Source organism: Pantoea sp. 9140 (assembly GCF_000745295.1).
GTDB classification, from domain to species: domain Bacteria; phylum Pseudomonadota; class Gammaproteobacteria; order Enterobacterales; family Enterobacteriaceae; genus Pantoea; species Pantoea vagans.
Genome location: NZ_JQNO01000002.1, coordinates 455,980 through 500,962, shown reverse-complemented (window position 1 = coordinate 500,962; position 44,983 = coordinate 455,980). Strand labels below are relative to the sequence as shown.

At 54.1% G+C, this 44,983-nt stretch carries 39 protein-coding genes and 2 pseudogenes (1 of these 41 cut by a window edge); 22 read left to right on the top strand and 19 right to left on the bottom strand.

Going from position 1 to position 44,983, the window contains the following annotated elements:
- Nucleotides 1-188, top strand: a pseudogene (locus FA92_RS23520) (cupin domain-containing protein); the annotation flags it as partial.
- Between the two features lie 112 nt (nt 189-300).
- Nucleotides 301-945, top strand: a complete 645-nt coding sequence (locus FA92_RS21605) for a carboxymuconolactone decarboxylase family protein (RefSeq protein WP_239780563.1) — start codon at nt 301-303, stop codon at nt 943-945.
- 421 nt (nt 946-1,366) lie between these two features.
- Here the strand turns inward: FA92_RS21605 and FA92_RS21600 are convergent, their stop codons facing one another.
- A complete protein-coding gene (locus tag FA92_RS21600) occupies nt 1,367-1,573 on the bottom strand; it encodes a hypothetical protein (RefSeq protein WP_033735188.1) in 207 nt (68 codons plus the stop codon).
- Between the two features lie 584 nt (nt 1,574-2,157).
- Here FA92_RS21600 and FA92_RS21595 point away from each other — a divergent pair.
- The 6 genes and pseudogenes from FA92_RS21595 (at nt 2,158) to FA92_RS21570 (ending at nt 6,836) form a co-directional block, all read left to right on the top strand.
- Nucleotides 2,158-2,816: pseudogene (locus FA92_RS21595) on the top strand (DUF1345 domain-containing protein).
- Between the two features lie 203 nt (nt 2,817-3,019).
- Entirely contained in the window at nt 3,020-3,493 is a 474-nt protein-coding gene (locus FA92_RS21590) for a hypothetical protein (protein ID WP_197061529.1), read from the top strand.
- 261 nt (nt 3,494-3,754) lie between these two features.
- Nucleotides 3,755-4,423, top strand: coding sequence for an iron ABC transporter ATP-binding protein FetA (fetA, locus tag FA92_RS21585; RefSeq protein ID WP_033785148.1), 669 nt, complete (start codon nt 3,755-3,757; stop codon nt 4,421-4,423).
- Nucleotides 4,410-5,189 carry an iron export ABC transporter permease subunit FetB gene (fetB, locus tag FA92_RS21580; protein ID WP_033785182.1) on the top strand — a complete coding sequence of 260 codons (780 nt, stop codon included), beginning with the start codon at nt 4,410-4,412 and terminating at the stop codon, nt 5,187-5,189. Before fetA ends, fetB begins: the two co-directional genes overlap by 14 nt.
- A gap of 562 nt (nt 5,190-5,751) precedes the next feature.
- Nucleotides 5,752-6,063: a hypothetical protein gene (locus FA92_RS21575; protein ID WP_033785147.1), complete on the top strand. Its 312-nt coding sequence runs from the start codon at nt 5,752-5,754 to the stop codon at nt 6,061-6,063.
- 146 nt (nt 6,064-6,209) lie between these two features.
- Nucleotides 6,210-6,836 carry a TetR/AcrR family transcriptional regulator gene (locus tag FA92_RS21570; RefSeq protein WP_033785146.1) on the top strand — a complete coding sequence of 209 codons (627 nt, stop codon included), beginning with the start codon at nt 6,210-6,212 and terminating at the stop codon, nt 6,834-6,836.
- A 534-nt stretch (nt 6,837-7,370) separates the two neighbouring features.
- Here FA92_RS21570 and FA92_RS21565 read toward each other — a convergent pair.
- On the bottom strand, nt 7,371-7,604 hold the full coding sequence (locus FA92_RS21565; protein ID WP_033735179.1) for a hypothetical protein: 234 nt from the start codon (nt 7,602-7,604) through the stop codon (nt 7,371-7,373).
- Nucleotides 7,605-8,449: 845 nt separating this feature from the next.
- Between FA92_RS21565 and FA92_RS21560 the strand changes: the two genes are divergently transcribed.
- Complete coding sequence (locus FA92_RS21560) at nt 8,450-9,559, top strand: SDR family oxidoreductase (protein ID WP_033785145.1); 1,110 nt, start codon at nt 8,450-8,452, stop codon at nt 9,557-9,559.
- Between the two features lie 67 nt (nt 9,560-9,626).
- On the opposite strand, the gene FA92_RS21555 is transcribed toward FA92_RS21560, so the two are convergent.
- Entirely contained in the window at nt 9,627-11,801 is a 2,175-nt protein-coding gene (locus FA92_RS21555; protein ID WP_156105737.1) for a TonB-dependent siderophore receptor, read from the bottom strand.
- Nucleotides 11,802-12,076: 275 nt separating this feature from the next.
- Between FA92_RS21555 and FA92_RS21550 the strand changes: the two genes are divergently transcribed.
- Complete coding sequence (locus FA92_RS21550; RefSeq protein WP_051926576.1) at nt 12,077-13,216, top strand: site-specific integrase; 1,140 nt, start codon at nt 12,077-12,079, stop codon at nt 13,214-13,216.
- A 17-nt stretch (nt 13,217-13,233) separates the two neighbouring features.
- On the opposite strand, the gene pagP is transcribed toward FA92_RS21550, so the two are convergent.
- The gene (gene pagP, locus FA92_RS21545) at nt 13,234-13,806 is read right to left on the bottom strand and encodes a lipid IV(A) palmitoyltransferase PagP (protein WP_013196324.1); all 573 of its coding nucleotides are present in this window, start codon (nt 13,804-13,806) and stop codon (nt 13,234-13,236) included.
- Between the two features lie 443 nt (nt 13,807-14,249).
- On the opposite strand from pagP, the gene fhuE reads away from it, so the two are divergent.
- The 3 genes from fhuE to FA92_RS21530 all read left to right on the top strand — a co-directional run bounded on the left by fhuE (nt 14,250) and on the right by FA92_RS21530 (nt 17,538).
- Nucleotides 14,250-16,472: a ferric-rhodotorulic acid/ferric-coprogen receptor FhuE gene (gene fhuE / locus FA92_RS21540; RefSeq protein ID WP_033785142.1), complete on the top strand. Its 2,223-nt coding sequence runs from the start codon at nt 14,250-14,252 to the stop codon at nt 16,470-16,472.
- Nucleotides 16,473-16,837: 365 nt separating this feature from the next.
- Nucleotides 16,838-17,131, top strand: coding sequence for a type II toxin-antitoxin system HigB family toxin (locus tag FA92_RS21535; protein ID WP_239780562.1), 294 nt, complete (start codon nt 16,838-16,840; stop codon nt 17,129-17,131).
- Entirely contained in the window at nt 17,128-17,538 is a 411-nt protein-coding gene (locus FA92_RS21530; RefSeq protein ID WP_013196321.1) for a helix-turn-helix domain-containing protein, read from the top strand. Before FA92_RS21535 ends, FA92_RS21530 begins: the two co-directional genes overlap by 4 nt.
- Before the next feature lie 115 nt (nt 17,539-17,653).
- Here FA92_RS21530 and FA92_RS21525 read toward each other — a convergent pair whose 3' ends face one another.
- The 15 genes from FA92_RS21525 to FA92_RS21455 form a co-directional block, all read right to left on the bottom strand.
- Nucleotides 17,654-18,499, bottom strand: coding sequence for a VOC family protein (locus FA92_RS21525; protein ID WP_013196320.1), 846 nt, complete (start codon nt 18,497-18,499; stop codon nt 17,654-17,656).
- A 20-nt stretch (nt 18,500-18,519) separates the two neighbouring features.
- Nucleotides 18,520-19,659, bottom strand: a complete 1,140-nt coding sequence (locus FA92_RS21520) for an amidohydrolase (protein WP_033785140.1) — start codon at nt 19,657-19,659, stop codon at nt 18,520-18,522.
- Between the two features lie 11 nt (nt 19,660-19,670).
- Nucleotides 19,671-20,762, bottom strand: coding sequence for an alkylhydroperoxidase domain protein (locus tag FA92_RS21515; protein WP_033785139.1), 1,092 nt, complete (start codon nt 20,760-20,762; stop codon nt 19,671-19,673).
- Nucleotides 20,759-21,766, bottom strand: coding sequence for a putative FMN-dependent luciferase-like monooxygenase (locus FA92_RS21510; RefSeq protein WP_033785137.1), 1,008 nt, complete (start codon nt 21,764-21,766; stop codon nt 20,759-20,761). The genes FA92_RS21515 and FA92_RS21510 overlap by 4 nt, the downstream gene beginning before the upstream one ends.
- A complete protein-coding gene (locus tag FA92_RS21505) occupies nt 21,763-23,382 on the bottom strand; it encodes an ABC transporter ATP-binding protein (RefSeq protein ID WP_033785136.1) in 1,620 nt (539 codons plus the stop codon). The genes FA92_RS21510 and FA92_RS21505 overlap by 4 nt, the downstream gene beginning before the upstream one ends.
- Nucleotides 23,379-24,224 carry an ABC transporter permease gene (locus FA92_RS21500; RefSeq protein WP_033785134.1) on the bottom strand — a complete coding sequence of 282 codons (846 nt, stop codon included), beginning with the start codon at nt 24,222-24,224 and terminating at the stop codon, nt 23,379-23,381. The genes FA92_RS21505 and FA92_RS21500 overlap by 4 nt, the downstream gene beginning before the upstream one ends.
- On the bottom strand, nt 24,221-25,162 hold the full coding sequence (locus tag FA92_RS21495) for an ABC transporter permease (protein WP_197061528.1): 942 nt from the start codon (nt 25,160-25,162) through the stop codon (nt 24,221-24,223). The genes FA92_RS21500 and FA92_RS21495 overlap by 4 nt, the downstream gene beginning before the upstream one ends.
- A gap of 12 nt (nt 25,163-25,174) precedes the next feature.
- Nucleotides 25,175-26,809 (bottom strand): TIGR04028 family ABC transporter substrate-binding protein, encoded by a 1,635-nt coding sequence (locus tag FA92_RS21490; RefSeq protein WP_033785131.1) that lies wholly within the window; start codon nt 26,807-26,809, stop codon nt 25,175-25,177.
- A 213-nt stretch (nt 26,810-27,022) separates the two neighbouring features.
- On the bottom strand, nt 27,023-28,252 hold the full coding sequence (locus FA92_RS21485; RefSeq protein ID WP_033785130.1) for an MFS transporter: 1,230 nt from the start codon (nt 28,250-28,252) through the stop codon (nt 27,023-27,025).
- A gap of 76 nt (nt 28,253-28,328) precedes the next feature.
- Nucleotides 28,329-30,683, bottom strand: coding sequence for a GNAT family N-acetyltransferase (locus tag FA92_RS21480; protein ID WP_033785129.1), 2,355 nt, complete (start codon nt 30,681-30,683; stop codon nt 28,329-28,331).
- A gap of 1 nt (nt 30,684) precedes the next feature.
- Nucleotides 30,685-31,977, bottom strand: coding sequence for a lysine N(6)-hydroxylase/L-ornithine N(5)-oxygenase family protein (locus FA92_RS21475; RefSeq protein ID WP_033785128.1), 1,293 nt, complete (start codon nt 31,975-31,977; stop codon nt 30,685-30,687).
- Nucleotide 31,978: 1 nt separating this feature from the next.
- The gene (locus FA92_RS21470; protein WP_033785126.1) at nt 31,979-33,541 is read right to left on the bottom strand and encodes an aspartate aminotransferase family protein; all 1,563 of its coding nucleotides are present in this window, start codon (nt 33,539-33,541) and stop codon (nt 31,979-31,981) included.
- Between the two features lie 538 nt (nt 33,542-34,079).
- A complete protein-coding gene (locus FA92_RS21465) occupies nt 34,080-35,453 on the bottom strand; it encodes a PTS ascorbate transporter subunit IIC (protein WP_013196307.1) in 1,374 nt (457 codons plus the stop codon).
- Between the two features lie 39 nt (nt 35,454-35,492).
- Entirely contained in the window at nt 35,493-35,765 is a 273-nt protein-coding gene (locus FA92_RS21460; protein WP_003855084.1) for a PTS sugar transporter subunit IIB, read from the bottom strand.
- A 47-nt stretch (nt 35,766-35,812) separates the two neighbouring features.
- Nucleotides 35,813-36,262: a PTS sugar transporter subunit IIA gene (locus tag FA92_RS21455; RefSeq protein WP_033785124.1), complete on the bottom strand. Its 450-nt coding sequence runs from the start codon at nt 36,260-36,262 to the stop codon at nt 35,813-35,815.
- 433 nt (nt 36,263-36,695) lie between these two features.
- Here FA92_RS21455 and FA92_RS21450 point away from each other — a divergent pair, with 433 nt between their 5' ends.
- The 9 genes from FA92_RS21450 to FA92_RS21410 all read left to right on the top strand — a co-directional run.
- Nucleotides 36,696-37,430: a GntR family transcriptional regulator gene (locus FA92_RS21450; protein WP_033785123.1), complete on the top strand. Its 735-nt coding sequence runs from the start codon at nt 36,696-36,698 to the stop codon at nt 37,428-37,430.
- Between the two features lie 456 nt (nt 37,431-37,886).
- Nucleotides 37,887-38,885 carry an MsnO8 family LLM class oxidoreductase gene (locus FA92_RS21445; RefSeq protein WP_033785122.1) on the top strand — a complete coding sequence of 333 codons (999 nt, stop codon included), beginning with the start codon at nt 37,887-37,889 and terminating at the stop codon, nt 38,883-38,885.
- A 19-nt stretch (nt 38,886-38,904) separates the two neighbouring features.
- Nucleotides 38,905-40,056, top strand: coding sequence for an amidohydrolase (locus FA92_RS21440; RefSeq protein ID WP_033785121.1), 1,152 nt, complete (start codon nt 38,905-38,907; stop codon nt 40,054-40,056).
- Between the two features lie 80 nt (nt 40,057-40,136).
- Nucleotides 40,137-41,450 (top strand): LLM class flavin-dependent oxidoreductase, encoded by a 1,314-nt coding sequence (locus tag FA92_RS21435; protein WP_033785120.1) that lies wholly within the window; start codon nt 40,137-40,139, stop codon nt 41,448-41,450.
- 11 nt (nt 41,451-41,461) lie between these two features.
- Nucleotides 41,462-42,403 (top strand): ABC transporter substrate-binding protein, encoded by a 942-nt coding sequence (locus tag FA92_RS21430; RefSeq protein WP_013196301.1) that lies wholly within the window; start codon nt 41,462-41,464, stop codon nt 42,401-42,403.
- 10 nt (nt 42,404-42,413) lie between these two features.
- Nucleotides 42,414-42,932: a GNAT family N-acetyltransferase gene (locus FA92_RS21425; protein ID WP_033735754.1), complete on the top strand. Its 519-nt coding sequence runs from the start codon at nt 42,414-42,416 to the stop codon at nt 42,930-42,932.
- 9 nt (nt 42,933-42,941) lie between these two features.
- Entirely contained in the window at nt 42,942-43,868 is a 927-nt protein-coding gene (locus tag FA92_RS21420; protein ID WP_033785119.1) for an amino acid ABC transporter permease, read from the top strand.
- On the top strand, nt 43,852-44,646 hold the full coding sequence (locus FA92_RS21415) for an amino acid ABC transporter ATP-binding protein (RefSeq protein ID WP_013196298.1): 795 nt from the start codon (nt 43,852-43,854) through the stop codon (nt 44,644-44,646). Before FA92_RS21420 ends, FA92_RS21415 begins: the two co-directional genes overlap by 17 nt.
- Nucleotides 44,643-44,983, top strand: partial view of an ABC transporter substrate-binding protein gene (locus tag FA92_RS21410; protein ID WP_013196297.1) — the start only. 559 nt of this gene lie beyond the right edge of the window; 341 of the gene's 900 nt are visible here — the first part of the coding sequence; the start codon lies at nt 44,643-44,645; the stop codon falls past the right edge of the window. The genes FA92_RS21415 and FA92_RS21410 overlap by 4 nt, the downstream gene beginning before the upstream one ends.

Here is a 44,983-nt window from a genome sequence, read left to right as displayed (position 1 = left end):
GTGGTCCGGTGCGTGAAATCCGGCCCGGCGACGTGGTGTGGATACCGACCGGCGTTAAGCACTGGCATGGGGCAGCACCGGAAACGGCCATGACCCATATTGCCATCGCCGAAGCCCAGGACGGCAAGGTCGTTGACTGGATGGAGCAGGTCACGGATGAGCAGTATGCCTCAGCCGACAGGTCATGAACGTAATCTGATGAAACGGGGCATCTGCTCCGTTGTCATGCTGTGCGCCGCGCTGGCTTTGCCGTTCAGCGCTGCCACTGCTTCCCTTCCTGACGCACCGAAAAGGACCGATATGATGTCTGAAACACAGGAACAGCCTCTTACCGCACAGCATAAAAACATGGCTGTTATTGCGGCCCGTGCCGCAGCGGGTAATCTGCCCGGGCTGAACAATGCTCTGCAGCAGGGACTGGATGCCGGGCTGAGCATCAGTGACTGCCGTGAAATTCTGGTTCAGGTTTATGCTTATGCCGGTTTTCCCCGCAGCCTGAACGCGCTGGGCGAGCTGATGAAGGTCATCGATTCACGCAGAGCACAGGGCATTCAGGACGACGAAGGCCGGCTGCCCGGTCCGTTGCCAAAGCCAGAGGAGATGCTGGCAGCGGGCACTAAAAACCAGACCGCGCTGGTCGGAAAGCCGGTCAGCGGGCCCCTGTTCGGGTTTGCCCCGGCTGCAGACGCGTATCTGAAGACGCATCTTTTCGGCGATATTTTCAGTCGCGACAACCTGGACTGGAAAAGCCGCGAGGCTACCACAGGGATGCTGGCTGCCATGCCTGGCACCGAGCCGCAGCTGAAAGCGCACCTGAATATGAGCATGAATGTGGGCGTGAAGCAGTCTCAGCTTGCGGAGCTGGTGGCTTTCTTTATGGAGAATGACGAACAGGCCAGCGCTGACCGGCTGCAGGCAGCTCTCGACTCAGTTCTCGCCGGTTAAGCTATTCTTTGATACAGACATTTTGCAATACAGACGTTTTACGCCTGTCCGGATGCCAGGACGGAAAGGCATTACGATGTCTTGAGCGTGTACTGGCGGCGTTACGCAGGCAAAAAGATCGGCAGATTGTCAAAGATCCTACGTACGTCGATTAATACATCGTAGGATAAAATTCCGTTTGCGAAGCTGACCGACTTCTTCAATCAAAACCTGAATAAGTAATCAGTGAGGCATGCAGTGTCTGCATGCCTTCACCTCCGGGAACCGGCAACAATACCGCTTCCTGTTCTGCCCTCAGAAAAGGTCCTGCCGACAGTGACAGCAAAACTGCAGCCGGATGTGGCAATGAGGATCGGCAGGGCATCAGGTTGAGTGCAGAGAGGTGTTCAGCGCTGGTTCGAGGATCTCTCAATCAGGAATGTCAGCTAATGCGCTGACTCTGCTCACGGCGATACTTATGATAATCCTCATCGCACTCGGCTGAGCAAAAAGCCGTCTCGGCCACTACAGCTTCATCTTTGCACCAGACGCATAAGCCATTGGGACTGGTAAGTTTGCTCTTACGGGCTGCCAGCGAGGCGGCAAGATGCGCCTCTTCGCGTTCCTGAGCCAGATCAACATCATCCATAAATTTCCAGAGCCTCATTGAATTTCAAAGATCAAAACACAAACCATTAAGTTCAGAGAAAGCGTTTGTGTAAACGAATGCGTAATTATACAGCAAATCAGGATGATACTTAATCACAGCGCTATATTTCCATAGTCTGACACTGACTTTCAGAATTATCAGGAAACAGTGTGCCTGACCCCACCATTTCTTCCTTGCTCACTTTGGAGCAGATATTAATAGTTTCTGTTAAGCCGACTGGCCTGACTGAATTAATGTGTCAGAGATGACTGTCAAAGCACTCAACCATTTATTTGCATGTTTACTCACTGATGCCGGATTATTAAATGCTGTGTAACTATGCAAATACTCTGAAACAGTCGCTTTAAAATCGTGTCAGAGCCAGCGTTATGCTTTATTAATTTCAGCGTCAGGTGGCGTTTGTCTCCATAACACCTTGCGCTGACCTGTTTTACACATTTCATGATTCGGCATCGAAACTACAGCTCTACTTTAAAAGTGTAAGAATTAATGCTTAGTGCATGATTTTCACCTGATGTTAACTACAGTTGATATCACTCTGATTACATCACAATGGTTTTACGATGCCGACATCTTTAACCTCCACGCTTTATGCACGCCTGCGGCTGCTGCTCTCCATCACTGCCGGACTGATATGCTATTTTCTGCTCTCTGATCAACCCGGGCAGATGCAGCGCTTACTGATAAGCTGGAATGTCTGGGCCTGGCTCTATCTTTGTATTCTCTGGTTTCGCATGCTGCGTACCGATGCGACAGGCATCAAACGCATTGCGCAACAGCAGGATCAGAGTGCTGCACTGGTACTGGGTATTGTGATCGTAGCCTGTATGGTCAGCATTGTGGCCATCCTGAGTGAACTGCCCACGCTAAAAGGCCTAACCGGCACCCGCGACTGCTGCATCTGTTGCTGACGGCAATGACGCTGATTGCATCCTGGGCCATGCTACCCAGCGCATTTGCAATGCACTATGCCCACCAGCACTATCTTTACCGGGATAACAGCGTGAGTCCGCTGATCTTTCCGGATAAAACGAAAAATCCTGGCTACTGGGACTTTCTCTACTTTTCATTCACCATCGCGGTTGCCTCGCAGACGGCAGATGTCGCCACCGGAACAACAGAAATGCGTAAGCTGGCGTTATTGCAGTCTGTTATCTCATTTATTTTTAACCTGGCTATTCTGGGCCTATCGGTCAATGTCGGCGCCGGTTTGCTTAATTAAGCTGTTTTCATCAATCGACAGCCTGGCAATGTTTATCCTGCTTGAGCTTCTGAAATAATCTGGTCACCTGTCGTGATTATAACAATGTGTAATAAGGTGTTAGCTGCCTCTTCACCGGACACTCGCTGCCGTGTAAGTTCGTGGGTGATTTACGCTATTGTCCCCCTAATCCGATAAGGAGAAATAGAGTGAAAACCACCGCCATGGTCACTACCAGCCTGTTAATGCTGATGAGCAGTGTTCACGCTGAAGGTCTGACGACACCAGCAGAGGGTAACAAGCTTACCGTCAGCTTTGGCCAGCCTACCATCAAACAGGTGCTGCACTACCGCAAAATGTATGACAAAAAGCCGTTTCCGGATGCGGAGATTTATTACTACGATAACGGCACTTATAAGATCATTTCTCAGGGTGAAAACCATTACGGCGTTTATGTTATGCAGGGCAGGTTTGATGATGAAACCTTCACCGTTCGCTATATCTCACTGCCTTCATCCGACTGGGGCAATAAAACGGCCTTTCACCAGTTAACCTTTATCAGAAATGAAAAGCAGAACGTTTTCATTCAGAACGCGATTGTGGATACCGGTGAGGCCATCGCGCAGCAGAACGGCACCTATACGCAGGAAAAAAACAGCGTAACCAATCCGGTTTCTACACGCTGGGAAAACAAATAAGTTTTGCTTAGCAGGTCTGACACGCTTCCAGCTTTGACCGGCTGCAGCCTGGCCGGTCACTGTTGTTCTCAAAAGAGGAACAGCCGCAGTGTAATGCCTTATTCTTTTCCTCTCAGCCCGACGTCCCTGATGCGCCATTCCGGTTGTGTTTAAGGCCAGGGAAGTACACTACCGGTAATCAGTCTGTGAGTTATATCGCCAGCTTTTTACTGATACTAAACTCCATTCTTTCTGAATTTTGTCAGGTCCCGAGGCGTAAATATGGACAGAGCGTTGCCCCTGCTGGATGCGCAGGATATTACTTTTTCAGTCGGTGATCGCCAGTTACTGCGACCTATCACTCTGCAGTTAAATCAGGGCGATTATGTGTTACTGACCGGTCCATCCGGCAGCGGAAAAAGCACGCTTCTGAAGATGCTTGCTTCACTGATTACACCAACCTCCGGCCAAATCTTTTTCAGGAACAGTGATATTACCACGCTAAAAGCGGAGACCTATCGTCAGCAGGTGTCGTACTGTTTTCAGACGCCACAACTGTTTGGTCAGACGGTTTATGACAATCTTGCGCTGCCCTGGCAGATTCGCCGTCAGAAGCCGCAGCGGGACAAGCTCGTTGCTGCGCTGGAAAGCGTTAATCTTTCTCCTGACATGCTGGATAAACCGGTTGAACAACTTTCAGGCGGAGAAAAGCAGCGAGTCGGACTCCTCCGCAATCTGCAGTTTATGCCTGACGTACTGTTACTGGATGAAGTGACCAGCGCCCTTGATGAAGAGAACAGGCTGGCCGTACTTTCACTGATTAACCGGATTGCAGCTGAAGAAAAGGTGGCGGTGGTGCGGATCAGTCATGATGTCAGCGATATTCAGCAGGCCGGGTATGTGCTGCGCCTTGAGCCGCCAGAAAAGGAGAATGCGCGTGAATCAGCATAATATCAGTGACACCTCGCTGTTGCTGTCGCTGACGCTGGTCGTCATAGCGCTGCTTATCAGCCAGAAAGAAAAACTGGGCATGGGCAAAGATATTGTCTGGAGTGTTTGTCGGGCCATCGTTCAGCTGGTCATCGTCGGCTTTGTGCTGAAGTCGATTTTCGATGTCAATAACAGCTGGCTGACGGTCCTGATGGTGCTGTTTATCTGCGTGAATGCTGCGATCAACGCCCGCAAACGCGGTCGGAATATTGATAACGCCTTTGCGATAGCGTTTACCTCAATCTTCAGCGGCACCGCTATCACGCTGACGATTCTGGTACTGAGCGGCGCGATAGCGTTTATGCCCATGCAGGTCATTCCCATTTCAGGCATGATCGCCGGGAATGCTATGGTTGCGGTAGGGCTCTGTTTCAGCAATCTGAATCAGCGCATCAGCGACAACCACCAGAAAATTATGGAGATGCTGAGCCTGGGTGCATCGGTGAAGCTTGCCTCAGGCCGGATTATTGCTGACAGCATTCGCACCGCGATGATCCCGACAGTGGATGCAGCTAAAACCGTCGGGCTGGTCAGCCTGCCCGGTATGATGTCCGGACTGATTTTCGCCGGAATCGATCCGCTAAAGGCAATTAAGTATCAGATTATGGTGACCTTTATGCTGATAGGCACCGCCAGCCTGTCAACTATCATCGCAGTCTGGTTATCCTATCGACGGTTTTATAATGCCAGAGCGCAGCTGAAGATATCGGGGGCAAAGCCGGACTGATAGTGCTGATGGCTGTGGTAAAAATCACGGCCAATGAAAAATATTTCTTTAAATCAGCATTAAATATGCAGCCCTGCGGATGTAATCAGGCCTGAGGGAAATAGTGGGTGACTCCGTTTTGCGTATAAATATTGCTTTCATAAAGGACATGGATTGTCCCTGAATGCCGAACCGATAGCGCAGAGTCAGCTATTGGAATTAGTTACATCATACTTAGCGTTAATGATCTGGAGTGTTCCATGAATCATACTCTGCAGCTATTTAGCCTGGCAGTATGTCAGATTTCCTGAAACAGGGTTTAGCAGCTGCTGAAGTTACTACTACAGTGAAATTATGGGGCCCGAATTCATCAGAAACTCTCTCCATGAGTCAGTTTTAAGTAATATGAGTCAAGCGATTAATTCCGCGACCGGCACGTAGCCTGAACCTGCAGGTAGTACGGTGAGTCATAGATCAGGCGAAAGTATTTTGCGGCTCAAGATTATCACGCAGCTCTTCCGATAGACAAATAGCATGAACTTTATTTATGTTTTAAATTGTTCCACAACATGAGGAGAGCGAAATGATTGTCAGAACATGGCACGGATGCGTACCGCTCAGGCATGCAGAAGGCTTTGCGACTCACCTGCAAAAGACCGGTGTAGAGCATTCAGAAGGAACACCAGGCAATCCGGGAGCCTGTGTGCGCAGGGAAACGCAGGGTGAATGGGAGCATTTTTTTCTTGCTACATACTGGGAAGACTTAGAGGCAATCAAAGCCTTTGCAGGCGAACAGTATCAGATTGCCGTGACATATCCGGATGATGAGCAGTTTGAACTGCTATCAGATCCCTACGTTTTCCAGCACCACGTGCAGAAAGTAACACCTTTGTAGTTATTTCCCCGCTGCCGCTTGGCGGCGGCTTGTCTCTGATTCAGCATATTCCCTCAGAAGATTTATTGGCCTGGAATAGGGAGAAAAAAAACCTTTAAATTGTAGATTGATCGATCTACAATCAGTCATCAGAACAGGAGAGTCTCATGAAATCATCTGCAGGCAGACCCAGAGAGTTTGATCCAGACGTGTTCCTCAACACGGCACTTAACTGCTTCTGGCAGAATGGCTATCAGGCCACATCCATGGCTGATCTGATGAAAGCTTCAGGACTGGCCAGTGCCAGCATCTATAAACTTTACCCGGATAAGCGCGCTATCTATCTTGCAGCTTTACAGCGCTATATGGATGAGGGCACTTTAAGAACAAAAAAACGAACCGCAGAAATGTCGCCAGAAGCCGCCTTGCGAGAGACGCTTGAATTTGCTGCTCAGTTATCCTCCGCGCCCGCCGGAGAGAGAGGCTGTTTTACAATTGCCGCAGCCAGTGAGCTTTTGCCTGGTGACGAAGAGGTTAAAGCCAAAGTTTCTGCAAAATTTAAAATTATAATCAACGAATTAGAGTGCATATTACTCAGAGGCCAGCAACAACACGTTTTTCGCCGGGATGAAGAAGCGAGAGTAGTAGCAAAAAGCCTTTTCATGATGATTGAGGGTATGCGGATATATGGAAAGATTCAGCCAGAAATTGAAGATATCCGAAGAAGTAATGATTTTATTATCAGAACACTACTTTTAAGCGTCAATGCTGGCGCAGCTAAGGCATCATCATGATCGCGACCGGCACTATTGTCCGGCGGAGAAAAAGAAGAAAAACAATGATTGTGCTGGAATGCTCAGACAATATGATTCTATGTGGTTGGATCGATAAAGGACGGTTCTTTAAAAGAAGCTTCCCGCTTTCTGAACTTGAGATATGCGTCCCTTATTCAAGTTTCTGGTCACTAACGTAAAAGTGGCACAATGACTAGTATCCAGGATGACAGTTGGCGTTAATTATTCATGGGCAGTTTGTATCGCAGCGAGTTTTCCAGATTATGGAGTGCCCAGATTAAAGAAAGCACTCATCTTTCGTAATTTGACTGTATCAGCCCAGTCAGAAGCATTAACACAGGTCAAAAATCAACCCCTTGTTAAATATCGAAATATTCACTAAACATCTTATATGCTCATCATGATAAAAGGTGTAAGTATATCAATTATAATGCGTCTGAAATTTTCAAATTGGATTATTGTTCGAATTCTAGTGATTGCCGGACAACACCCTGTCCGGCAATCCGCTATTTTACATTAGCACCAAAGCTCAGCTTAATTCTGCGCCGGCTGGGCCTGCTGATTTTTTTCCGCCTCTTTCTGTTTTTTCTTCGCCATGTGATGACCGACTGCGCAACCTGCTGCGGCACCGGCAACACCATGATGATGAGCAACATGACCTGCCACACCGCCGACTGCGGCGCCTTTAAGACATCCTTCGGCGTTAGCCTGTAAATTCACTGACAAAAACAGACCGGTAGCCATAACAATAACTGATAATTTTTTCATCTTTTTTATATCCTGATAGTCAGAGTTGCAGGTTGAACTCCGCTCAGCATAGCCAGGTATCAGGGTGTTTCACTCGGCAGGATACAGGAATCACGAAGTTAGTTACCTGTCGTTACGCTTTTCACAAAATAAATGAAATGGGTGCTGTATTTTTAATCAGGAGCACGGCATCCCGTCGGTCACCCGAAAAGACGGGCGCGGAGTGCTCTGCGGAGAAACTCGCTTTATCTGCCTGAAACGTGAAAGGGTGCCGCTATGATGATATGCCTCAGATGCCAGACATCGGGGTGACCGCTATTCACTTGCGGGCAGGGGTTATATGCTGAATATTAAACGACAGGTAAACAACTTTGCAGATTTATTATTTAAACAATTTTCGTTTAATTTTCGAGTATATTCTGACGACTGCCTTTCTCTTAATAAATTCTTAATCTTGTTAGGTTATAAATAACAGGCTAAGTTCAGTAAAAATAAAACAAATAAAACTTGATCCCAAATGAGAAAAGTTGTTTATATGTGACTGTCCGAAGAGGCAGCCAAAAGCACCTGTTTATTCCATGTTCTTACGTCGATATATAAACAAAACCCAAATGAATAATTTTGATGAAATATCTTTAGTTCTGTTGAGCCTGGCGTTAACTTTCAGCGTTATACTGGCCTGGCTAGCTCACTGACAGGCTGGCAGAGCGTGAGCGACTGGTCCAGAATTAAATCTGACTTTCCGGTCTGCTTGCCATAAATAGTTTAACCACAACATTCCTTCATTTATTTATTTGAATAGTTTTCTGTTCGGGAAAACGTTTGTTAATGCTTTCCTTTCTTCAACCAGCGTGAATGGCACTATCATGAAAAATATCCTTATTACCGGTTCAACAGGGTTTTTAGGCGGGGCTGTCGTAGCAAATCTTTTGCAGAGCAGAGTTCAGGATCGACTGCTGCTGCTGGTCAGAGGCGAGACCGTTGACGAAGGGTTAAACAGGCTTAAAGCCAACCTGAAGAACTTTGGCTTAAATGAGTCAGTAATCAATACGATAGCACCTGAAAATATTATTCTGGGTGACCTGGCATTTACAGACGATTTTATTCATGACGCCCGACTTAATGACGTTACCCATGTCATTAATTGCGCCGCTGTCGCCTCATTTGGTAATAATCCCACTATCTGGAAAGTGAACGTTGAGGGCACGTTCCGGTTTGCCGAACGAATGAGCCGTGTTGAAGGATTGAAGAAATTCATCCACGTTGGAACCGCTATGTCCTGTGCGCCGGAACCCGGCTCACTGGTCACTGAGGGCGGCCTCAACTCCAGCCGGGATCAGCATGTCGTTGAATACACCTGGAGTAAGGCTTCGATTGAAAAGCTGATGACAGAGAAGTTGCCAGGCCTGCCACTGGTGATTGCCCGTCCGTCGATTGTGGTAGGTCATTCCGATCAGGGATGCCTGCCTTCAGCCAGCATTTTCTGGGTATTCAGAATGGCACTGGCGTTGGGTAAATTCACCTGCGACCTCGACGATCGTATTGATGTGGTTCCGGTTGATTACTGCGCGGATGCACTGGTTCTGCTGCTTGACGCAGAAAACGTCATTAATGAAGTCATTCACATCTCTGCCGGGACACACAGCAGTGTTACGTTTGCGGAAATTGATGAGGCGATGGCCAGAGCATCAGGAAACAAGGCGCTGGGTGTGGACTACCAGAAGGTGTCCTATAAACAGCTGTCAGATAGCAGAAGAACGTTTAAGGATCTGTTTGGACCCTGCAATGAACGCATCATGCTGCGCGCAATGAACCTGTATGGCCACTTCTCAAACCTGAATGTTGTGTTTGATAACTCCAAACTGTTACAGCTTGGCATGAATAAGCCTTCCAGATTTACCGATTACCTGGACCGCTGTGTTCTGACAACACGTGATTCAACGATTGCCGAATTGATGCAGGTCGATTTCAAATAGTTGAAAATGAAGTTCAAGAGTGTGGTTTGAGGAAAAAAGCGCTTCCAGCCGGAAGCGCTTGTGTTGATTAAAACGTCATGGTCAGACCGGCATAATAAGCACGTCCTGGCTCGTTATAGGTCGATGCCCCATCTGCTTCCCGGTAGAGCTGCTTATCCAGCAGGTTATTAATACCGACATTGGCACGCAGATTTTTGGAAATGTCGTAATTGAAATTAACCCCGAATATCGAGTAAGCCCCGACTTCACGATTCGACATTGAGCCATTTTCTGTGCGGGATTCCGCATACTGGCGTGGTTTCTGGCGGCCATACATTGTCCAGTTCAGGTTAGTAGAGAAATCCTGCGTCACCTGCCAGTCCAGCATGGAGTTGATGGTGTATTCCGGGATAATCGACAGCGGATTGCCGGTCTTTTTATCCTTTGACTGGATCATGTAAGTGGCATTAGTCCGCCACTCAAGTTCGTCACTGACAAGCGGTATCGTAACGTTACCCTCCAGACCTTCAACAACTGCTTTGCCGCCGTTGCTCCACTGCAGAATATTGTTGCCATTAGAGGCATAACCCAGCACATCGGTCCCGGCGACGATCTTGTTCTTGTAGTCATTGCGGAACCAGGTAAGACCCGCAATATAGCCATTCTGACTGAACTCGATACCCAGCTCTTTATTGACGCTGACTTCAGGATCAAGATTTTGATTACCCAGCAGATAACAGCTGCCGCTCGTCACGTTGACCGGACAGCCATTGCCTCGTGTAGCCAGCAAATAGCCCTCGCTGGATTGATAGAGGTTAGGGGCTTTGAATGCACGGGCGATACCCGCTTTCAGAGTAAAACTTTCTCCCAGCGCCTGAGAAATATTCAGCGACGGACTCCAGTTCGCCCCGAAAGTATCGTGATAATCAAAGCGCAAACCCGGTATCACCTCAGTGCTGTCGGTCGCGGCGATGTTATCTTCGAAATAGAGCGAACTCAGCGTCGCGCTGTTTTTGCTATTGCGGCTGCCCGCATCACCACTGATGCCATCAATCGAAACGCCCGGTGCACTGGTGCCGTTCATGGAGTTGGGATCGTTCAGCTCATCACGGTTCCACTCAGCGCCCAGCGTAACGGTCTGTTCACGCAGCAATTCCAGCGGGAAGCTGACTTCACCTCCCGCCCGGTAACTTTCAAAGCGACTGGTCGAAAACGTATTGCTGTTGATTCGGCCTTCACCCGCGCCCGCGGTGCCTTCGTTCAGACGGGTATTGTTCGTCTTCTCATAGTTAAAGGTCAGTTTTGACTGCCCCCAGTCCCAGATACCGTTGTGGGCCAGGCCCCAGGTTTGACGATAAAGACGATTAGTTTCCGACCCGTCGAGAGATTCGATAAGCTTATTACCGGCACCGTTGCTGTATTGAGTATCCCCGGCGTAAATATTGCCCTGACGACTGTAGCCATAGCTGAAATCCAGCACCTGCAATGGCGTAATCTTCCAGGACAACACGCTGTTGATGTCTTTGTTGCGAACGCCTTCACGGCCGGCCGCGCCGGAGCCGTTATGCGACTGATTGATATCGAAAGCATCGCTGTCGGTTTTATTGATGTTGCCATAAAGCCGCATAGTCAGCGCATCTCCCGCCAGCGGACCACTCAGGTTAAAGTTGGCACGTCGGGTTGCCCCTTCTTTGTCATCTTCCGGCTGGTTAGTGTAGAGCGACAGCGATCCGCTCCAGTCATTTGTCGGACGTTTGGTAATGATGTTAACCACACCGCCAGAAGCGCCTGAACCGTAACGGGCTGCCGCCGGTCCACGAATAACTTCAATTCGTTCAACCATTTCCGGCGGTACCCAGTTAGAGTCGCCACGGGAATCACGCTCTCCGCGCCAGCTGTAACGCACTGAATTGCGCGAGGTCGTTGGCACACCGTCGATCAGAATCAACGTGTTTTCCGGCCCCATGCCGCGAATATCGATTTGACGATTGTTACCGCGGACACCATTGGCGCTATTACCGGTGAGATTGACGCCTGGCATTTTACGGATAATGTCGGAGAGGTCGTTGACCGGCGGATTCTTTTCAATGTCCTGTGAGGTAATGACTGAAACGCCGGGCTGCTGTTTTAACTCCTGTTCAGCCGTGACCAGCATCGTTTCATCATCAGCCAGCTTTTCTGTCTCTTCCTGAGTAGCGCCGTTAGCAGAAGTACTCAACAAACCAGCCAGCAGCAGTGCGGCAGGGCGCTTATGGACACGCATGGTTACATTCACTTAGAAAATCTCCCTGAATCGTTAAGGTATGTAAGCAAATGCGTATGATAATGATAATAGTTATCATTGTATATCTCGGTAAGGCATCTTTACATCCCCTGACAGTGGGCTGCTCATGCATCAGCCTGACCACTCAGATGAGCAAAACAGGTCGCAAAAACACTTCTTTGTCATCACCCGAAAAGTCTCTCAGAATGGCTCAGAATACGTCATTGTGACTCCAGACTTATTAGGTCTGGAGTCATAGCTTAACGGTGGGTAGAATGGCGGCTCTGAAACAGGCAGCAGGTACTGATGTGATAACAGATTCGACAATAACCGCAGCGCGTTCAGCACATGTTGGTCGTCATGTTCTAATCTGGCTGGAGCAGGTTAAAGCGGCTTCGCTGAGCGAGCTGGATAATTTTGGCGATGAAGGCACGGTAGAGCAGGTGATGAAGGTTTGGGTAAAACTGTCACTGTTGATCAGCCGACGGCGTCCTGAAATCGCCGTTTCGTCTCTGCTGAAACACGTTCTGCCCAAGATCGGATCGCAGCCGCTCAAAACGCTGAACCGTCTGCGCCTCAACCGGCTTTACAACATCCTGATTGCCGACGGTAAAAAGGAGGAGGCGCGTCGGGTGTTCGCGCTGACCAAACAATTCCTCGCATGGGCCGAGATGCAGGGCTATCTCGATCACTCGCCTATTGCCTCGATGAAAAAACGGGATGTCGCAGGTCGTGCTACGCCACCGCGCAGCCGGCAACTGACCGATGCGGAAATCTGGGTTTTCTGGCACGGTCTGGATAACTGGGCATTATCGGAGCAGGCGCGCTGGGCGCTGCGTTTATGTCTGGTCAGCGCCCGACGGCCGGATGAGATTGTGCAGGCGCAGAAAGGGGAATTCGATCTGCAGTTAGGATTGTGGATGCAGGGCACCCGCAATAAATCACAGCGCGAGCATGTGCTGCCGATTTCACCGCTGATGCGGCAGTGCATCGAAGCGTTACTTAATGCCGCCGATCCGGACTCGCCATGGCTGGTGTCCGCGCCACGCGATCCCCAACAGCCGCTGTCAAAAGGCGCGCTGAATCAGGCTCTGCGGCGGATGATCCGCGCTCCGCGTGGGCTGGGACTGGAGCCATTTACCCCACGCGATCTGCGCCGCACCGCCCGATCAAAACTTTCTGCCCTCGACACGCCTAATGATGTCGCCCGCAAAATCATGAACCATGCGCTGGAAGGGATCGATCGGGTCTATGATACCCATGACTATCTGAGCCAGATGCGCAGCGCCATGAATACCTTTTCGGATGCGGTTAAGCAGATTATTGAATGCGAAAGCTATCATCTGCTGCGACATCGCTATGATGGCGAGACCCTCACTCTGGGCAATCTCTCCATCATGGCGATGTCACGCTGACGTTGCTGTTTTCACGATCAGAAGTGGTAGCGCAGCCAGGCAAAATAGACGTTACCGTTATTATGCGTACCCGGTATGTAGGTCATCTGGAAATCGAGATCGCCATAGCCGATTGAGGCCAGCGGCAGCAATGCTGGCACCGGTATATAGTCCCAGTTATGCCGCGCGGTAACGCCTGCCGTGTAACCTGCACCCCAGTGAAAATTCTGGTCAGCCAGCGGACGCCATGTCGCTACCCAGCCATAACCCCCAAAAGGCTCCCATTTATTGAAGGAGTCTTTGAATGCCATTAAATAGATGCCGTTCCAGTTGCCTTTTTCATCGTAGCGGGAGATCCCCCCGCCTGCGCCCCAGGGCCTTTCATTATATTTATTGATGTGTTCCCGATCGTATGTGGCACGGTTATGCCACGTAATCGCGGGCAGATAAAAGTCGATTCCCTCTGGCTGCTGCCATGTTGTGGCAACCTTATCACTGAAGCTTTCCCAGCCTGCGCTGACATTCTGGACCAGCGTGGCGGAGTGAGCTGTAAAAGCAGTGAAAACGGTGGTTGTCATCATCAGCGCTTTAAGAGTTAAAGTTTTGCGCATGTGCGAATACCTGCAAAGTCTGGTGTTAAATAAGGAAATAAAAGCATCAAGGCGGGTATTGTCGCACAAAGAGTGGCAACTTCAGGTCAATGAGCGGCTGAAGCAGGATTTTATAATTAATAAAAGCGAGACGGCATTCCTGCTGCTCTCATCGTTCGCTTATCCATCGGCTATTTTAACAACCGCTTCTTATTAGCAGGCTTTAAAAAACCTGAACGTGCAGACGCTATCCTGAAAAAACTCGCATTATTTGTTAACAAAATCTTGCAATGATAATCGCAATGCGTATATTTCTCATTTGCTTTGAAAGTTCATCACACCCGCGCACAGGCGCTCATGGAAAGGGTTTCTGGTTCCTCAAACCCTAAGCAGGGCAGTGATGTCCGCAGGATGCAAGGTCGTGACAGTGGCAGCATAAAAACATAAAGATAATTGAGGAATTAATGAACGCTTTCGATCTTCAGAACCCCAGGGTTACGGGTACGTCTGCTCTGCAACGCCCACTCCAATTCTCCTTACTGGCCGTCATCGTCGCCTCGTCACTGGCACATAATGTCGCCCGCGCCGCAGAAACGTCCACACCGGCTGCCAGCAGCGAGCAGACGCTAACGGTCAGCGCATCAGCTGATGATGCCGTGACAACGTCACCCCATACGGATTACAGCGTTCCGGTGACTCGTGCCGGCACCAAGATGCTGGGCACCGTACGTGATGTGCCGCAGTCCGTCAGCATCGTCAGTACTCAGCGTATGGCCGATCAGCAGCTCCAGTCACTGAATGATGTGCTGTCCAACACCACCGGCATTCATGGAATCAGTGGCGATATGGACCGCACCAACTACTATGCGCGCGGCTTTCTGATCGATAACTACATGGTCGACGGCATTCCTACCGCCTTTGCGGAGCGCTGGAATCTGGGCGATGCACAGACCGATATGGCGCTGTATGAGCGTGTTGAAGTGGTACGCGGGGCGACCGGGCTATTGACCGGGCCGGGCAATCCGTCTGCTGCCATCAACATGGTGCGCAAGCATGCGGACAGCAAAGAGTTCGGTGGCACCGTTTCCGCCAGCTACGGCAGCTGGAACAAGCAACGCTACGTGGCCGATCTTTCCGCGCCACTCAGTGAGTCCGGCAATGTTCGTGGCCGCATGGTCGCCGGCTGGCAGGACAATAACAGCTTCATTGAGCGTTATGGTGCTAAAAAACAGTTTATCTATGGCGTGGTTGACGCTGATCTCACCGACTCTGCCACGCTGTCGGTGGGTTATGAGTTCAGCCAGGTCAATACAGACTCCACGATGTGGGGCGGCGCACCGCGCTGGTACACCGACGGCACGCAGATTCATACCCGACGCGGCTACAACACGGCGCCGGACTGGGCCTACAACGATAAAGAGAACCGTAAAGTCTTTGTGAACCTGAAGCAGGACTTCGACAACGGCTGGAACCTTACGTTAAACGGCACGCACACCGATATGCGTCTGGACAGTAAGCAGATCTATCTTGATGGCTATTTCGATCGCAACACGGGCGCGGGCGTCTCTTCCTATGCCAACTATCCTGTGGTGGGCGGAACCGGTTATAACACCGGGAAGCGCAAAGTCGATGCCGTCGATGCCTTTGCCAGCGGCCCGTATGAACTGCTGGGCCGTCAGCATGAGCTGATGGTGGGCGTCAATTATACCCGCCAGGATAACAAGTACTTCAGCACCTTTGAGAATATTTCCTCTGAGTCGCTGGGCAACTACAACGATTTCAATGGCCAGTACCCGGAGTCAGACTGGACGCCACGTCTGCCCGCCAGCGATACCCAGCTGGTTCGCCAGAAGTCGACTTACATGGCGACCCGCCTGTCGCTTGCCGATCCGCTGCACCTGATCCTTGGCGCGCGTTACACCAACTGGAATCGTGAAACGCCAGGCGGGGAAGCGGAAGAAAATAACATCACCCCGTATGGCGGGCTGATTTATGACTTTGCTGAAAACTGGTCTGCTTATGCCAGCTATACCTCGGTCTTCCAGCCTCAGGATTATCGCGATGCCAGTGGCGCTTATCTGTCGCCGGTTATCGGGAAAAACTACGAAGCCGGGCTGAAATCTGACTGGATGGACAGTCGCCTGACTGCTTCTATTTCTGTATTCCGCACCGAACTGGATAACGTCGGAGAAGCCACCACCCAGACCATTCAGGGTTCAGGCGATGTGGCCTACATTGGCCGTAAAGGCGTAGTGAGTCGTGGCGTCGAGTTTGAAGTCAATGGCGCATTGACCGACAACTGGCAGATGACCTTTGGCGGCACACGCTACATAGCGGAAAACCGGGATGGCAGTACCTTTAATCCACAGTTACCGCAGACCAGCTTTAATCTGTTCAGCAGCTATCGCCTGCCGATGCTGCAGCAGCTTACGCTGGGCGGCGGCGTGAACTGGCAGACACATATCTGGAACGACGTCGGTGGACCGGAAGGCAACGGCACATGGCGCGCCCGTCAGGGCAGCTATGCACTGGTTGATCTCTTTGCACGCTATCAGGTGAACAAAAATCTGTCTCTGCAGGGCAACCTCAATAACCTGTTCGACAAAGAGTATGACACCAACGTGGCCAGTTCTGTTGTTTACGGCCAGCCACGTAACTTCGCGGTAACCGCCAGTTACACCTTCTGATTTATCTGTGGGTAAGCCTGTGAAAAACGCCTCGGTTGAGGCGTTTTTTTATTATCCAGCCCGCTATCTCTCGCCGCTGTTTGCACAATTTTTCCAGAAAAAGATTTCTGAGCACAGTCAGGATTATCGTCCGACAGCAAAGTGCAATGTTGCCTGTGCATTTCGATGATTCATATCAGCAACCCTTTATCTATATTCATATTAATGAAGCCTCTGCCGGCATTTTTACATCAGCTTAAGGCGTATTAAGTACTCGGGAACAAGCAGGTTTCTGCGTTTCCAGCTTGTCAACGCTCAGCCATTTTGAAAGATGGTTTCCATAATGGAAACAGTCAGGAGCCAATGGAGCGCATGTTATTTCACGCGTGCCGTTTGACGAGGCGGCCAGAAAACATCCCAATGCAGCGGCAGCACTGGATCTACTTTACCGCCACCTCAGACAGGGCGATTTCAGTGGTCCTGACGATCTCAGGGCGCTTTATGCAAGCCTTGATCGTATGACGTATCGCGCTAAATGGTGGGTCATTGACGTCAGTGGCAACCATTTGCGCGTGATATTCTTCGCGGATTTTGAGCGCAGCAAAATCTTCATCAAGCATATCTGCACTCACGCTGAGTACGACAAGCTTGTTAAGAAATATCGGGAGGTAACCGAATGAATACTGAAGCTATCAGGCTGTCAAATCAGCTGGCAGAAGCGGTGCCGCTGCTGGCCGGCAGCAACCAGCGACATGATTATGAAGAAGCACTGGAACTGGTCGAATACCTTATTGAACATGAGCCGGATAATCCGCTGGTAGATTTGCTTTGTGCCCGCATTGCTCATTATGAAGATAATGATCCTGCGATGGCCGACTTTAATAGCCGCCAGCGTGAAATTAGCACCGGACCTGGCGTCCTGAGGGTACTGATCGAGCAGCACAATCTCAGCCTGAGTGACTTTGAAAATGAAATTGGCAAAAAGTCGCTGGTCAGCCGAATCCTCAGCGGCGATCGTCAGTTGACCGTGTCACACATACGGGCATTGTGCGCGCGGTTTGGCCTGTCACCATCGTTGTTTTTTTGATTTAAGACGACGCCAAAGGCCGATCAAACGCCAAAAGTCATGATGCTTTATCACTCCGATTAATAAAAAAAACGCCTCAGCCGAGGCGTTTTTCATCACAACGCCGGCCCGCACTTCACGTAAAACGCAGGGCCAGATTAAACCCTTCACCTGACTCCACGACGATCGCCTCCGTCTGCTCCTGATACGCAATATCACCTGCCTGTAGTGCGTTTCTGACCTGGGCGAGATCGCCGGTCTCAAAACCCAGCGCAACCATCCGGGCGCTGCCATCATAGTCTTCTGGCAGCGGACCGAAACGACGTTGCGCATACTCTGCTGACGCAAATCGAACCGTGGCGGCACCGGCACGCAGGACAAAGGCGCCTTCAGGGCAGGCAAGCACTTTTGCGGCACCAAAGAGACGACTATAGACCTGAGCCGAGTGCGCCGGGTCCTGCGCCACAATGACAAATTCACTGATGTTCCGCACGCCATTGGGATGGCGTTGCCATGCAGGCTGCCATACCGCTTCAGGCGTCAGGTGCTGGCAAAAAAAGCTGCGGCCATTGGGTATCAGCGAAGGGCGCAGCCGCACGGTACGAAAGCGCGCTTCAGTGACCGTACCGTCGGGCAGATCGACCGGACGATGAAAAGAGGCGGGTGGATCGCCATCCAGATCCTGACGTTCCAGATGCTGAAACTCACTGTCGGCGTCACTGCTTTTCCACACCAGGCCACTCAATCCCAGCGGCGATTGCCAGAGATCGGCGCGCTGGCTGCCTTTGCCGGGTTCATAACCGAGCAACTCAAGATAATTTTCGCCAAAGATGGCCAGATGATTACTCGAACCCAGCGAATGATGACCGCGCTCTGTGAGCTGAAAGCCAAGCCGCCGGAAGCGCGCGCTGGCGCTGTCGAGCTGGTCGGCCACGTTAATCACTGCGTGATCCAGAATCGGTTGCGGAACCGGAACAGACATCGCTGCACTCCTTTTTTTGGTCATTGCGCCGCCACAATCTGCAACGCGCGCGGGACCAGCTGCGTGAAGTATTCTACTGCCGGGCCGATCAGTGCTTCATCCGGATCGAAGGCGGCGTGATGCAGGCCAAATTCGCTGGCGCTGCCGATACTGACAAAAGCGCCCGGCACCTGTTGCAGATAGAAGGCAAAATCTTCTCCGCCCATCTGCGGCGACTCAGCATGCTCCGCGAGATAGCCGCTCTGCTGAGCGACGTCCAGTGCCACATCCACCCAGCCTGGCGTGTTAATCAGGGCAGGCGGCCCCTCGGTCCACTCCAGTTCAGCGGTCGCGCCAAATCCGGCGGCGATGCCCTGAATCAGCGAGCGGATGCGGTGTGGGATCTGCGTCCGGATCTCACCATTGTGGGTGCGCACGGTGCCCTCCAGCTCAACGCTTTGCGGCAACACGTTCCAGGTATTCCCGGCGGTAAAGCGCGTCACGCTCAGCACCACCGTCTCCAGCGAGCTGAACACCCGGCTTGGCAGCGTCTGTAAAGCGGTCACAATATGGCTGGCAATCACGATCGAATCGATGCCCTCCTGCGGTCGTGCCGCATGCGCGCCTTTACCTTCAACGCGGATCACAAAGCGATCGACGTTGGCATAAAACGCGCCTGCCCGACTACGCAGCGTACCGAGCGGCAGGTCGGGCGTATTGTGCAGGCCGAATATCGCCTGTACGCCTTCGAGCGCACCGGCATCAATCAGCTGACGTGCGCCATTAAACGTCTCTTCAGCGGGCTGAAACAGAATCCGCACCCGGCCTGGCAGCGTGGCTTCCTGCTGTTTAAGCTGCAGGGCGACGCCCAGCATTACTGCGCTGTGAACATCGTGACCGCAGGCGTGCATGACGCCCGGCGCCTGAGATCGCCACGGGCGATCGGTGATTTCATCAATCGGCAACGCATCAATATCCGCGCGCAGGGCAATCAGTGATTCGCCGTGACCGATTTCTGCCACCACGCCGGTTTTTAGTCCCAGCGGCAATAGCCGGATACCCGCCTGTTCAAGCCAGCCGGCAATACGCTCAGTTGTGGCAAATTCATGGTTTGAAAGTTCCGGATGCTGATGCAGTTCGCGACGCCACTGCACCAGTTGTTCAGTTAAAGGCAATGTCATGTTTATCCCTGTTATTCCGGCAGAAAAGGCTCGCCCAGCGTCAGCATCAGGCGATTGGCCCAGGCAAAGAAGGCGGTGGACTGAATCAGGTCGAGCAGGTCGAGCGTATCCAGACCCTGCTCGCGCAGTGCAGCAATCTGCGACTGCGTAGGTTGCGCAGGGGTCAGCGACAGCGCTGCCGAAAAGGCGATGATCGGCTGCCAGCGGGCAGTGTGTCCGTGGGATAACACTGCGCCGGGCGCGACATTCAGCAGCTTCTGTATTGCGTCATCATGCTTTGAAAGCTGGCTGGCTTTACGCGCATGAACCGAGGCGCAATAAATACAGCCGTTGACCTTACTGACCACGGTGGCGGCCAGCTCACGTTCGGCGCGCGGCAGCCCGCCAGCGGTGTAGAAAATGCCTTTGTCGGTCAGGGTACGCTGCTCCAGCAGCGGCAGGTTACGCCCCAGCAGACGGAAATAGTCGGAATCGGTGTGACCAAATTTTGCCAGTGTCGCCTGCTCCTCCTCACTGAATTCAGCCAGCGGTCTGGCGGGCAGCCACGGCTCCCAGCCGAGTTCCTGCTGCGTAAACGCGGTCAGCGCCGTTTTGCCGCTGGCGGTCTTCAGTGCCTCATGCCAGTGACCGGCGACGACCGGTGCCGCTTCAGCCGCGGCTTCATGGCCCTGCAGGCTGCGCAGGCCTGTGATTAACCGGCTCTGAAAACTGACGAACGCCACCAGCTGCGCCAGCGTGACAATGCCACGCGGACTCCAGCCCGCCTGCTTCAGCGTCTCCAGATGGGCAGGTGTAGCGGCAACCGGCTCGAAGGTGAGGCGATGCGCGAAATCCAACGCGGCGCTAATCCGATCACTATCGGGCACGGGCTGCTGCGGCTGATAGTGCGTCTGCAGCTCCGACCGGGCATGCCAGCCAGCGACCTTTGCGGCCAGAAGACGCCGCTCGGCTAACGGAAAATCGTCATCGCCCTGGTCAAATAACACGTTGTAGCTGCCCTGGGCATGGCGCGTCGCGGCATGACGTGTCTGGCGCGCGTGGGCCAGTGCGGAAGCAAGATCGATATCCGCCAGTGCGGTAATCAAATCGTCAGGTTGACTCATGAAATTCTCCTGTCTGGTTCGCCAGCAGCACGAAGTGCGGGCGCAATATGTCCGGCAATCAGCTCAATCGAGCGCAGCGTGTCGGCATGCGAAGGCTCTGCTGAATGCACCTGGAATGAGATGTCGGTGACGCGAGGCAGCACGCTGTCCTGCGCCAGCGAGCGCGCGACCTGATCGATGCCGCCAACATGGGCATCAAACTGTGCCAGCAGGTCATCAAAGCTTTCCCCGCGGATTTCGCCACGGTATTGAGCAGCCTGCTTGCGAATGCCCGGTTCAGCGATCTGACGTGCGTAGTGGTCTGAATCCGCGACAAAGGCAGTGCGGGAGGCAAGAATACGAGGCTCAATTCCCGCCGGAAGTGCCGCAAGATAGGCATCAATCAGCGGATTCTGCAGCGCATCGAGCGGACGTTCTGCCTGGCCTGCTGGCCGTGGCTGGGTGCGCGACAGCATCAGACCGTGTCCGCCCTGGCCGGCACGGATTGCGCCCTCAACCGAGAAGGTGGCGATCCAAACCCGTCCGGCAAGCTGCGGCGCGGCGGGCCAGAGATGATTGTCCGGATGTCCCAGCGAATCACCGCGCCAGGCACTGAGTAGCGTATGCAGATTGTCTGCAAATGCCGCGCCGCGTTCGGCAAACGTCAGGCGAAAGGGTAAAAACGAGTCCGGCGTGCCGCCCGATCCCAGCCCGATTTCCAGCCGTCCGTCCGACAGCAAATCCAGTACTGCGGCATCTTCTGCGACCCGTAGCGCATTTTCCATCGGCAGCGTGATGATGGCAGTGCCGAGCCGGATGGTGCGGGTATGAGCGGCGGCGTGCGCCAGAAAAACCAGCGGCGATGGCAGTCCACCCTCATCCTCATGAAAGTGATGCTGAGCAATCCATGCTGTATCAAAGCCACAGCGCTCGGCATGCTGAATCTGTTCTGTAGCCAGCTGATAGCGCTGTTTAGCCGGGACGTTATCCAGCAGTCGGGTAAAAAATCCGAGACGTCGGCTCATGCTGACTCCTTGTGCGTTAACGGAACGAGCGGAGGGATCGCACCAATCAGTTCACGCGTGTAGGGATGCTGAGGTGCGCTGAATATCGTGACAACGTCACCTTGCTCCACCGCTTCGCCCGCTTTTAAAACGGTGACGCTGTCGGCAATCTGTCGCACCGTCGCCAGATCGTGCGTAATAAACAGATAGGTCAGCCCCAGTTCGGCCTGAAGCTGCTGCAAGAGGTCGAGGATTTGTGCCTGTACCGTGACATCCAGCGCCGAAGTCGCCTCGTCCAGCACCAGGATTTCAGGCTCGCAGATTAGCGCCCGCGCCAGGGCTACACGCTGTCGCTGGCCGCCTGAAAGTTCATGCGGCTGACGTGATAACAGGGAGAGTGGCAGTGCCACCCGCGAGGTGATCGCTGCCACCCGTTCGCGGCGCTGGCTGCGGTTCAGCTTGTCAAAGTTACGCAGAGGTTCTTCGATAATTGAATAGAGCGTCTGGCGGGGATCGAGCGAGGCAAAGGGGTTCTGATAAACAAACTGGATCTTACGGCGCAACTGTCGCAATGCCTCGCCGCGCAATCCATTGACCACAATGCCGTCCAGCGTCACTGCGCCACTATCGACGGTTTCAAAGCCCATAACGATGCGTGCCAGTGTCGTTTTGCCGGATCCGGATTCGCCGACCAGCGCATGCGTGGTGCCGCGTGCCACCTGAAAACTGACGTTGTTCAGTGCATGTAATCGCTGCTGTTTACCCAGCGAAAAGCTTTTCATCACGCCGGTTGCCCGGATTGCCGGGGCAGAAAATCGGGCGGCCGCAGGTTTAACGCGGGCGGGTCGATCCGGCGCAGCATCGTTCAGTAACTGGCGGGTGTAGGGATGTGATGGCGCGCTGATGACCTGGGGGGTGCGTCCCGATTCCTGAATCTCACCGTAGCGAAAAACAATGATGCGGTCTGCACGCTGCGCCGCCAGCGCCAGGTCGTGGGTAACGAACAGCACGGCGGTACTGGATTCCTGCCGCAGGTCATCCAGCAGATCGAGAATGCGCTTCTGCACCGTGACATCCAGCGCGCTGGTCGGCTCATCCGCAATAATGATCTCCGGCTGCAGGGCGAGGGCGATAGCGATCAAAACACGCTGCTTCATGCCGCCTGACAGCTGATGCGGAAACTGCTTAACCCGCTGTTCCGGGTGGCTGAGACCGACGCGGGTCAGCAGATCGATCACCCGCTGCTTGCGCTGTGCTGCCGGTAATCGCAGATGCAGGCGTAAAATCTCCTCTACCTGTTCGCCGACGGTTTTCACCGGATTCAGGGAGTTGCCAGGATCCTGCGGTACAAGGCTGATGCGCGCACCGCGCAGCGAGTCGAAACGCTTCTGTGACCACTGGCTGATATCGACGCCGTTGAGCCGGATTTCACCCGCTTCGCGGCGGCCGTTTTCCGCCATCAGACCCATAATGGCCTGTGCCGTGGTGGTTTTACCGGAACCGGATTCCCCGACCAGTGCCACCATCTCACCAGCGTGCAGTTCGAAGCTGACATTATGCACCACCGGCAGCCACTGGTTGCCACGGCGATAGCTTAGGGTCAGGTTGTTGACTGCGAGTAACGGCTGAGCGCTCATCGGCGTCCTCCTGAAAGTTGCTGACTGATGCGGTTCGCGGCGAGCACGACAGCCACCACCACCACACCAGGAAACGTGGTCATCCACCAGGCGGTAGCCAGATAATTACGCCCTTCAGCGATTAGCAGACCCCATTCCGGCACCGGCGGCGGCGTGCCGTAGCCGAGAAAGCTCAGGGTCGACAGCGCCAGAATCGCCTGACCAAACTGCAGGGCGGCATAGGCAATCACCGGCGTCAGTGCATTGGGCAGAATGTGACGCCACAGCACGCTAAAAAAGCTGCCGCCGCTGCCATAGGCCGCCTCGATATATTCACTGTGGCGAATGCGCACCACTTCGGCCCGCGCCAGCCGGGCGAAGCTGGCAATGGAGGCGATGCCCACTGCGAGCGCGGCGTTCAGGGTGCCGAAGCCGAGTAGTATCAGCACGCTCAGTGAGAGCAGCAGCGGCGGGATCGCCAGCAGCACATCCACGGCGCGCATCACGATCGATTCAGTTTTGCCGCCCGTGGCGCCCGCCAGGACGCCCAGCGCGGTTCCGGCCAGCAGTCCGATCGCTACCGCCATGACCGCAGCGGAAAGCGAATGTGACGCGCCGTAAACGATGCGGGCAAAGAGATCGCGGCCAAGCTGGTCGGTGCCGAGCCAGTGTCCGGCCTGCGGTGCCAGCCGCTGTGCGCCCGCGATGCCTTCCAGCGGGTTGGCCTGGGTAAAAAGGGCCGGGAAAAGGGCCGCCAGCACGGCCAGCAGCATCACGAATACGGCCAGCCACAGGCCCGGTGCGAAGCGGTAACGCCTGGACGGGACGGATTGCCGGGCGGCCGCGTAATCAACCAGACTCATGTTGCACCCCTTAAGAGTTGTAAGCGCGGATCAAACAGCGGCATCAGCAGATCGACCAGCAGATTGATCACCACAAAACCCAGCGCGGAGATCATCACTACCGCCTGCAATACTGCGACATCCTGATTGTTCACCGCCTGCTGCGTCAGCTGACCCAGCCCCCCCAGGCCAAACACCGTTTCGGTAATCAGCGCGCCGGCAACCAGTTCGCCAAGCAGCAGACCCGCCACGGTAAGCACCGGCAGCATGGCGTTACGCAGGATGTGCCGCCACAGGACATATTGCTCGCTGGCACCTTTGGCCCGCGCCACCGCCACGAAAGGCCGGGTGGAAACCTCATCAATGCTGCGCAGCAGAATCTGTGCCAGCGGCGCTGAGATTGGAACCGCGACGGTGATAATCGGCAGAATCAGTCCCTGCCACGGCGAGGGATTGATGACCGGGATCCAGCGCAGCTGGAATGAGAAGAGCTGAATCAGGGCGATGCCGAGCCAGAAGGTCGGCACGGAAATAAACAGCGCGGGCAGGGACTGCAGCAGATTACGCAGGAAGCGCAGAGCGGGCAGCCTTGAGAGGGTCGCCAGCACGAAAGCCAGCAGCGTTGCCAGCACGAATCCGCACAGCGCCAGTCGCAGCGTGCCGGGCAGGTTGCTGGTCAGCAGTTCACTGACCGGCACGCCCGCCTGTAACGAGTAGCCGAAGTCGCCATGCAGCATCGCCGCCAGCGTATGCAGATACTGTTGCCACAGCGGGCTGTCTGCGCCATAGGCCTGGCGCATCTCAGCAATCTGCTGGGGACTCAGACCGAGATCCGGATTCTGAAACTTGATCAGCACCGCATCACCCGGCAGCACCTGCAACAGCACGAATGACAGGGTAAACGCAGCCCACAGTACCAGCAGTCCCAGACCGGCGCGTTGCAGCAGATAGTGGCGCATCATTACCTCCGGTTACTGTTTTTCCAGCCAGGCACCATAGAGCGCCGGACGGCCTACCGCTTCAAAACTGACCCCTTTCAGCCAGGGCGCGCCCGCATAAACCTGCGGCTCTTCAAAGATAGGAATTACATAGGCCTGGTCCAGCAGATAGCGCTGAACATCACCGGTCAGCTGCAGTCGTTTTGCCGGATCAACTTCCGAGGAGACGTCCACCAGCAGCTGATTAAGTTTGTCATCACGGAAGTTTTTAACTTTGTCGCTGGAGCCACCTTTCTGCAGCAGGTTGTCGCGGTTAGCCGGATAGAAGCTGCTTTTGATCACGTCGGGATCGGCGCGGCCAACTTCGGTAACGTTAAGCGGCGTCTTCAGGGGATCCAGGTTATCCAGCGTTTTGCTGCCCGCATCACCGGCTTTGACGGTGAGGGCAACCCCCGCCTGTCGCCACTGCTGCGCGACCAGTTGCAGCACCTCTTTGTTCTGCGGCTGTGGCAGGGATTCATAGACGGTCAGAGCCAGTCGCTGGCCCGCTTTCTCCCGGATGCCATCTGCGCCCGGTTTCCAGCCCGCCTGGTCGAGCAATGTCTTCGCTTTCGCCAGATCAAACGTCAGTTTGTCCGCCAGATTGACGTAGCCCGCAGCGGTGGTCGCGACGACCGAGGTTGCCTGCGGATAGTTAGGAGAGAAGAGCGTTTCAACCACCTGCTTCGCATTAGTGGCGTGCAGCAGCGCCTGACGCACCCGGATATCACTCACAAGCGGGTTATCGGGGCGGAAGCTCAGGCTGTCGTTGACGCCACGGGTCGGCGCGGCATAAACCGGGAAGTTCTGATCTTTCGCCTGCTTCTCATCATAAGCCTGTACCTGACGAATCAGTCCCGCCTGGCCCGCCAGCAGCGCACCGATGCGCACGCTGTCTTCCGGCGTCACAATCACTTTAATTCCGTCGAGGTTAGCCGGACCCTGCTGCCTGATGTTTTTCGGGCCCCACTGGTACTCTTTGCGCGCCACCAGATCCACTTCACGACCGAGCTTCTCATCACTGACCACAAATGGCCCGGAACCAATGATATGCCGGGCATCACCCAGCTGATCGAAACTGCGTGTCAGAGTACTCAGGGACACCAGGCCGGAGCCAATGGTGGCGGTGCCCTGCAAAAATCCAGGCGAGGGTTTTTTGAAATAAAACTTCACCGTCAGCGGATCAATCACTTCACTGTGGTCGTAGTTATTAATCACTTCCGAAACCGGCAGACGCAGCGCTTTATTTCCCAGCCCGTAGGTATCAAAGTTTTTCGCCACCGCGTTAGCATCTAATGGCGTGCCGTCGGAAAAAGTCACACCAGGACGTAACTTAAACGTGTATTCGGTTTTATCGGCATTGGTGGTCCAGCTTTCCGCAATCCAGGGCTCAACCTGTAATGTTTCAGGATTCTGCCAGGTTAATTTATCGGTGATCTGATTAAGAATGCCGCCATTCGGGTAAAAGCCACCGGCGGGCGGATAGAGGTTGGTATGTGCCTGCTGTTCCAGATAAATCAGCGTGCCGCCTTTGACCGGCGCGGCCACTGCATTAAAAGTGAGAGTCCCGGCAAGTAATGTAAAAACCAGCGTCTGTGCGCGTGGTTTAAGGGGAAATAACGTCGTCATGGTGAATTCCTTTGTTATCAATTGCCTCAGCAGGCGGAATCATCATCGAATGACGCAACACACAGATAAAGTAACGATTTGGTCAAAGCTTATCTGAAAATAATAAATGCGAGAGTGAGTGGGAATTTATGAATGGTTTGAATATACGGAATGGCAAATAAACATCTGCCATTCCGCGGGTTCATATTTTCTTAACGGCCTGCAGGGGCGTTATTACAATTCGGCACATAATTTCCGCTGGCCTGCACGCAGGAACGCACTCACCAGACCCAGCCACAGCAGCCCGCAGATCAGGTTCACCAGGCTAAAGCCGCCGGTTCCAAAGCTGAAATACGCGGTTTTGGCGGCTTCAATGCCCAGTGCAATAATCAGGATGCTCACCATGCCCAGCATTGCCGCCACGCTGCCTTTTCCGGCATTGCTGGAATAGAGTGTCATGCGATACAGTCCGGCGTTAATCAGCCCGGTGCCGAAGCCGTAAAGACTCATTCCGGCGGTGAGCCACAGATAACTTTGCGGATCCAGCAGGGTAGCGACCGCCGCAATAGCCAGTCCGCAGACTACTGGCCAGGTACCAAGCCGTATCGGCTGTTCAATCGGCAGACGGCTGGATAAGCGGCCCAGCGTCAGGTTGCCCGCAATCATCGCGGCAAAGACCGGCAGCTGAAGCAGGGCATAGTCGATGCGGCTGAGTTGCGCGCCGTGGATCAAAATCACGGGTGATAGCGCCACCCAGGCGATGCAGGGTACGGTGACCAGTCCGATAGCCAGTGAACCACGCATCACCTGACGATCCTTCAGCAACGCCGCATAACCACTGATAATCGATCGCAGCGACAGCGGTTTCTGACGATCGCCTGCTGTTTCAGGCATGGCATACCACAGCCCGGCCAGCGCCAGCGCCGCAACCGCACCAATCAGCCAGAACAGGGTGCGCCATTCTCCCACGGTCAGAAAAGCCGCGCCAGCCAGCGGCCCGGCCAGCGGGGCGAGCAAGGCAACGTTGGCCATCAGCGCCATCATTTTGATGCTCAGCGACTCCGTGAACGCCTCCTGCACCGCTGCGTAACCCACCGCACCGATAAAGCAGAGGCTGATCCCCTGCAGAAACCGCAGCAGGACAAACTGCTCAATGCTTTGCACCCAGTGGGTCGCGATGCAGGAGAGCATAAAAAAGGCCACGCCGCTGAGCAGCACCGGACGTCGCCCGATACGATCCGAGAGCGGACCCAGCAGCCACTGCAGCAGTATGCCACCGAACAGATAGGCAGTGAGCGAGGTGGAGACCCACTCTGGCCCGACTTTAAATTCCTGGGTCACCAGCAGCATGCCGGGCTGGATCATGTCATGGGCGATATAGGTAGCAAACTCGAACAGCACCAGAGAAAGCGGAAAGATCAGATGTCGCCGGGTCAGCTTTGCCAGCGGTTGAAAAGAAGCCATTGAAGATTCCTGCAGTAAAACCATTAAAAAAGCGGCCACCAGGTGACCGCATAATTATTTAGTGACAGTGTAACGCTTAGCGCCAGCGGGCAATCGGGTTGACCAGCGTACCGGCGAACTTAAGGTTCTCGGCGGGATCGGAGAGGTTGATCATCTGCTGGTTATTCGCCAGCTGCAGGCGGTTCAGGCAGGAGCGGGTAAACTCGGCCGCGAACATGTCATAGCGCGCGAATTTAGTCGCATGCTCCGGATGCGCCTGCTGGTAATCCTTCACGCACTGCGCCACTGCCTGCCAGAAATCGTCTTCCGGCAGCGTCTCTGACTGATCGAGAATCGCGCTGATAAAGCGGAAGATGCAGTCAAACACATCAGTGAAGATGGAGAGCAACTTAAGCTCCTCCGGCACCTCGACGGCCAGACGCTGCACGCCTTCCGGCAGCACCGCGTCCGGGTTCATCACGGCGATCTCTTCGCCGATATCCTTCATATAGGCGCTGACCGGAACGTTGTTCTCCAGCAGCATGATCAGGTTTTCACCGTGCGGCATAAACACCAGATCGTGCTGATAGAAGCAGTGCAGCAGCGGGCTGAGATAGCAGGTCAGATAGCGTTCAATCCACTGCTTAGCAGGTAAACCGGAGTCCGCGATCAGCGCGGGCAGCAGTGGCTGCTGGTGGTGATCGACGTGCAGGAAAGAGGCCATCGTCATCAGACGCTGGCCCGGTTGCAGGCTGGCGGCTGGATTATCGCGCCACAGCGCAGCAAACATCTTTTTATAGGCGGAGTCGCCTTTGATCGCCTGCTCGTAGTAGCGGTTGTGATAGCCAACCGACGCAACTTCACGCAGGATGCGGAAATCACAGCGTTTCAGCCAGTCATCGCCCGCCACCAGCTGTTCCAGCCAGCCGTTTATCGCAGGTGTTGTCGCCATGTAGTAGGGTGACAGACCGCGCATAAAGCCCATGTTAAGTACTGACAGCGCGGTTTTCACGTAACGCTTTTCAGGCTGGCTGCGGTTAAAGAAGGTACGGATGGACTGTTGCGCCTGGTATGCGTCATCGCCGGTGCCGAGATAAACAATATCGTGATTAGCGATGTCCGCTGCAAACACGGTCAGCAGTTTGTTCTGCCACTGCCATGGATGTACCGGCATCAGGATATAGTCCTCTGTCGCCAGCCCTTTCTTTATCAGCTGCGCATTGAACTGTTCCACGGTAGTGTCGCCCAGCTCATCACGCATCAGCTGCTCATAGCTCAGCTCGCTGAGGCTGGAGAAATGGGCGTTGCGGCGGTGGACCGCGACCCAGATAAGATGTACGGGCGCGGCCGCTTCCGGCGCATAGGCCAGATAGTCCTGTGCATCGAAGCCAATACGTCCGTTGTTGGCAACAAAGCAGGGATGGCCTTCGGTCATCGCTGCTTCTACCGTCTGGAAATCGGCTGTGACCAGCGCCTGGCTGTCGGGGTTATTCTTCTGCAGCTTATAAACGCTGCTGCACAGCGTGCTGCTGATCTCTTCCATGTAAGTTGCCAGCAGCGCCTGCGGAATCCCGATCTCACCGTTAAACTCAACGATAAATTTCAGCGCATCCAGCGGCAGCGCGTGACCGTTCTCCTGCTTGCGCAGGGAATCTGCGTCGATCTCCCAGTGATCCAGCGCCAGCCGCGACGCCCGGAAATGGTAAGTTGCCTCACCGCCCGGCACCGCCAGCTGATAACTGCCATCGTCCGTTTCCTGCGGCGCAATGATTTTTTCATGCGCAAACTCAGCAACTGCTTTGCGGATCAGCATGCGGTTTGCCTGCGCCCAGTGGTCGCCCGTCAGATGCGTGCCGTCTGTCAGTGATGGGAGGATGTTCATGGTCTGCGACTCCTGCTGTAACGCGTGTTGATAATCTTCCCGCTGGCAGAAGGCCAGCCAGGCGGTTTTATGACCCATGTCGATGGTGTGCTGGTAGCGGAACCCGGCGTGCTTATTCAGCACGTGAATTTTTTCATTGCGCACGTCCGGCTCGACTACCACGCGACGCACCTCGGGGCGGCTGAACATGTAGTCCATCACCAGCGTGAAGACCTGCCAGCTGAAGGCTTTGATCGGCTTGCTGGCCGGGGCAATCAGAATGTGCATGCCGTAATCATCAGGCGCGGCCGGATAAAATTTACCGACCTCATCGTCGCCGGCGCGATAGCACTCAATCAGGCAGATGGGCTGATCGTTGCAGCAGCCAATCAGCGCGGCATGCGGATCCGTTGTCGTCAGCGTCTGGTAGAACGCCGCGACCTGCTCCAGGCTCTGCTGCTGCATGCCCCAGAAGCGGGCGTAATCGCGGGTGACCCAGCTGTGGATTAGGGGGGCATCGCTCTCCAGCATGGGTCTCAGAGTGAACGTGCCTGCGGGACGATCGGCACTGAACAGTGGGAGTGATTTCATTTCAGTGCTCCGATTTAGCCGGGAAGGTCTGGAAGGCGATCTGGCGCTCAATCGGGTAGACCTCGCGTCCGGTCAGTTCACGCAGCAGCACAGAGTTGCGGTAGCAGGCCATGCCGAGATCCGGCGTGACAAAGCCGTGAGTATGCAGCTCGGCGTTCTGCACGAAGATCTGATTATGATGATCGATGCTGTAGTTGCGCTGCACGTCGTAGCGACCTTTGTCATCCCAGCGCAGGCGTGCGGTAATGCCTTCTAAAAACATCGGCGGCTGATAGTGATAGCCGGTCGCCATCACCAGTCCTTCGGTGTGACGGGTGAAGGTGCAATCCTGCTCCTCCTGATGCAGCGTCAGTTCGAATTCGCCCTGTGGCAGCCAGCGCATCGCGGTCAGCGCCGAGTGGGTGAAGAGGTTGACGTTGAGATCACCGTCGAGCTGTTTCACATACATCAGGTCATAAATGTCATTAATTAAGCTGCTGTTGATGCCTTTATAGAGATTCTTATGGCGCGCATTCAGCTCATCACGGGTGGTGGCGGGCAGGGCGTGGAAATAGTCGACCCACTCTGGTGAGGTCATCTCTAGCGTAAGCTTGGTGTACTCCAGCGGATAGAAACGCGGCGCGCGGGTGATCCAGTTGAGCTGATAACCAAAGCGGTCAATATCGGTCAGCAGGTCGTAGTAGATTTCCGCGGCGCTCTGGCCGCTGCCGAGTACGGTAATCGAACGTTTCTGCTGCAGTTCTGCTTTGTTAGCCAGATAGTGGCTGGAGTGCGTCAGGCGCTGACGATGCGGCTGGCTGCACGCTGGCATCCAGGCTTTTGGCCCGGTGCCGAGGACCAGATGACGCGCCTGATAGCGTTGTTTTTCACCACTTCGGGTGTCGGTCACCTGAAGGTGATAGATCCCGGCGGCCTCATCATAGCTGACATACTCGACATGGCTGTTCCAGCGCAGATTAGAGAGTTTTGAGCTGGCCCACTGGCAGTACTGGTTATACTCTTTGCGCATCAGGAAGAAGTCTTCACGGATATAAAAAGAGTATAACTTTCCCTTTTCCTTCATGTAGTTGAGCAGACTGTACGGGCTGGTGGGATCGGCAAGCGTCACCAGGTCGGCCATAAACGGCGTCTGCAGATGCGCATTTTCCAGCATCATGCCGGTGTGCCAGTCAAAGCCCGGATTCTCATCCAGGAACAGACCATTTAGCCCCTCAACCGGCTCGCTCAGACAGGCCAGGCTGAGGTTGAACGGGCCGATGCCGATACCAATAAAGTCATAAACGGGATTATTCATTTCAGATCTCTCCATGATTCGCCGCACTCAGCGCAGAGGCACGCACCTGTTCGCGGCCATAGTGCGCAATCAGGCTCAGTACATCTTCAATGTCGGCCGTGGTCGTGGTGGGATTTAACAGGGTAAATTTCAGGTACTGACGACCGTCGACTTTGGTGCCCGCAATCACCGCATTACCGGAACGGAACAGCGCTTTACGGATGGCAGCGTTGATCTCGTCGATCTGCGCGTCGCTGGCATGTTTGCCGGGAACGTAACGGAAAATCTGGGTCGTCAGCTCAGGCGCATGCAGCACTTCAATGGCAGGATGCGCAGTTAACAGCTGGTGCGCGGCCTGGGTCAGATCTATCAGCGTATCGAAGGCGTCACCCAGCGCCGCCGGGCCCATCACGCGCAGTGTCAGCCACATTTTCAGGGCGTCAAAACGGCGTGTGGTCTGAATACTTTTGTTAACCAGATTGGGCGTGCCTTCCTGCTGCGCGCTGAGTGGATTCAGGTAATCTGCATGGTGCGTGACATGCTTCAGGTCATGGCTGTCGCGCACAAAGAAGGCGCCGCAGCTGACGGTCTGGAAGAACGATTTGTGATAATCGACAGTGACGGAGTCAGCACGCTCAATGCCGTTCAGCCGTGCGCGATGGTTTTCAGAGACCAGCAGGCCGCAGCCGTAAGCGGCGTCAACGTGCATCCAGAGACCATAATCGTCACAGAGACGGGCGATGTCGGGCAGCGGATCGATGCTGCCAAAGTCGGTGGTGCCGCTGGTGGCAACCACGGCAATCGGGATCAGCCCTTCACTGCGGCAGCGTACGATCTCCTCTTCCAGGCATTTTGCATCCATGCGGTAGTGGTCATCGTGATCAACGGCGACAACCGCGTCATAGCCCAGACCCAGAATCGCCATCGACTTCTGAATACTGAAGTGGCTGAGTTTCGAGGTAAACACCCGCCACTTCGACGCCGTCTCCGGCAGGCCGCGATGCTTAATCAGATGCCCCGGATGATGTTCCGCGCACCAGCTGTCACGCGCCAGCAGCATCGCCATCAGGTTGGATTGAGTGCCGCCGCTGGTAAAGATCCCATCCGATCCGGCAGGCAGACCAATACGGCCCAGCGTCCAGTCGATCACCTTCTGCTCAATCAGCGTGCCGCCGGCACTCTGATCCCAGGTATCAACCGAGCTGTTTACCGCCGCCATAATCTGTTCGGCCATCAGAGAGGGCAGCACGACCGGGCAGTTCAGGTGCGCAAGGTATTTAGGATGGTGGAACCAGACGGCGTCACGCAGATAGAGCTGACTCAACTCTGCCAGCGCGTCATCGTTATTGCCCAGCGGACGATCGAGATCGACATCGCTGAACTCCGCCGCCAGTTCGTGGGGCAGAATCCCGCTGAAAGGCTTCTCTACGCCAGTCACGGTGCGCGTCATCAGCGCCAGCACCTCCTGAGTCTGCTGCGACCAGGCCGCCAGTTGCTGATCGTTAAAAATAGCCGTTTCGGCTCCGCTGGCATTGGAGGCTGGCGCGAGGTCCAGTGCCGTCTGAGTGGATGAGCGTAAAAGCATTTTCAGTTCCTGTGCGTGAATACCAGTGACCCTGCCGACACAACGTCAGCAGCGTTAGAAATCCGCTCAACAACTCCAGTAAACATAAAACTAACTAACCAGATAAAAACCCTGACCATTACGTGGATTAGTGTTTTCACCTTAAAAAGAGAAAATACCGCATATTATTTGTGGATTTGGCAGCGTTTAACGCTTTGTTATATGCGGATGAGAGTGTAAATGTTAATCATTATCATTCAATTGTTTTGTTGTTAAATTTTATTTGTTAGTATGTCTAATGTTGAAAGTGTGATTCAGATCACTTTTTGCGTTCGGAATAGTCCTTTTTTTTAAGGGAAAACAGGACCGGGTTGAATCAGAAATGAGGGGGTGCATTAGTGTGTGGGTAAACAAAGGTGCGAAAACTGACAGAAACCGATATCAGGATGAGCGTGCTGCGGTCAGTCACCGTGGTAATAGCGGTGGTTCGGGCGAATCGGTCGGATATGAAGAACGGAAAAGGCAGAGAGCCTTTTCCGGTTAGCATTACAGCGCCTGATTACACTTCATTTGTTTCAGCAGGAACCTTCTTTTTAGCCATAAAGTTATAAACCACAAGCAGGCCAAAAATGCCGGTGATAATCAGGGTGATGGTTCCCTTATCCATAAAGTGCGCCATATTACCGAGCAGGATGCCTGTGACGCCAAAATCTGTATCCGAGAAAGTGGTGTTGGTCAGTCCAATCTGACCGAGTACCGGCAGCAGGGCGACAGGCAGGAAGGTGATCAACAGGCCATGCGCAAAGGCGCCGCAGATTGCTCCGCGTTTACCACCGGTCGCATTACCAAACACACCGGCTGTCGCACCACAGAAGAAGTGAGGAACCACACCGGGCAGAATCAATACCCAATGCAGCTGACCCAGGACAAACAGTCCGACCAGGCCACCGACAAAGCTGGAGATAAAGCCAACCAGCACCGCATTCGGCGCATAGGGGAAGACAATCGGGCAATCGAGCGCGGGTCTGGCTTCCGGCACCAGTTTTTCTGAAAAGCCGGTAAAGGCTGGGACAATTTCAGCCAGAATTAAACGCACGCCCTGCAGAATGATAAAGACGCCAGCGGCAAAGGTAATGGCCTGAATGAAGGAGTACACCAGGTAGTTCTGACCATTGCTGAAATTAGCCTCTACATACGCTTTACCGGCGGAGACCGACAGGATTAAATAGATAATCATCATTGTAAGCGAGATAGAGATGGTACTGTCGCGCAAAAAACTCAGGTTTTTTGGCATGTTCATCTCTTCGGTGGATTTCGATCCCTTACCCACCACAGAACCGATCCAGCCCGATAAGACATAACCAATGGTCCCGGTATGCGCCAGCGCGACATGGTCGCCTCCGATGATCTTACGCATATAGGGCTGGGCGATAGCCGGGAAGGTAGCCATCAGAATACCCAACAGCAATGATCCGGTGTAAATAAGCTGAAGACCTTCGAAACCAGCGACCGATAAAATAATCGCGATCATACAGGCCATATAAAACGTCACATGTCCTGAAAGGTAGATATATTTCAGTCGGGTGAATCGGGCGACTACGATGTTAGCCACCATGCCGAAGGCCATGATCATGGTGGTTGGCGCACCATATTTAGCCAGCGCGATAGAGACCATCGCTTCGTTATTTGGAATGATGCCCTGAACATCAAACGCATGCTTGAAAATGTCACCCAGTGGCGTCAGAGAACCGACCAGAACGGTCGCGCCACCTGCCAGCACCAGAAAGCCCAGAATGGTTTTTACCGTGCCCTTAATCACATCAGGAAACGGCTTCTTCTGCGCAATCAGTCCGAAAAATGCCACCAGCCCGACCAGGATTGAGGGCACTTTCAGTACATCGACGACAAACTGCAAAAGATTTTGAGTAAACATATTAACCTCGAGGGTAAGGCGTTTATCTGATTATTAGCGTCAGTTTTTCTCAAAATACTCGCGTATTTTCTGCTCCACTTCTTTCAGGTCGATAATATTGTTAATGATGATGACCTTCTGTTCTGGCAGGTTTGCGCTGTAGGCAATATCTTTTGCCATCACAAACACATCCGCCACGTCAGGAGTAACAGAACCAAGATCCGAATGTTCAACTTCCGCTTCAACGCCGATTGTTTTAAGCACTTTCTTGATGTTCATTTCCATCATAAAGCTGCTGCCCAGACCTGAACCACACACTGCCATAATCTTCATATCAAACCTCATTAACTGTTGATTAAAAGTCGCGTTTTAACGGGCTGTCAGACGCCTGATAAAATCGTCATAAGTGCGTCCTGGCTGCTTGCATTAAAGAGCCGTGCCATGATGTTTTCATCGGACAGAACGTCCGCCAGCTGGGAAATCATTTCGATATGGCTGTTACTGTCCGGTGCCGCAAACATAAAAATCGCCTTTACCGGATCGTTCTCTTCAGAGTCAAAATTCACTGCTGTGCCCAGCAGCACAATCGACAAGCCCAGCTTGTGTGCGCCTTCCTCAGGGCGCGCGTGAGGCATGGCAATCTGCGGCGCGATAACAAAAAAGGGACCAATCTCCTCTTTCTGTCGAATAATGGCATCAATATAATCCTGCGATATTGCGCCTTCAGTGAGCAGAGGCCGCCCGGCTATCGCTATCGCTTCCTGCCAGTTCGCAACGCGTTCAACGTACTGGACTTTCTCATTGTTTAACCACTTCGCCAGGTGTGACATCGTTTTGCTCCTCCTCAGAATGCCTGAGTATGTACAGTCAGTTTTTTTAAAACGCTCCCTCCGCCACTTTTCAACTGAGCCTTCAGACCACAGAAGCTCAGGATAATGAAGGCCATAAGATTATTAAAAGAGCCACTATTCATAGCGTTACGAAAAACTTAGTTGCTGACTACGGGCTTAAGGTTATATTTCATCTTCGTCATCACATCTGTACATGTTGAAGATGTCTAGTCATCCTGATGATGTCCTTCGACGTGTACGGACACAACCTGTAAAGTTAAAATATCGCTGAACAGCCTTAACATCAGTGCCAATTTGATAAGTTGGTCACATATTCAGGTAGCCGAAGTAGTACTTATCCGGCAATGTCAGGCAGAACTGTACTGACACGGATTGATGGCGTTTCACCTTCACGCATACAGGAAGAGATTCGATGGTTGATGGCATCACAGAAAAGCAAAAAGAGGTTGTAGATTACATCCTCAATAAAATTAAGGATGATGGCCTTCGCCCCGGAGAAAAGCTGGATACAGAAATATCCATCGCAAAAAGTATCGGTATTACCCGTGCGACGGTTCGTGAAGCGACACGTATTCTGGTTGAGCAGCAGAGAATTTACCGCGTTAAAGGTTCAGGTATCTTTGTAGGTTCTACTGAAATAAGCAGCCAGGCGCACCGATACCATGTGCTTTCACCATTTGATTTTCAGGCGCAACGAAAAGGTCATAAAGGCGTCAGGAAAATCATTTCGGTCAGCATAATTAAGGTCCCGTCTGCTGATATGGCGCAGGCGCTCCGTATTAAAAACAGCGATCAGATTTATAAAATTTTACGCCTGATGTGTTTCGATGATATCCCTGTGGCTCTCGAACATATTCATCTGCCGGTGAATATGTTTAATAGCCTTGAATTCAGCAAGCTGGAAGTCTCAAAATATGCCTATATTGAAGAGGTTACCGGTAAGAAAGTGCAGCTCAGGGATCAGCATCTGACGGCCATGAATGTCACGGATTCACAGACTCTGACGCTGCTTAACTTAGCGGCAGGGGATGCGGTCATTCAGCTCAATGAGACGGTTTTTCTTGATGATGGTGTTCCCTGTGAAGTAAATGTGGCGATTATTAACACCCGATATTTCCCGTTGAAGCAAAATTCACAGCGGCCTTAGTAACTATTATTTACGGTTAATTTTCCCGGAGAGAAAGACTATTTATAGAAGCTTCTTTTGACTATTTCTAAGGACTATCTCAATCTTATTACACTCTCTGGTCGTGATGCCGTTTATAATCTTCTACCTTGTGCTGAAAAATTCAGGTACTAAATCTTTGCAGCCGGATATTCCGCTAACACTAACAAAGACACTTTTCAGCTCTTCATACATAAGACGATTTTCTGCAAACCTTTGCCATTTAGCCGGTTTAAATCATATTAAAATCAGGCGGTGAACAACGTTTAACGCTGCCTGGCGGGCTGACATCCTGTTTCAGCGTCATTTATTTCACTGCCACTGCTCACTTCTCCCCATTATGACGAATTCAATAAAGCATAAAACAATATGATGTTTTACCAATAATCGACTGCGCAGCACACTGGTCCGCAACCGGAATGAACAAGGACCAGGTGAATGGCATATCGATTAAGTCTGTTAGACAAAGCGCCCGTGCTGCAGGGCGAGTCGCCTGCAGGAGCACTGCAGCGCACGCTGCAGCTGGCGCAGTTAGCTGAGGAGTGGGGGTATCACCGCTTCTGGCTGGCGGAACATCACAATACTGCACAGCTCGCCAGTCCTTCACCGGAAGTGTTGATTGCCTGGATCATTGCCCAGACCCGCCATATTCGTGTCGGCTCGGGCGGAGTGATGTTGCAGCATTACAGCCCGTATAAAGTGGCGGAAAACTTTAACCTGCTCGCCTCACTGGCACCGGGCCGCATCGATCTTGGTGTGGGCAAAGCGCCGGGCGGACTGCCACTTTCTACCCATGCACTGCAACAGGGTGTCGATGCGGCTAAAAAAGGCAGCTTTGCCGAACAGCTTCAGCTGCTGGATAGCTGGCTTAAACCTACACAGGTACAGCCTGATGACGAAAGTTTAGCCGCGACGCCGCTGCCATCACGTCCTGCTAACCGTTTTCTGCTGGGTGCCAGTGAAGAGAGCGCACGGCTGGCGGCCAGTCTGGGCTGGCAGTTCGTCTTTGCAGCTCATATCAATGGCGACCGCCAGTTGCTGGAGCATGCACTGAGTACCTTCTATCGCCTCAGTAACGGCCAGCGCGCACTGGTGGCTGTTCAGGTAGTGGTGGCCGACTCGCCCGCCGAGGCTGACCTGCTGGTTTCCACGCTGCGTCATTATCATGTGTCGGTGAAAGACGGGCCTGGCGTCAACGTCGGCAGTCTTGAACAGGCTGAGCGCTATGTGCGTCAGGGTGGATATCGCGATTATCAGATTGAGCCTCGCACGCCGTCACTGCTGAAAGGCACCGCAGCACAGGTTCATGCCCAGCTGGATGCGCTGCACCATAATTTCGACATTGATGAGTTCGTTATCGACACGCCGATTACCGAGCCGGTTGCACGCCTGCAGTCACTGGAATTGCTGGCTACGCATCATCCGGTTGCAGCCTGAGTCTGAGTGGAGAGTCATCATGAGCAATGCATCACAACTGATTGAATGGCGGCGTGAACTGCATACCTGGCCGGAACTGTCGGGTCAGGAGTTCGCCACCACCGCCCGGCTGCGGGGCTGGTTGCAGGCGGCGGGCATCCGGCTGCTCGACTATCCCCTTGAGACGGGTCTTGTGGCGGAAATTGGCAGCGGAGAGACCGTCATCGCGCTGCGCGCCGACATCGATGCGTTGCCGATCCATGAAGCGAGCGGCGTGCGTTTTCACTCCCGTCATCCCGGCGTGATGCACGCCTGCGGTCACGATCTCCATAGCGCGGTGATGCTGGGCGCGGCGTTACAGCTTAACGCCGGGGCCGATCAGTTGCCTGGTCGGGTGCGCATCCTGTTTCAGCCCGCGGAAGAGATAGCGCACGGAGCACGCCAGTTTATTGACGCGGGCGTGCTGGATGAGGTGCAGGCTATTTTCGGCATGCACAACGAGCCTTCACTGCCTGTCGGCACTTTTGCCACCCGCAGTGGGGCGTTCTATGCCAATACAGACAAATTTATTATTCGCGTTACCGGCAAAGGCGCACATGCCGCGTATCCGGAGCAGGGCGTCGACAGTATTGTCATCGCCAGTCAGATTATCCAGGCCTTACAGGGGCTCACCAGCCGCAGCTTCAGTGCGCTGGACAGTCTGGTGCTGAGCATTACCCGCATCGACGGCGGCAAAAGCTGGAACGTATTGCCGGGCGGCGTGGAGTTTGGCGGCACGGCCCGCACTCACGATTTGCAACTGCGTGCCGAACTGGAACAGCGGGTGCGTACGCTGGTTGAGCATTATGCCGAAGCCAATGGCGCGCAGGCGACCCTGAGCTGGCATCCCGGTCCGCCGGTGCTAATCAACGATGCGCACTGGGCAACCTTCAGCAGTGACGTCGCGCAGCAGGCTGGTTATCGGGTGCAGTCCGCCGAACTGCATCTGCTGGGTGAGGATTTTGCGTTCTATCTGCAACAGGTGCCGGGTGCGTTTGTCAGCATCGGCAGCGCCAGTGATTTTGGTCTGCACCATGCCAGCTTCACCCCGGATGAGGCGCTGATTGCCCCCGCCGCCGACTACTTCGCGCGACTGGCCCGCCAGGCGCTGCAACACCTCAATGCGCGATGTCGGGAAGCCATTCTGAACTGAATTCATCTGCAGCCCGTTAAAACACGGGGGTTCTGACAACCCTCGTCGGGCATCGCTACGACTAAAAACGAGAGAGCATCATGACCACAAGACAACTTCGGCTGGGCACTATTCTGCATGGCGCGTCGGGAAACATGTCTGCCTGGCGCCATCCGGCGGCGCAGGCCGATGCCAGCATTAATCTGGCGTACGCCAAAAAAATCGCCCGCAAGGCGGAGCAGGGCAAGCTCGATTTTCTGTTTGTCGCCGACGGGTTGTTTATCAATGAGAAATCGATCCCGCACTTTCTTAATCGTTTTGAACCGCTGACGCTGCTCTCGGCACTGGCGGGCGTCACGGAACATCTGGGGCTGGTCGGCACAGTTTCCACTTCTTACAGCGAGCCGTTCACCGTGGCGCGTCAGTTTGCCAGCCTCGATCACCTCAGCGGCGGGCGTGCGGGCTGGAACGTTGTCACCTCGCCGCTGGAGGGTTCCGCCAAAAACTTTTCCCGCGAGAAACACCCGGAACACGCGTTGCGTTACCGCATTGCCGACGAGTATCTGCAGGTAGTGAAAGGGTTATGGGATTCGTGGGAGCAGGATGCCTTTGTACGGGACAAGGAGAGCGGCCAGTTCTTCGACCCGGCGAAGCTGCACACGCTTGATCATCACGGCGACTTCTTCCAGGTGCAGGGACCGCTCAACATCGCCCGCACGCCGCAGGGCCGCCCGATTATCTTCCAGGCGGGTGCGTCCGATGACGGTAAAAAGCTGGCGGCGCGCCATGCTGACGCCATCTTTACCCATCAGCCAACCCGTGAAGAAGCCCAGGCGTTTTATCAGGATGTGAAACAGCAGCTGGTAGCGAACGGTCGTCAGCCAGAGGATCTGCACATCTTCCAGGGTGTCAGCGTGATCGTGGGTGATGATGCGGAAGACGTAGAGCGCCAGTATCAGACCACAGCGGCGCTGGTATCGATTACCGATGCACTTAACTACCTCGGTCGTTTCTTCGACCACCATGACTTTTCACAATATCCGCTGGATCAGCCGTTCCCGGACATCGGCGACATCGGGCAGAACAGCTTCCGCAGCACCACCGATGAGATCAAACGCAAAGCACAGCAGCATGGTCATACGCTGCGCCAGGCGGCACTGGAAGCCGCAACACCGCGTCCGCTGTTTCACGGCACGCCGGAAGAGGTCGCGGATGGCCTGCAGCTCTGGTTTGAGACCCACGCCACAGACGGCTTCATCATTAATGGCGGCACACCCGATACCTTTGAGCGTTTTGTCGACCGCGTGGTGCCGATTCTGCAGGCTCGCGGCCTGGCGCGCCGCGACTACCCTGGCAGCACCCTGCGCGACAGCTTCGCCCTGAAACAACCCGTTAATCAGTTCACCTCAAAATAAGAGCCTACGTCATGAAAAAAACATCGCGTCTTCTTGCCCTGCTTATTCTGGCCGCCAGCAGCCATGCGCTGGCTGAAGGCACCAGCGTTTCCTATAACGGCCAGCGCGTCAGCCTGGAAGCCAATAAAGCGCCGGTTAATACGGTGAAAAATCCTGACGCCATCGCGCAACTGCCCGCGGGACATCACTTTGTGGTGCCGGGCTCCTTTACCGTGGCCGTGGCGGCGCAGAACTCCCCGCCGCTGACGGTGTTTTCCGATGACAACAAAACCCTGCTCGGCAGCGAGGTGGATATTGCCCGACTGGTTGCGGACAGCCTTGGATTAAAACTCAACATCGTTCCCACGTCGTGGGAAGACTGGCCGCTGGGTGTGGCCTCGGGCAAGTATGATGCGGCGATCTCCAACATTACCGTGACTAAAGAGCGCAAAGAGAAGTTCGACTTCGCCACTTATCGCAAAGACTCACTCGGCTTTTATGTCAAAACCAGCAGCCCGATTCAGTCACTGACCAAAGCGGAAGACATTGCCGGACTGCGGATCATCGTGGGATCCGGCACCAATCAGGAGGCGATTCTGCTGGCGTGGGATAAAGAGAATCAGGCAAAGGGCCTGAAAGCCTTTACGCCGGTCTATACCAAAGATGATGCCGCCCAGACCCTGGCACTGCAGGCGGGGCGAGCCGATGCCTACTTCGGTCCTAACGTGATTGGTGCCTGGAAAGCGGCGCTGACCGGTAAAACCCGACTGGTCGGCAGCGTGGATGGCGGCTGGCCAAAAGCGGCGCACATTGCCGTTACGGTGAAGAAAGGCAGCGGCCTCGCGGAACCGATCAGCACCGCGCTGAATGGCGTGATCAGCAATGGCGATTATCAGAAGGTACTGAACCGCTGGGGTGAAGGCGTTGAGCATATCGATCGTTCTGAAATCAACCCCGCTGGCCTGGGCGACTAAGGAGCTGACCATGAGTGAATCAACTTTCCGCGAAGTTTCGCCGGAGGCCCCCGAGCTGCAACCCATTCTGGGTGGTCTGTTTGGTGAATACTCGGCACGTTATGGCGACTTTTTCTCCCGACGTAACGAGCAGGAGCAGGAGCTGACCGAATGGTATCTGCCGCCGCAGGGACTGTTTATTGTGCTGGAGCGCGACGGCGAAATCATCGCGATGGGCGCTTATAAACCTTATGACCCGCAGACCGCTGAGCTGAAACGCATCTGGACCCGCAGCGATCTACGCCGTCAGGGGCTGGCGCTGGTGGTGTTGCAGGAGCTGGAACGGCGCGCCCTGCAGGCGGGCTATCAGCGGCTGTTTCTCACCACCGGCTTTCGACAGCCGGAGGCGGTGCGGCTTTATACCGGTCACGGCTATCAGCCACAGTTCGATCTGAGCGGCGATCTGGAGCGTTACGGCCAGCCGCCACATGACGGGCGACTGCGCTTTATTAAAGTGATCGGCGTGTATAACGTCGCAGCGGCAAGTTAAGGAGTGACGATGAGTAAACATCAACATCTGCAGGTGGTCCCGGCACGTTATCCGGCGCGCACCGCAGGCGCTATCCTGGCGCTGTTTATCCTGGCGGGCGTGATTCAGTCAGTGGCCTTTAACCCGCGCTGGGAGTGGGGCGTGTTTGCCCGCTGGTTTTTTGATCCGGTGATCCTGCACGGCCTGGGTCAGACGCTGCTCCTGACTCTGCTGGGCACTATTTTCAGCCTCTTCTTTGGCGGTCTGCTGGCGCTGGCGCGTCTCTCCTCGTCGTGGCTGCTGAGCACCTTAGCGTGGGGCTACATCTGGCTGTTCCGCTCGCTGCCGCTCATCGTGGTGCTGATCATTCTCTATAACTTCTCCTACCTCTACGACACGCTGTCGATTGGCATTCCGTTTACCGGCCTGTCGTGGGGCGCGTTTCAGACGATTAACGTGCTGGGCCAGTTCCCTGCGGCGGTAATTGGTCTGACGCTGGTGCAGGCGGCTTACAGTGCGGAGATTATCCGTGGCGGGATCCTCGGTGTCGATCACGGTCAGGTGGAAGCCGCCTCTGCGCTGGGGCTTTCCGCCTCACGCCGGACCTTCCGCATCATTCTGCCGCAGGCGCTGCGTGCCATTATTCCGACCGCATTTAACGAGATCATCAGCCTGGCGAAAGGCACCTCAGTGGTTTACGTGCTGGCGATGCCGGAGCTGTTTTACACCATCCAGATGATTTACAACCGTAATCAGGAAGTGATCCCGCTGCTGATGGTCGGTGCTGCCTGGTATCTGATTATCACCACCGTCCTGTCCGTGATTCAGTATTACGTTGAGCGCTGGCTGGCCCGCAGCGTGAACCGTGAGCCGCAGCCTTCGCGCTGGCAACAATGGCGCAACCGCGTCACGCCACTTCATCCGACCGAGGAGATCAGCCATGTCCGAAGCCATTGATTACCGCACTTCACACACAACAGGTGCCATCAGTATTACCGGCGTGACCAAGCGTTTTGGTAAACACACAGCGCTGGATGATGTTTCGCTGTCGCTGGAGCCTGGATCGGTCACGGTGATTCTGGGGCCGTCCGGCTCCGGCAAATCCACGCTGCTGCGCACCATCAATCATCTGGAGCGGGTCGACGAGGGATTCATTCAGATTGATGGCGACTTCATCGGCTATCAGCAGCGCGGCGACAAGCTGTATGAACTCAAAGAGAAGGCGATTCTGCGGCAGCGTATCAACGTCGGCTACGTGTTCCAGAACTTCAATCTGTTTCCGCACCTCAGCGTGCTGGATAACCTGATTGAAGCGCCAATCGCCCATCGTCAGCTGACGAAATCTGAAGCGATAGCGCGGGCGGGCGAACTGCTGGACATTGTCGGCCTGCGCCATAAAGCCGATGCCTGGCCACGTCATCTCTCGGGCGGGCAGCAGCAGCGTATCGCCATTGCGCGCGCCCTGATGCTCAATCCCCGCGTAATGCTGTTCGATGAACCGACCTCGGCACTGGACCCGGAGCTGGTCGGTGAAGTGCTCGACGTCATTAAAAAGCTGGCACGTTCCGGCACCACGCTGGTGATTGTAACCCATGAGATCGGTTTTGCGCGTGAAGTGGCGGATAACGTGGTCTTTATGGTGGATGGACGGATTGTTGAGCAGGGCAGCACCACGCAGGTACTGAACAATCCGCGCCATGAGCGCACCCGCCGTTTCCTGGCGCGCGTGCTATGAGGGCGCTGACATTAACAGCGCTGACGCTGCTGCCAGTGCTGAGCTGTCCGGCGGCGGAGAAGCTCGATGTGCTGAAAAATGAGACGCCAATCCACGCCCCGGCAAATCCGCAGGCGATCGCGAAAATCCCGGCTGACTTTCACTTTATCGAGCCTGGCACGCTGACGGTTGCGACCGCCGCAACTAACTCACCGCCGCTATCGCTGCTGGCGTCTGACAACGTCACGCGGATCGGCAGCGATCCGGACATCGCCAGGCTGCTGGCTGACAGTCTGGGGTTAAAGCTGAAGCTGGTTCCGGCCTCGTGGGAGGACTGGCCACTGGGCATCAGCGCCGG

Excerpts from the sequence above, each read along its gene's own strand:
- FA92_RS21455 (WP_033785124.1), bottom strand. The coding sequence starts at position 36,262 with ATGTCACACCTGGCGAAGTGGTTAAACAATGAGAAAGTCCAGTACGTT.
- FA92_RS21495 (WP_197061528.1), bottom strand. The coding sequence starts at position 25,162 with ATGCGCCACTATCTGCTGCAACGCGCCGGTCTGGGACTGCTGGTACTG.
- FA92_RS21600 (WP_033735188.1), bottom strand. The coding sequence starts at position 1,573 with ATGGATGATGTTGATCTGGCTCAGGAACGCGAAGAGGCGCATCTTGCC.
- FA92_RS21505 (WP_033785136.1), bottom strand. The coding sequence starts at position 23,382 with ATGAGCGCTCAGCCGTTACTCGCAGTCAACAACCTGACCCTAAGCTAT.
- fhuE (WP_033785142.1), top strand. The coding sequence starts at position 14,250 with ATGAACGCTTTCGATCTTCAGAACCCCAGGGTTACGGGTACGTCTGCT.
- FA92_RS21520 (WP_033785140.1), bottom strand. The coding sequence starts at position 19,659 with ATGACATTGCCTTTAACTGAACAACTGGTGCAGTGGCGTCGCGAACTG.
- FA92_RS21565 (WP_033735179.1), bottom strand. The coding sequence starts at position 7,604 with ATGAAAAAATTATCAGTTATTGTTATGGCTACCGGTCTGTTTTTGTCA.
- FA92_RS21560 (WP_033785145.1), top strand. The coding sequence starts at position 8,450 with ATGAAAAATATCCTTATTACCGGTTCAACAGGGTTTTTAGGCGGGGCT.
- FA92_RS21465 (WP_013196307.1), bottom strand. The coding sequence starts at position 35,453 with ATGTTTACTCAAAATCTTTTGCAGTTTGTCGTCGATGTACTGAAAGTG.
- FA92_RS21435 (WP_033785120.1), top strand. The coding sequence starts at position 40,137 with ATGACCACAAGACAACTTCGGCTGGGCACTATTCTGCATGGCGCGTCG.
- FA92_RS21450 (WP_033785123.1), top strand. The coding sequence starts at position 36,696 with ATGGTTGATGGCATCACAGAAAAGCAAAAAGAGGTTGTAGATTACATC.
- FA92_RS21575 (WP_033785147.1), top strand. The coding sequence starts at position 5,752 with ATGATTGTCAGAACATGGCACGGATGCGTACCGCTCAGGCATGCAGAA.
- fetA (WP_033785148.1), top strand. The coding sequence starts at position 3,755 with ATGGACAGAGCGTTGCCCCTGCTGGATGCGCAGGATATTACTTTTTCA.
- FA92_RS21590 (WP_197061529.1), top strand. The coding sequence starts at position 3,020 with ATGGTCACTACCAGCCTGTTAATGCTGATGAGCAGTGTTCACGCTGAA.
- FA92_RS21485 (WP_033785130.1), bottom strand. The coding sequence starts at position 28,252 with ATGGCTTCTTTTCAACCGCTGGCAAAGCTGACCCGGCGACATCTGATC.
- FA92_RS21500 (WP_033785134.1), bottom strand. The coding sequence starts at position 24,224 with ATGAGTCTGGTTGATTACGCGGCCGCCCGGCAATCCGTCCCGTCCAGG.
- FA92_RS21550 (WP_051926576.1), top strand. The coding sequence starts at position 12,077 with ATGGCGGCTCTGAAACAGGCAGCAGGTACTGATGTGATAACAGATTCG.
- FA92_RS21430 (WP_013196301.1), top strand. The coding sequence starts at position 41,462 with ATGAAAAAAACATCGCGTCTTCTTGCCCTGCTTATTCTGGCCGCCAGC.
- FA92_RS21555 (WP_156105737.1), bottom strand. The coding sequence starts at position 11,801 with ATGCGTGTCCATAAGCGCCCTGCCGCACTGCTGCTGGCTGGTTTGTTG.
- FA92_RS21570 (WP_033785146.1), top strand. The coding sequence starts at position 6,210 with ATGAAATCATCTGCAGGCAGACCCAGAGAGTTTGATCCAGACGTGTTC.
- FA92_RS21490 (WP_033785131.1), bottom strand. The coding sequence starts at position 26,809 with ATGACGACGTTATTTCCCCTTAAACCACGCGCACAGACGCTGGTTTTT.
- FA92_RS21445 (WP_033785122.1), top strand. The coding sequence starts at position 37,887 with ATGGCATATCGATTAAGTCTGTTAGACAAAGCGCCCGTGCTGCAGGGC.
- FA92_RS21475 (WP_033785128.1), bottom strand. The coding sequence starts at position 31,977 with ATGAATAATCCCGTTTATGACTTTATTGGTATCGGCATCGGCCCGTTC.
- FA92_RS21425 (WP_033735754.1), top strand. The coding sequence starts at position 42,414 with ATGAGTGAATCAACTTTCCGCGAAGTTTCGCCGGAGGCCCCCGAGCTG.
- FA92_RS21515 (WP_033785139.1), bottom strand. The coding sequence starts at position 20,762 with ATGAGTCAACCTGACGATTTGATTACCGCACTGGCGGATATCGATCTT.
- FA92_RS21510 (WP_033785137.1), bottom strand. The coding sequence starts at position 21,766 with ATGAGCCGACGTCTCGGATTTTTTACCCGACTGCTGGATAACGTCCCG.
- FA92_RS21530 (WP_013196321.1), top strand. The coding sequence starts at position 17,128 with ATGAATACTGAAGCTATCAGGCTGTCAAATCAGCTGGCAGAAGCGGTG.
- FA92_RS21460 (WP_003855084.1), bottom strand. The coding sequence starts at position 35,765 with ATGAAGATTATGGCAGTGTGTGGTTCAGGTCTGGGCAGCAGCTTTATG.
- FA92_RS21440 (WP_033785121.1), top strand. The coding sequence starts at position 38,905 with ATGAGCAATGCATCACAACTGATTGAATGGCGGCGTGAACTGCATACC.
- FA92_RS21480 (WP_033785129.1), bottom strand. The coding sequence starts at position 30,683 with ATGAAATCACTCCCACTGTTCAGTGCCGATCGTCCCGCAGGCACGTTC.
- FA92_RS21605 (WP_239780563.1), top strand. The coding sequence starts at position 301 with ATGATGTCTGAAACACAGGAACAGCCTCTTACCGCACAGCATAAAAAC.
- FA92_RS21525 (WP_013196320.1), bottom strand. The coding sequence starts at position 18,499 with ATGTCTGTTCCGGTTCCGCAACCGATTCTGGATCACGCAGTGATTAAC.
- FA92_RS21470 (WP_033785126.1), bottom strand. The coding sequence starts at position 33,541 with ATGCTTTTACGCTCATCCACTCAGACGGCACTGGACCTCGCGCCAGCC.
- pagP (WP_013196324.1), bottom strand. The coding sequence starts at position 13,806 with ATGCGCAAAACTTTAACTCTTAAAGCGCTGATGATGACAACCACCGTT.
- FA92_RS21420 (WP_033785119.1), top strand. The coding sequence starts at position 42,942 with ATGAGTAAACATCAACATCTGCAGGTGGTCCCGGCACGTTATCCGGCG.
- FA92_RS21415 (WP_013196298.1), top strand. The coding sequence starts at position 43,852 with ATGTCCGAAGCCATTGATTACCGCACTTCACACACAACAGGTGCCATC.